Source organism: Maribacter algarum (ex Zhang et al. 2020) (assembly GCF_005885635.1).
Classification (GTDB): Bacteria; Bacteroidota; Bacteroidia; order Flavobacteriales; family Flavobacteriaceae; genus Maribacter_C; species Maribacter_C algarum.
Genome location: NZ_VATY01000004.1, coordinates 173,015 through 230,685 on the forward strand (window position 1 = coordinate 173,015; position 57,671 = coordinate 230,685).

Annotated in this window: 32 protein-coding genes (2 of these 32 running past the window's edge); 25 read left to right on the top strand and 7 right to left on the bottom strand. The window is 37.2% G+C overall.

Annotated elements, in window-relative coordinates:
• Positions 1-225, bottom strand: the 5' end (the start) of a protein-coding gene (locus tag FEE95_RS17880; protein ID WP_138659391.1) for a HupE/UreJ family protein. The gene continues 1,047 nt to the left of window position 1, outside the view; 225 of the gene's 1,272 nt are visible here — the first part of the coding sequence; the start codon lies at positions 223-225; its stop codon lies beyond the left edge, outside the window.
• A 417-nt stretch (positions 226-642) separates the two neighbouring features.
• Between FEE95_RS17880 and FEE95_RS17885 the strand changes: the two genes are divergently transcribed.
• The 5 genes from FEE95_RS17885 (at position 643) to FEE95_RS17905 (ending at position 8,740) form a co-directional block, all read left to right on the top strand.
• A complete protein-coding gene (locus tag FEE95_RS17885; RefSeq protein WP_138659392.1) occupies positions 643-870 on the top strand; it encodes an acyl carrier protein in 228 nt (75 codons plus the stop codon).
• A 16-nt stretch (positions 871-886) separates the two neighbouring features.
• Complete coding sequence (locus tag FEE95_RS17890) at positions 887-5,029, top strand: non-ribosomal peptide synthetase (RefSeq protein ID WP_138659393.1); 4,143 nt, start codon at positions 887-889, stop codon at positions 5,027-5,029.
• Positions 5,030-5,034: 5 nt separating this feature from the next.
• Positions 5,035-5,502: a hypothetical protein gene (locus tag FEE95_RS17895; protein WP_138659394.1), complete on the top strand. Its 468-nt coding sequence runs from the start codon at positions 5,035-5,037 to the stop codon at positions 5,500-5,502.
• A 129-nt stretch (positions 5,503-5,631) separates the two neighbouring features.
• Positions 5,632-7,863 (top strand): TonB-dependent receptor, encoded by a 2,232-nt coding sequence (locus FEE95_RS17900; protein ID WP_138659395.1) that lies wholly within the window; start codon positions 5,632-5,634, stop codon positions 7,861-7,863.
• A 136-nt stretch (positions 7,864-7,999) separates the two neighbouring features.
• On the top strand, positions 8,000-8,740 hold the full coding sequence (locus FEE95_RS17905) for a tyrosine-protein phosphatase (protein WP_138659396.1): 741 nt from the start codon (positions 8,000-8,002) through the stop codon (positions 8,738-8,740).
• Positions 8,741-8,793: 53 nt separating this feature from the next.
• Here the strand turns inward: FEE95_RS17905 and FEE95_RS17910 are convergent, their stop codons facing one another.
• The 6 genes from FEE95_RS17910 to FEE95_RS17935 all read right to left on the bottom strand — a co-directional run bounded on the left by FEE95_RS17910 (position 8,794) and on the right by FEE95_RS17935 (position 31,068).
• Positions 8,794-17,079 (bottom strand): PKD domain-containing protein, encoded by an 8,286-nt coding sequence (locus tag FEE95_RS17910; protein WP_171037082.1) that lies wholly within the window; start codon positions 17,077-17,079, stop codon positions 8,794-8,796.
• A gap of 336 nt (positions 17,080-17,415) precedes the next feature.
• A complete protein-coding gene (locus FEE95_RS17915; RefSeq protein ID WP_138659398.1) occupies positions 17,416-24,402 on the bottom strand; it encodes a malectin domain-containing carbohydrate-binding protein in 6,987 nt (2,328 codons plus the stop codon).
• Positions 24,403-24,823: 421 nt separating this feature from the next.
• Entirely contained in the window at positions 24,824-27,199 is a 2,376-nt protein-coding gene (locus tag FEE95_RS17920) for a GumC family protein (RefSeq protein ID WP_138659399.1), read from the bottom strand.
• Between the two features lie 24 nt (positions 27,200-27,223).
• The gene (locus FEE95_RS17925) at positions 27,224-28,003 is read right to left on the bottom strand and encodes a polysaccharide biosynthesis/export family protein (protein WP_138659400.1); all 780 of its coding nucleotides are present in this window, start codon (positions 28,001-28,003) and stop codon (positions 27,224-27,226) included.
• A 36-nt stretch (positions 28,004-28,039) separates the two neighbouring features.
• Positions 28,040-29,980, bottom strand: coding sequence for a polysaccharide biosynthesis protein (locus FEE95_RS17930; protein WP_138659401.1), 1,941 nt, complete (start codon positions 29,978-29,980; stop codon positions 28,040-28,042).
• Positions 29,977-31,068, bottom strand: coding sequence for an aminotransferase class I/II-fold pyridoxal phosphate-dependent enzyme (locus FEE95_RS17935; protein ID WP_138659573.1), 1,092 nt, complete (start codon positions 31,066-31,068; stop codon positions 29,977-29,979). Before FEE95_RS17935 ends, FEE95_RS17930 begins: the two co-directional genes overlap by 4 nt.
• 361 nt (positions 31,069-31,429) lie before the next feature.
• Here FEE95_RS17935 and FEE95_RS17940 point away from each other — a divergent pair, with 361 nt between their 5' ends.
• From FEE95_RS17940 to FEE95_RS18035, 20 genes are all read left to right on the top strand, one after another.
• Positions 31,430-32,824, top strand: coding sequence for a nucleotide sugar dehydrogenase (locus FEE95_RS17940; protein ID WP_138659402.1), 1,395 nt, complete (start codon positions 31,430-31,432; stop codon positions 32,822-32,824).
• A complete protein-coding gene (locus tag FEE95_RS17945) occupies positions 32,821-33,849 on the top strand; it encodes an NAD-dependent epimerase (protein ID WP_138659403.1) in 1,029 nt (342 codons plus the stop codon). Before FEE95_RS17940 ends, FEE95_RS17945 begins: the two co-directional genes overlap by 4 nt.
• A gap of 110 nt (positions 33,850-33,959) precedes the next feature.
• A complete protein-coding gene (locus FEE95_RS17950) occupies positions 33,960-34,961 on the top strand; it encodes an SDR family oxidoreductase (RefSeq protein WP_138659404.1) in 1,002 nt (333 codons plus the stop codon).
• A 66-nt stretch (positions 34,962-35,027) separates the two neighbouring features.
• A complete protein-coding gene (locus FEE95_RS17955) occupies positions 35,028-36,308 on the top strand; it encodes a nucleotide sugar dehydrogenase (RefSeq protein WP_138659405.1) in 1,281 nt (426 codons plus the stop codon).
• 623 nt (positions 36,309-36,931) lie between these two features.
• Positions 36,932-39,043, top strand: coding sequence for a CBM96 family carbohydrate-binding protein (locus FEE95_RS17960; RefSeq protein ID WP_138659406.1), 2,112 nt, complete (start codon positions 36,932-36,934; stop codon positions 39,041-39,043).
• A gap of 189 nt (positions 39,044-39,232) precedes the next feature.
• Positions 39,233-39,880 (top strand): class I SAM-dependent methyltransferase, encoded by a 648-nt coding sequence (locus FEE95_RS17965; protein ID WP_212748455.1) that lies wholly within the window; start codon positions 39,233-39,235, stop codon positions 39,878-39,880.
• Positions 39,881-40,210: 330 nt separating this feature from the next.
• A complete protein-coding gene (locus FEE95_RS17970; protein ID WP_138659407.1) occupies positions 40,211-43,426 on the top strand; it encodes a PKD domain-containing protein in 3,216 nt (1,071 codons plus the stop codon).
• 253 nt (positions 43,427-43,679) lie between these two features.
• Positions 43,680-44,795 carry a GDP-mannose 4,6-dehydratase gene (gmd, locus tag FEE95_RS17975; protein WP_138659408.1) on the top strand — a complete coding sequence of 372 codons (1,116 nt, stop codon included), beginning with the start codon at positions 43,680-43,682 and terminating at the stop codon, positions 44,793-44,795.
• Positions 44,796-44,798: 3 nt separating this feature from the next.
• Positions 44,799-45,881 carry a GDP-L-fucose synthase family protein gene (locus FEE95_RS17980; RefSeq protein WP_138659409.1) on the top strand — a complete coding sequence of 361 codons (1,083 nt, stop codon included), beginning with the start codon at positions 44,799-44,801 and terminating at the stop codon, positions 45,879-45,881.
• Positions 45,882-45,903: 22 nt separating this feature from the next.
• A complete protein-coding gene (locus tag FEE95_RS17985) occupies positions 45,904-46,848 on the top strand; it encodes a nucleotide-diphospho-sugar transferase (protein WP_138659410.1) in 945 nt (314 codons plus the stop codon).
• 33 nt (positions 46,849-46,881) lie between these two features.
• Complete coding sequence (locus FEE95_RS17990) at positions 46,882-48,324, top strand: lipopolysaccharide biosynthesis protein (protein WP_138659411.1); 1,443 nt, start codon at positions 46,882-46,884, stop codon at positions 48,322-48,324.
• A gap of 323 nt (positions 48,325-48,647) precedes the next feature.
• Positions 48,648-49,691, top strand: coding sequence for a glycosyltransferase (locus FEE95_RS17995; protein ID WP_171037083.1), 1,044 nt, complete (start codon positions 48,648-48,650; stop codon positions 49,689-49,691).
• 6 nt (positions 49,692-49,697) lie between these two features.
• Complete coding sequence (locus FEE95_RS18000; protein WP_138659413.1) at positions 49,698-50,963, top strand: glycosyltransferase family 4 protein; 1,266 nt, start codon at positions 49,698-49,700, stop codon at positions 50,961-50,963.
• An 8-nt stretch (positions 50,964-50,971) separates the two neighbouring features.
• Positions 50,972-51,559 (top strand): acyltransferase, encoded by a 588-nt coding sequence (locus FEE95_RS18005; protein WP_138659414.1) that lies wholly within the window; start codon positions 50,972-50,974, stop codon positions 51,557-51,559.
• Positions 51,560-51,719: 160 nt separating this feature from the next.
• Positions 51,720-52,778 carry a hypothetical protein gene (locus FEE95_RS18010; protein WP_138659415.1) on the top strand — a complete coding sequence of 353 codons (1,059 nt, stop codon included), beginning with the start codon at positions 51,720-51,722 and terminating at the stop codon, positions 52,776-52,778.
• Positions 52,779-53,079: 301 nt separating this feature from the next.
• A complete protein-coding gene (locus FEE95_RS18015) occupies positions 53,080-53,961 on the top strand; it encodes a glycosyltransferase family 2 protein (RefSeq protein ID WP_138659416.1) in 882 nt (293 codons plus the stop codon).
• 2 nt (positions 53,962-53,963) lie between these two features.
• Positions 53,964-55,085, top strand: coding sequence for a non-hydrolyzing UDP-N-acetylglucosamine 2-epimerase (gene wecB / locus FEE95_RS18020; protein ID WP_138659417.1), 1,122 nt, complete (start codon positions 53,964-53,966; stop codon positions 55,083-55,085).
• Complete coding sequence (gene wecC / locus FEE95_RS18025) at positions 55,085-56,296, top strand: UDP-N-acetyl-D-mannosamine dehydrogenase (protein WP_138659418.1); 1,212 nt, start codon at positions 55,085-55,087, stop codon at positions 56,294-56,296. Before wecB ends, wecC begins: the two co-directional genes overlap by 1 nt.
• Positions 56,297-56,310: 14 nt before the next feature.
• Positions 56,311-57,378 (top strand): glycosyltransferase family protein, encoded by a 1,068-nt coding sequence (locus tag FEE95_RS18030; RefSeq protein ID WP_138659419.1) that lies wholly within the window; start codon positions 56,311-56,313, stop codon positions 57,376-57,378.
• Positions 57,379-57,394: 16 nt separating this feature from the next.
• Positions 57,395-57,671: the 5' portion of a polysaccharide biosynthesis protein gene (locus FEE95_RS18035; RefSeq protein ID WP_138659420.1), read on the top strand. The gene runs 728 nt beyond the window's last position; only the first 277 of its 1,005 coding nucleotides appear in the window; its start codon is at positions 57,395-57,397; its stop codon lies beyond the right edge, outside the window.

The following is a 57,671-nucleotide window of genomic DNA, read 5'->3' on the forward strand; positions in this document are numbered from 1 at the left end:
CTTAATCATTTCGACATGAGGTTCTACATCCTCCCACTCAGGATATTTAGGTAAGCTAAGTCCAAAAGCATCATTGAGTTGATTCACATTAATCTCAAAACGTGCATCAATACCTGCTTCTTCATAAACACGCATGTAGATGATACTTTGATTTGGTTGATGTGAAAATGTTAAAATAGGAAACAGCAGAAAAGCCCAAAGAATGAGCAGAAGTAGTTTTTTCATAGTTATTTTTTTATTTGAATCAAATAAGAAAATAAATAGCGTACAATTCAGGGTGGCTATTTTTCCTTATAAAATTAGTAATAAAACGGACGCTGACGCAACGTTTCGGCATAAATAGAATCTATTGTCTAAAAATATACAATAAGGTATAACCCAAAGCGACGTTAAAAACGTAAGTCTTAAAATACCAAGGTAAATATGGGACAATTTTAAAGTATTGGTTGTAAAAATGTTAATTTTTCGATGACTGAACGCATATCGTAGTTCATTAACTAACAGTTTTTAGCAGTACTTAATATCGATGGCCTAACTTTGCCTTTAGAATTTTTTATGTTTTTTGTCGTTATCTTTTAGTCTATAAATGATGTTACCTACACATTTTGACTATCTGCTGCGATAAAAGTAGCTCCAACTATAATGAACGAAAAAATAATAGCTTTCATCAAGAATGAAATTACGACAGAACCATTGCTAGAAATAGATTCTGAAGATAACCTTTTGGAAAATGGAATTGTAGATTCTATGGGAATGATGAGACTCATCCTTTTTCTTGAAAAACAGTTTAAGAAGCGTGTTCCAACAGAGGATATGACTCTTGAGAATTTCAAAACTGTTGAAAAGATAGCCCTTTATTTTTCAGCCTAGAGACCAAAGTTATTCTATGGAAGAAAGAAATGAAAATGCTTTATCGCTAACCCAAAGCCAGTTACAGCTGTGGGCAGGTCAAAAGCTTAATCCAAATACACCTTTACATAATACGACACATTCTTTCAAAATCTTTGGAAGGATTGATGAGCCTATTTTTCAAAATGCTTTTCAAAGCCTTGTAAATAAAATAGATGTATTGCGAATAAATTTTGGAGAAGAAGATGGAATTCCGTTTCAGTTTATTCTAGAAGAATTAGAGCATACTACAGATGTGGTAGATTGCTCCACTTGGGCAGAAGCCGATATCAAAGAATGGCTTCGTAACAGATCCCAAAACAAGCTTGATCTTTCTAAAAAAGCATTTGATACCGCCTTACTAAAAGTGGGCGAAGAAAAGTATATCTGGTTTCTTAATATGCATCATCTAATTACAGATGCGGTTTCAGCAACCTTAATATTCAAAAATCTTTCAGCAATTTATACTGGTCTCAGTGAGAATACTACTGATGAAGTATTGGATTTTCCAAAGTTTCAGTCCTATATTGATTTCGAGAAAGGAGAACGATTAAATTCTGACCATGACGATATTAAAAAATATTGGAAAGATAAGGTTGAATCAATCAAAGGAAATCCATATTTATATGGAGCTCGCTATCTTAAGAAAACTACTGAATCAACCCGAGTAACCTTAAAATTAGGTACTGAACGTTCTGAAAAGCTTAAAAAATTAGCAGAAAATCCAGAAATTAAAGGATGGACACAAAACTTGACGTTATTCAATTTGTTCGCTACCATCTATGCCTCATTCCTTCATCGGGTGAGTGGTCAAAAATCCATTTCCTTTGGAGCACCAATGCACAACAGAGCAAATAGACCTTTCAAAGAAACTGTCGGACTATTTATAGAGATATTCCCAATTGGGGTTGATTTTAATGATGAGGATACATTTTTTGATGTTCTAAATCGGATAAAACTAGAAAGCGGCAATTACTTGCGGAATGCCCAACCAGGTATGGTTACGCCAGAAATAAGTGGAAGCTTTAACAGCATTTTGAATTTTATCAGTGCTAGCTTTTCTGATTTTAATGGTTTCGAAGTACAATCAGAATGGATGCACCCGGGTCATATCGATATATCACACCAAATGCGTTGTCATGTAGTCGATTTTGATGATACCGGAGAACTAGAACTCTTGTTTGATTTAAATCATAGCGTTTTTGATGAAAAAACCATTGACAAAGTTCCGCAACATTTCCTGAATCTAATGGATGCCTTTTTGAGTGACATTCATTCGCCTATTGGAAAATCAAGTTTATTATCTAATGAAGAAATAGAAAGTAAAATAGTTATTGGTACTGACAAGCCTTCTCAAAATCTCATTTTGAATCAGTTTGCTACTATCACTAAATCTGTTTCAAGCCATACCTCCATAACACAAAAAGAAAATAGCTTAAACTATCGAGAACTGGATGAGAAGTCAAATCAATTGGCAGCCTTCTTAAGAAAATGTAGCATTGAAAAAGGACAAAAGGTCGGAATTCACATGTATCGTTCTATAGACTATATAGTGAGTGTTCTTGCGGTTTTAAAAGTAGGAGCTAGTTTTATACCAATTTCTTCAGATCAACCTGTGGAACGGGTAAAATTCATTCTTTCAGATGCAAATTGTGCTTTGCTATTAACAAATTCCGGACTTGAAAATGAAATTGAAGGAGGCTCAACTCCCATCTTATCTTTAGAAAAGAATCAGTCCGAAATTGATGAAATGAGTTCCACTGACCTGAACATTGCGATTCAAAAAGAGGATTTAGCATATGTTTTATATACTTCGGGCTCAACTGGAAACCCTAAAGGAGTGCTGATTTCGCACGGTTCTTTGGCCAACTATTTATCGTGGGCAAAATCATTCTACAAGAGTGATAAACCTTTTGTTTTCCCATTGTTTACTTCTATAGGGTTTGATCTAACCATCACATCAACATTCCTGCCTTTGATTACGGGAGGCGCAATAGAGGTTTATAAAGAAAGTGGTCATGGTCCTGATATTTCGTTAATGGAAGTATTAGAAGAAAACAAAGTCAATAGCATAAAACTCACCCCATCGCATTTGGCTTTAATTCAAGGGAATGATAATACAGACTCTCAAATCAGAACAATGATTGTTGGCGGTGAAGACTTTAAAACCAAAATCGCTGTGGGCATTCAAAGTAGATTTGGAAAGGACCTAAGAATTTTCAACGAATATGGCCCAACAGAATCGACAGTAGGCTGTATTGTTTCTAAATTCAACAAAGACAAGCACACTGATACTTCGGTGCCCATTGGTAGGCCTATTTATGGTTCAAAAGCTTACATTTTTGATGACTACATGAACTTAGTGCCCGATGGTGTAATCGGTTCATTGTTTATGGGTGGAGAAGGATTAGCTAAAGGATATTTAAATTTGCCAGAATTGACGGCTGAAAAGTTTATACCAAATCCTTTTGATTCAAATGATAAAATATATCACACCGGTGATTTAGCCCGAATCAATTCTGAGGGTGAATATGAATACTTGGGCCGAGTAGATGAACAGGTAAAACTGAAAGGCTTCCGTATTGAATTATCAGATATAGAGGCTAACTTGCTAAAGCACAATAGTATTGAAAATACCGCTGTAGTGCTTATTGAGAATGAAAAAGCAATTCCAGAAAATGAAGTAATTAACTGTTCTGATTGTGGTTTACCATCTAACTATCCAAATACAGACTTTGATGAATACGGAGTTTGTCATGTATGTAATGCATTTAAAGGATATAAAGAACAGGCTCAGAAATATTTTAAAACCGAAGATGAGCTTCAAAAAATATTAATATCGAAAAGAGGACAAAGTCCGAATTACGACTGTATTTCTCTTTTAAGTGGTGGAAAAGATAGCACTTATATCCTTGCCCAACTTATCAATATGGGCTTAAAAGTGCTTGCATTCACATTAGATAATGGATATATATCTGACCAAGCAAAGGGTAACATAAATCGTATTGTAAGTAAGTTAAATGTGGATCATATCTATGGGACTACTGAACATATGAACAAGATATTCGTTGACAGCCTTCACCGCCATCATAATGTATGTAACGGTTGTTTTAAAACGATTTATACTCTAGCTACTCAAATAGCTTTAGATAAACAAATACCATTCGTTGTTACAGGTCTTTCTCGTGGGCAGTTTTTCGAAACTCGCTTGACCGAAGAATTATTTTGGGATGAAAATGCAGATGTAGCTAAAATTGACGATACTATTCTTGAAGCAAGAAAGTTATACCATCAAGAAGAAGATGCCGTTAAAGAGCTGATGGATGTCTCTGCTTTTACTAAGGATGAAACTTTTGATAAGGTCCAGTTTGTTGACTTCTACCGTTATACCGATGTAACGCTGGAGGAAATGCTAAAATTCTTAAAGGAGAAGGTAGATTGGGTTAGACCAACAGACACAGGGCGCTCAACAAATTGTACTATTAATCAATTGGGCATCTATGTACATAAAAAAGAAAGAGGCTATAGCAACTATTCCTTTCCCTACAGTTGGGATGTCCGTATGGGGCACAAAACCAGAACGGAAACACTGGAAGAAATCAATGAAGTCATTGACGAAGTCGAGGTGAAACGTATAATGGAAGAAATCGGATATACCGAATCAAGTGAAAGCGAGTTAGAACAAAAGCGTTTGGTAGGTTATTATACTGGAAAACAAAAAATTAGCTCTGCTGAACTAGCAAATCACTTGAAGAAAGAGCTTCCTGCCCATATGGTGCCAACTCATTTCAAACACATTGATGAATTGCCTTTAACAGCAAACGGAAAAGTAGATAAAACCGCACTCAAAGCTTTAAACAATTCCCAGTTGGAGATGGAGACGCCATTTGTCGCTCCTGAAGGTGAAATCGAAGAACTTTTGGCCTCAATTTGGAAAGAGGTTTTGAGACTGAAACAGGTAGGTGTTCATGATGACTTCATTGCTTTGGGGGGGCATTCGCTGGCGGCAATTCGAGTGACGGCAAGAATTAATGAAGAGGTTGAAATGAAATTCCCGTTGAACAAAATATTTGAACTTCCAACAATAGCAGAATACGCGAAGTATATCGAGCAAACACTTGTAGCACTATTGGAGGACTAACAAACATGCAAAAAGGATTCTTAAAAGGCTTAAAGCCATTTCTTATAAAACGTTTAGCATTGCTGATAGGTCTTTGCTATTTGTTGAATCCAATGCAAAAACAAATTAGTATTATTTTTCATGAGGTTTCGCATGCGCTTGAAATTCCAAATTATGTAATGTCGCATAGCCCAAATTCAAGCTATGACCACCAATCCTATGACCACATAGACTATCATGTTGATGATATAACCCATGAACACATATTGGTAGATTTCTTTGATTCAGTCTTTAAGGCTTTTGATGAAAATGATGGAGCTGAAGATTCTCTTTTTACCCAAAATAAAATTGATAAACATATAACTACGTATCAGTTTCATATTCAAAAACATTTTACAATATCGGTTCCAGAAAAATTTTGGTTCACCCAGGATAAATTGGAGTCAGGGCATCGAAAAAGTTTGAAAGAACCTCCACAATACTTCCTTATCTAGAGCTTCTAATTATAGCGCTCAAAGGGTTCTACCCAATTTCTTTACAAATTAAATTAAACATCGTAAGTGGTGGTCATGCACAAGCATGCCTTTCATTAATGGTGTTGTAAATCCCACAAAAAAATCAAAATGAAAAATTCATTATTATATTTTTTATTCTTCAGTCTTACAACAATAGTAAGTGCACATGAACTTAGCGGCACCGTTGTGGATCAGGACAATATTCCAATTGATGGAGTTGGTGTCTTTAACAAAACTACAGGAGGTTATACCTATACGAATGTTGCCGGTTATTTTGAGCTAGACGACATATCCGTCGGAGATCTAATTATCATCAATAGTTTAGGTTTCAAAACCCAAGAAATCACGATAACCGAAAATCAGCTTGATGCTAACATAAATATTATACTTGAAGAAGCTGCCGTTTCATTGGATCAGGTAGTTATTGTTTCAAAGGTGAATGCATTAAGTCAGTTGGTCAATATTGATGTGAAAGCAAACCCAGTCAAATCATCTCAAGAGATTCTCCGGAAGGTTCCTGGGTTGATTATTGGTCAGCACGCAGGTGGTGGAAAAGCAGAGCAGATTTTCCTGAGAGGGTTTGATATAGACCACGGAACAGATATTACAATTGACGTGGACGGACTCCCTGTAAATATGGTTTCTCATGCTCACGGACAAGGTTATGCAGATATGCACTTTATTATTCCAGAAACTATCGAAAACATTGACTTTGGAAAAGGGGCATATTATGCAAATAAGGGAAATTTTAATACGGCAGGATATGTAGATTTGAAAACAAAGTCCCGTATCGATGATAATCAGTTGTCGCTTGAGGCAGGAATGTTCAATACAATCAGAACAGTAGGAATGTTTAAAATAACCGAGGGAGATAACAGTAATGCATATGTCGCTTCGGAATTGGTTCTTACCGATGGAGCTTTTGAATCACCACAAAACTTTAATCGTTTGAACTTAATGGGAAGGTATAATTTCAACAATCACGAAGACCAAGAACTCAGCCTTTCAATTTCCCACTTCCAAAGTAAATGGGATGCATCAGGTCAAGTGCCGCAGCGTGCAATTGATCAAGGTTTAATAACCCGTTTTGGGGCAATTGACGATACTGAGGGGGGTAATACAAGCCGATCTAATTTTTGGGTAAATCATAGCAAACAGTTGGATGAACATTCAAAAGTGAAATCCAAAGCATATATTTCAAAATACGATTTTGAATTGTTTTCGAATTTTACATTTTTCTTGGAGGATCCGGTAAATGCCGATCAAATCCGTCAGAAAGAAGATCGAACAATTATAGGAGCAGAAACGGTTTACGAACATTCTGTTCATGTTGGTGATCATGATTCGCAATTGAGATATGAAACCGGATTAGGCTTTCGCTATGATGACGTCAATGATGTTCAATTATCGCGAACTAAAAACAGGCAAGAATTGCTAGAAAGGTTAGCCTATGGGAATGTCGATGAATTGAATGGTTACGGATTTTTAAATCTAACCTACAAAAAGAACAAATGGACCATCAACCCAGGACTTCGATTAGACTATTTCAAATTTGATTATGTGAATCTATTGTCGGAAACATATGATAGTAAAAGCGAAAATAAGATATTTGTTGGGCCTAAGTTGAACGTTATTTATGCCGCTTCTCCTAACCTTCAAATATTCGGAAAAACTGGAATTGGATATCATTCCAACGATACAAGAGTGGTAGTCGCAAACAGCGGTGAAGATATTCTGCCTGCTGCGTACTCTGCAGATTTAGGGGCAATCATTAAACCATCGAAAAAATTGGTTGTAAATGCGGCTCTATGGAGTCTTTTCCTGGAACAAGAATTTGTTTATGTTGGAGATGCCGCCATCGTAGAACCAAGTGGTAAAACGCGTCGTTATGGAGTCGATTTTGGACTGCGATATCAATTAACCGATTGGTTATACGCCAATGGAGATATCAATTATACCTATGCAAGAAGTACCGAAGAGCCCGAGGGACAAGACTTTATCCCTTTATCCCCTGACCTAACTTCTTCCGGTGGACTATCTTTTAGAGATTTAGGTAATTTCTCTGGGGGTCTTAATTATCGTTTTATAAAGGATAGACCTGCAAATGAAGACAATTCAATTGTTGCCGAGGGTTATTTCATAACAGATTTAAATCTCAATTACGCTTGGAATAATTGGACATTTGGTGTTATAGTTGAGAATTTATTTGACCAAGAGTGGAATGAAACTCAATTTGCCACTGAAAGTAGGTTACTGAATGAGCCGAATTCTTTTGAGGAGATTCACTTTACCCCTGGGACACCATTTTATCTTAGAGGGAAAATATCCGTTTCATTCTAAAGTGGTTATATAGCCTTTTCAATAGTATCCTAGCGGATACTATTGAAATCGGGTTATTTCAAAATGATTGAGAATACTAAACTGGTACAATTAATGTTAAGGTATTGTAGTATTTTTATAGACCAAGCAAAATTTAATGGTAAATTTTTTTAGTAAGAAAAAATATCTAATAGACCTTCTCGAAGGATTTATCGATATACATAATCATATATTACCCGGCATTGATGATGGTGCGCAAACTGTGGATGATTCAATAGCTTTACTTAAAGGTTTTTCAGAGTTTGGAGTTAGTGACTTCATTGCTACCCCTCATATCATGCACAATTATCATGATAATAGCCCATCAACTATAAAGGATTCTTTACAAATTCTTAAGGCTGAGTTACACAAAAATGGATTAGGAGCTATAAATATTCAAGCTTCTGCAGAGCATATGATTGATGATAATTTCGAAACAATTCTTGAGAAAAAGGAAGTAATGCCATTAGCTCATGAGCATTTGCTTGTTGAAATGAGTTATTTACAAAGACCAATAAACTTTGACAAGTCTATTATTGCTATAACCAGCAATCGATTTTTCCCAGTATTGGCGCATCCAGAGCGTTATAATTTTTTACATGGAAGAACTCGTAAATACAATGAATTCAAGCAACAAGGAATACTCTTCCAGCTAAATATGCTTTCATTGGGAGAATTCTATGGTAAAGAAGTACAGAAAATGGCTTTCAGACTTGTAGAAGAAGGAATGATAGACTTTATAGGATCTGATATTCATAACATGAATCAATTGAATTCCCTAAAAAAATTGACTACCAATAAGAAAATGATAAAACTGTTGAGTCCTATTATTGAAAATACAACTACTCACTTCAAATAGCAATATTGACAAAAGTGAAAGCTCAACTTACATATGCTTTCACTCTAATTCTTTTATTTTTTTACAATCAATTTTAGTCGATAAGGCATTTCAGATTTAGGTACTATAGTCATCATATAGATTCCGTTTTCAACATCTGTTAAATCCAATTCTATTCCATCTGAGGAAGTATTCAGCTTAACTCCTTCATAACTCTTTATTATTTTTCCTGTAAGATCAAAAAGATGAATTTTAGATATATCAGTTGTAGATACCGTTTGTACCGTAACAGCATTCTTAGCGGGGTTTGGATATAGTATAGGTATTACAAAAGAAGAATCGGTTTCAGCAATAACCGCTGAGCTCTCGCTGGCATCAACTATACCAGCTCGTTTTCCACTACTCGAACAATTTAATGCATTATCTCCAAGACCACTAGGCAGTTTCGTGGTCTTCGTCACATATAGTTTGTCGATACCTGCGCCGTCTTCGCGATGGCCTATGTCTATTGTATTGGCTCCCTCTGGAAGGTCGAAGGTCAGGAAAACGGTATTGTTCTCCCTATCATGTACCTGGTGCCAGCTGAAACTGCTATTGCCGGGTATAAGGTTCCAACGCAGCCAGTTACCATTGTTGACCCGTACCCAGAAACTATCGTCCTCCTGGCTCGGGACGCTCACACGTGCATAAATCCTATAAGTCCCAGACTCCGCGGTAAAATTGTACGAGATAATCGACCCTGCATCCGTTGGTGCCGAATTGTAGTTATTCCCTGTGGGGGCCAGCAGGTACTGCCCTCCCGATGCGGAGACATCATCGATAACGCTCCAGTTCGAACCTACCGTAGCACACTCGGCCTCAAGCCATAGCTCATCCGGGTTGCCCATGAACTCAGGGCCTACGCTTACCGATACCTCATCGAATCCTGTCTCATCCTCATCGTCGGTGACCGTCAGACGATATATATATGTGCCTTCCACTAAATTGCTGGCCGTAAGGTCTGGTGCGGTAGCTCCTGATAGGGTCGCTGTATTCGGACCGCTCTGCTGCGTCCATTGGTAAGCTGTTATGGAACCGCCATCTGGGTCGGTTCCCGAACCGTTAAGTGTCACACTATTTGTCGGAAGGTCAAAATCTTGATCAGGACCGGCATCGGCCATTGGAGTTTGACTCGTACTGCCTGTGCCTAAGACTTCGATCGCATTTATGATTGGATGTCTGTTGCCACCTACTGCTGCCAAGGCAGAGAAATCTATGTTCAGTACTCCACCGGTAACATTTACAGTATGGGTTTTGACCAACATCGCATCCGCACCTACCTCAGCGAAAACATCGAGGTCGTCCTCGACCAATTGCCCTTCGATGCTCACATCGAATACCCTACTTCCTACTCCGCCAGTACCTCCGCCAGTAGCCCCGAACCACAGTTCGGCGAAATGAAGGCGCACAGTGTATTCCCCATCGGTAACCGGAATAGCATAACCCATAACCTGGGACCTACTGAAACGGAAGGACTGATACGGTTCGGGAAGACCCGTCTGCGGCCTATCGAGTGTACTTCCAGTATCAGAGAACTGATCGGCGATAAAGTCCTCTCCAGAATAGTTCGTAGCAACACCACCTGTATTGATACGGAGTGTAAAACCGCCTGGAATGACTTCAGGGTTTACCGTTACCGATACCTCATCGAAACCGGTCTCGTCCTCATCATCAGTGACCGTCAATCGGAAGACATAGGTACCTTCCACTAAATTGTCCGCAGTTAGTTCCGTCGTCGTAGCACCTGATAGGGATGCCGTGTTCGGGCCACTTTGTTGTGTCCATTCATATCCAGTTATCGAACCGCCATCGGGATCCGTGCCCGTACCGTTCAACGTGATACTACTTGTCGGTAAATCAATACTCTGATTCGAACCTGCATCAGCTGTTGGAGACTGGGTACCAACCTCAGGATTTATAACCACACTAATTTCATCAAAACCAGTCTCATTCTCATCATCAGTAACTGTCAAACGGAAGACATAAGTTCCTTCTATCAGATTATTTACTGTTAAATCAGCAGTGGAAGCTCCTGATAAAGAAGAAGTATTTGGCCCATCTTCCTGTGTCCATTGATAAGTTGCGATAGAACCTCCATCTGGGTCATTCCCTGAGCCGTTTAGAACAATGCTATTTGTAGGAAGGGTAATACTCATATTTGAACCTGCATTAGCAATTGGCGGTTCCGAAGTCGTAACACAATTTGCATCAACAGCCCCAAATCCATTTGGGATGTTTGTAGTCTTCGCCACATATAGTTTGTCGATACCTGCGCCGTCTTCGCGATGGCCTATGTCTATTGTATTGGCTCCCTCTGGAAGGTCGAAGGTCAGGAAAACGGTATTGTTCTCCCTATCATGTACCTGGTGCCAGCTGAAACTGCTATTGCCGGGTATAAGGTTCCAACGCAGCCAGTTACCATTGTTGACCCGTACCCAGAAACTATCGTCCTCCTGGCTCGGGACGCTCACACGTGCATAAATCCTATAAGTCCCAGACTCCGCGGTAAAATTGTACGAGATAATCGACCCTGCATCCGTTGGTGCCGAATTGTAGTTATTCCCTGTGGGGGCCAGCAGGTACTGCCCTCCCGATGCGGAGACATCATCGATAACGCTCCAGTTCGAACCTACCGTAGCACACTCGGCCTCAAGCCATAGCTCATCCGGGTTGCCCATGAACTCAGGGCCTACGCTTACCGATACCTCATCGAATCCTGTCTCATCCTCATCGTCGGTGACCGTCAGACGATATATATATGTGCCTTCCACTAAATTGCTGGCCGTAAGGTCTGGTGCGGTAGCTCCTGATAGGGTCGCTGTATTCGGACCGCTCTGCTGCGTCCATTGGTAAGCTGTTATGGAACCGCCATCTGGGTCGGTTCCCGAACCGTTAAGTGTCACACTATTTGTCGGAAGGTCAAAATCTTGATCAGGACCGGCATCGGCCATTGGAGTTTGACTCGTACTGCCTGTGCCTAAGACTTCGATCGCATTTATGATTGGATGTCTGTTGCCACCTACTGCTGCCAAGGCAGAGAAATCTATGTTCAGTACTCCACCGGTAACATTTACAGTATGGGTTTTGACCAACATCGCATCCGCACCTACCTCAGCGAAAACATCGAGGTCGTCCTCGACCAATTGCCCTTCGATGCTCACATCGAATACCCTACTTCCTACTCCGCCAGTACCTCCGCCAGTAGCCCCGAACCACAGTTCGGCGAAATGAAGGCGCACAGTGTATTCCCCATCGGTAACCGGAATAGCATAACCCATAACCTGGGACCTACTGAAACGGAAGGACTGATACGGTTCGGGAAGACCCGTCTGCGGCCTATCGAGTGTACTTCCAGTATCAGAGAACTGATCGGCGATAAAGTCCTCTCCAGAATAGTTCGTAGCAACACCACCTGTATTGATACGGAGTGTAAAACCGCCTGGAATGACTTCAGGGTTTACCGTTACCGATACCTCATCGAAACCGGTCTCGTCCTCATCATCAGTGACCGTCAATCGGAAGACATAGGTACCTTCCACTAAATTGTCCGCAGTTAGTTCCGTCGTCGTAGCACCTGATAGGGATGCCGTGTTCGGGCCACTTTGTTGTGTCCATTCATATCCAGTTATCGAACCGCCATCGGGATCCGTGCCCGTACCGTTCAACGTGATACTACTTGTCGGTAAATCAATACTCTGATTCGAACCTGCATCAGCTGTTGGAGACTGGGTATTTAGTATAGAAGTGTTTTCGTAAATTCTGGGGAAATTATTCACCCATCCATTTGAGACAATATCTAAATCGCCATCATTATCAATATCAATTACCCGGGCACCATCATGATGTTCCTGTCCTGCAATACCTGAATTGATGGTTCGCTTAACAAAAGTGCCACTATCACAAAGGTCATTTTCAAAGGCAAGCAAGCGATATTGCCCAAGCCACTCCCCGACTATAATATCTTTATCTCCATCAAAATCAATATCGGCAGCTGAAACACTTAGACTACCACGAACATCAGTATCTAAAACTCTTCTTATCCAGGGTTGTGTAGGATCTGAAGGAGCTTCAAACCAAGCTAATTGATTGCGTTCTGAACTGGATGAACCTAATCCGAGTTGTCCCACAACGGCATCTAAATCACCATCTTTATCAAAATCAGCCAATTGCGCTCTATCCGGGGTTGTTACGTAACTAATTCCTGTTGAAAAAGTTTCCCATCCATTGGATCCATTATTACGAACCCAATTGACTCCTTGAAACAAATCTAGGTCATTATCCTGATCAATATCTCCGACTTGCAAATCCTCTCCCGTTGAAACGGCATTTGGAATATCAACAAGAGACCATATTCCCGAAGTTGGATCAACCGTTGGAGTCAACATTTGCATTGGAGATCCGGTTGCTTCTGCTCCATTCCAATTTATTGCCATTTGATACGGTCCTCCAACTGTAAATACTCCACCTGCAATGCCAGCTAAAAATGGTTCAGAATAGGTCGTGTTCCCCGAAGGGATATTAGAAAATACGGTAAAAACACCTGAGCCATTATTTTGAGCCCAAACCAAATCGGCTCCAGTATACGTGCCGGTTGTTCCTAATAAATCCATATCTCCATCACTATCAAAATCGTGAACCCATGCGACATTATTGAATGTGTTTCCAATAGTGTTTCTCACCCAATTTCCTGAAACCGAACCTGGGTTTTTGTACCACCAACCCCCAGTTACAATATCTTTTAATCCATCTCCATCCAAATCGTGTTCTGGGAAAGTATATACTGAACGATAGGGTAATGATGAAGTTTCAAGTTGTTTTACGGCCCACTGATTCGGGAATGGACTAGAATTACACGTAACAGCACTTGTAACATTAACTGTCACCTCATCAAAAATTCCAGTGCCCGTATGGTTTATATTGAAAAGTTCTAGTTTAATCGTATGACTTCCTAAGCCTAATCCTTCTATAGAAATTGGCTCATAACTATAATGCGGACCAACCATGACGTCATCTATAAAGTAATGCATATGTGTATTCCCTTCGGCAATTGTCCAATTATCAACGCTAAATGAAACATCAAAGTTCTGGTTTACATCATTTCCTTCGGAAGGTGCATTAATTGTAATCGAGGCATTTGGATTTGTATCAAAAGTATTAGAAGGCAAAATCTCAATTGCCGAAACCTTTGGATTTTCCACTACCGAGGTGAACTCAATGGTTACAAATCCGTCTGTAACCGAAATATTATCAAATTCCTTTTGCAAGGCAGTTGCCGGTGAAACTTCACTAGAGATATCAAAGTCCGTTAATACCGGATTTCCTTCTATGGTAACATTAAAAATCCTACTACCAACGCCTCCAGTACCTCCATCAAGCAAACCGAAATACAACTCAGCAAAATGCAATCGGATATCATATTCTCCAGATTCCGAAACCGGAATGTTATAAGAGAAGTTGCCAAAACGTTCTGTTTGATAGATTGCATCATCACCAGTATTGGCAATTGCAGTACTATTAGTGAATAAACTCCCACCTGTTGCATACTGATCCGCATCAAAGTTGTTTGGAGTGGCGGATTCAGCAAGTCCCCCAGCATTAATTGCTATAGGGTCAAAAACAGATAAAGCGAGTACTTGAGGGGTTATAGATAAACCTGCTGTATTTACAATATTTTGAAGAGTTAATTGATATGTTGTTCCATTTGTTAGCTGATCATAACTTAATAGAACTGACCTTCCATTTGATTGTAAAACTGCCGAAAGTACAGAAATACCATTATTGATAGAATAATTTGATAAACTCTCAGCGGACGCTTGAGAAATATATTCATTAAAGTTTATTAAAGTCTGAGTCGTACTTAAACCAATAAATGATTCTATGTTTGGAGGAGAATTATCAATGGACACTCCAGCCCCAATAAATTCTACATAGTTTAAATCAACAATATTTGGTCCAGACCCGTTGAACACAAAAAACAAATCGTTTTGCCCTCCCGGATCCACAAGGTTTGATTCTACATTTACCCAATTACTGGGCCCACCAGTTGCTGGAACTGGTGTTGTAGCCAATAGAGTTCCTGTTTCACTTCCTAGTCGTAGCTCAATACTTCCACCTGATGCCGATGCTGCGACTTTGTACTTTACAGCGGTAATATTCTGAAGATTTCTTCCGGCAAAAGATATAAATCCTCCTGCATTTACTCGAAGTGCCTCTTGGCCTCCTTCAGTAGGGTCATTATTAGAGATTATGCTTGTTCCACCTTGTGTATCATAAAACTCCGCCTCTTTCCTTTTTGGGTGAAGTTGGAGTAAATCCCTTGATATCAAACCGCCTGTGTCAGTATATTCCATTGAGATTGAAGCAAAAATATCCAATTCGCCATCGGTACCATGATTTGCATCTGCTTGTAGAGTCAAGGTTTGAGGGCAGCCATCCAAAGTGGATTCTGGATGTACATGATTTAGATGTCCAAAACCAGGTGTTAGTATTACCTGATTGCAATCAATTGATCCTTCCTCATTATCTTCTACGATGATATCAATGTTTACATCATCTCCCCAATTAAAAAAACCACCATTCGCAGGGGAGTTAATAGAAAATTCTGCCAGATTATTTCCTGCATATATGGTAACATTTTTTATACTTTCACCATTAGTAGGGTTACCATCCTTTACTCTTAGTTGGGCATTAAAAGTTCCCGCTGTAGTATAGGTATAAGTAGGATTGGGTTCCGTAGAATCAATCGTACCATTGCTGTCAAAATCCCATTCGTATGTCAAAGGTGAATCTCCATCAGGATCGATTGTACCTGCACTTGAAAAATTGACCACTAAGGGCAAATCCCCATTCGTAGGGGTAGCGCTAAGTTGTACAACTGGTGGACCATTTGAAACAATTCCTGTGAAATCGACTCGAATTAATTTTCCCGTGGGGCCTGAATCAGAGCCACAGCAGGGCACACCATAGGCTAAAATGTACATTTTGCCATCAGGACCTAGCTCCATATCTATGAAACCCTCAGTGGCTGTCGGAAATTCTGAAGGAGCAAATCTAGGAACGACTCCTATACTACTTGTATCTTCTACAATACTCCCATCAGGATTCAGGGTTACCACCCAAATTTTACTAGAATTGAAATCATAGAAAAAGAATTTTTCATCAAATTCAATAGGTAATCTTTGAGCATCTGGAAGACTATTGTCATAGTAGTATCTAAAACCTGCTAAATAACTTTTATTATCAAAATCCATCCAAGCTGGTTGCGCTGCAGGAAGATTTACAGCCCCTGTATTAAAAACAGAAGTATTAACAGGTGCAAGTGGGTTGTTATAAAAAGAAGGTAAGCCATTATATACGATTTGATATGGGTCATTGTTCTTTCCTAAAAAATAAGGCCAACCCGCATTCTCAGCATTTTTAGTCAGGTTTAATTCATCTCTTCCTGAGGGACCTAAAGAACTTGCGTTTGGTGCGTCAGGCCCTATATCACCCCAATAGAGCCAATCATTGGCCTGGTCATCAACAAAAATCTTATAAGGGTTTCTTGCACCCATTACATATATTTCCGCCAAACCACCTGTGCCTCCAGGAAATAGATTACCAATTGGTATAGTGTAGGTGCCATTTGATTGAGGAGTTATACGTAAAATTTTCCCACGTAAATCATTGGTATTCGAAGATGATTTCTCCGCTGTAGCTATATTATTATTTGCCGTATTTGTATTGGTAGAAGCAATTGCGGTATAGGTATTCGGATAAGTTGTGTTATCGCCAGTAGCGATGTATAAATTTCCCTGAGAATCGAAATCCATATCGCCGCCAGAATGATACTTGGCAACTCGATTTGTAGGCCACTGTAAAATGGTGATTTCTGAACTTAAATCAAGATTATCTCCATTCATCGTAAATCGAGAAACTCTATTGCCTTCAAAAGCACTACCAGCAGGTGAATAATATAGATAAATAAAATTGTTTGTTGAGAAATTAGGGTCAAAGGCTATTCCTAAAAGTCCATCTTCCAATTCGTGAAATACGGGGAGTGTACCTGCCGAAATTGGTACCCCTTCACTAGACTTATAAATTAAAAGCTCTCCATAACGATCAAGAATAAAAATACGGCCATCTGGTGCGAATTTAAAAGTGGTGGTATTAGATAATCCACTAGCTATTTCAACTTTTTGGAAGTCCGTGGGTAATTGTGCCTGTATGTGCTCAATAGAGGTTGAAAGGAACAATATCAATAGAAGAAAAGCTGTCCGTTTAAAAAATATAAGATGAAAGTTGGATTGTTTTGATAAACTTTTCACTAAAGTAATTCCCATAGTATATTGTCTTAACACCATTAATTGATAAAATAACTTACAAAATAAGGGGAATCGATTACTCTGCAAAAATATCCCGTTTTAAGCCGCAACAATTCGTTCAAGCGATAAAATCCTTTATTTACGGGGCATAATCGGTGTAATACAATCCAAAACTAAAACATAATCAAACAAGGGACTGCATTTGGAATTGACTATTTTATCTAAATAGTCTTTAGTAGAATGAGTAGTTAAAAATAGCAATAATTTATTGTAATGTACTTAAATCCATAAATATTTGAACTAAAAAGGCTCCTTAATAGAGGAGCCTTTTTGCGATATTGGTCATTTAGTACTTTAGTTTCTTATCCATAATTTTATAAGAGTTGGTTTGCCTTCACTCATGGCAATACGTACAAAATAGATTCCATCACCAAGTGTGGCGACTGGTAAGCGGTACACTCCATTTTGTTCAATTTCTTGAGCCAAATAGCCCCCGAGATAACGACCTCCGACATCATGCAAGGTTATATTCAAAACCCTCATATCCGTTGGTTGGTTAATGACCTGTATATGGGCAAATCCACCATCTGTTGGGTTTGGAGGGTTACTTTGTAGAATGATATCCATCTTATCTGTAGGATCGTCAACCACGGTAATTGTAAGAGTTGCGGTATCAGTCAATCCTCCATCGTCGGTAACAGTCAACATAACTTCATAAGTACCTGATACTTCATAAATTTTTTCTAAATCTGCTTCAGTTGAAGTAGTTCCATCTCCAAAATCCCATAGATAACTTGCAATTCCAATATTATCTGTTGAATTACTTCCCGTAAATGTCACTAGCAAACGTGGTGCTCCAGAAGTTGGTGTTGCTTCAGCAACCGCAACCGGTGCGTCACCCATACCACCTTCAGGTACAACTGTTACGGTTACTTCGTCAAAAGCCATTTCACCTTCATCATCAGTCACTGACAGTCTAAAAACATACTCCCCTTCGACAAGATCACTTGCAGTTAGGTCAGCCGTATCAGCACCTGTCAATGTAGCTGTTCCTGGGCCGCTTTCTTGAGTCCATTGATATGTCAGCATACCTCCATCAGGATCCGACGCCATGCCATTTAGAACAGTGCTGTTCGTTGGTAAGGTTATTGTTTGATCTGATCCTGCATTTACATCCGGTGGACGTGTTTCATATACACCAATACCCGAAATTTTTGGAAATTCAACTACCGACGTTAATGTAATAGTCAGCATACCATCAGTTACAGGAACATTCGTTAAACTTTCTATTATGGCAGTAGCACTTCCTCCCGCAGCTGCAACGATATCATAATTGCTAATTTGAGCTTCGTTTTCAACTTGAATATTAAATATTCGAGATCCTACTCCTCCAGCTTGACTTCCGACTCCATAGAACAACTCTGCAAAATGTAAATCGACATTGTAATTTCCATTTATTACCGGGATTTCATACACTAAAGTACCTGAAGTACTAAAACGCTCCGTCTGGTATAATTCGTCGTTTTCAGTATTTGCGATTGCTATTGCCTCTTCAAAAATCGAACCGCCCACGAAATATTGATCCGCTGTCCATTCTTGAGTATTGAAAGTGAACGCCGGTCCGCCAGAATTAATTAATAGGCTAGATGGTTCACTGGCTACGGTGATTGTAACCTCATCACTGCCCATATCATTTTCGTCGTCTATAGCTGTCAAACGAAAAACATAATCTCCCTCCACCAAATCACTAATATCTGGATCTTCAATAGTAGTGCTACTAAAAGTAGCTGTATTGGGACCACTTACCTGTGTCCAGATGTATGAAGCTATGGCACCACCATCCGGATCGGTAGCTGATCCATCCAATGTAAGACTATTATTAGGTAAGGTAATTGTGCGGTCATCACCAGCAAAAACCATTGGCGCATTACTTAAGCCTGGAACGACTACTTCAATACCAGAAATTTTTGGAAATTCAGTAACGCCTGTAAGTGTTATTGTTAAACTTCCATCATTTACGGTGATATCGGTAAAATTCTCTATAATAGCGGTTGCACTACCACCTGCCTCGGCAATAATATCATAATTAGTAAGTGTGCCTTGGCCACCCTCAATATCGACATTAAATATTCTAGATCCAACACCACCGCTCGATCCAGCCCCTGGAACTCCATAAAAAATTTCTGCAAAGTGTAAGTTTACATTATGATCTCCATTACTAACAGGTATTTCATAAATTAAATCTCCAGTGTGAAAACGTTCTGTTTGATATAACTGATCATTATCAGTATTAGCAATTGCAATGGCGTTTTCTACAATCGTTCCATTAGTAAAGTACTGGTCTTCAGACCAAGTGGTTGAATTGAATGTATAAGTCGGTCCTCCAGAATTTATTCGAATTGCTGGGGACTGATTTGAAACCGTTATGGTAGCCTCATCAAAACCTGTATCGGTCTCATCATCCGTTGCTGTCAATCTAAATACATAAACACCTTCAATCAAATCAGAGGCCACTAGAGTCTCAGTAGTGTCACCAGTTAAGGTAGCTGTACTTGGTCCACTTACTTGCGTCCATTGATAGGATACAATAGCACCTCCATCGGGATCGCTAGCCGAACCATTTAATGTTGTATTGCCGGGCAAAACATCTTGATTAGGACCAGCATCCACTATGGGTTCGTCATCGGCCACCGGTACAGTTTGATTCTCGTAAATTCTTGGAAAATTACGCAATTCAGAACCGACAAACCATCCGTTGGAAACTACATCTAAATCCCCGTCGTTATCCAAATCAGTTACTCGAGCACCATCATGGTGTTCCTGACCAGGGATTCCGTCATTAATCACTTGTTTTATGAAGTTTCCACTATCACAAAGGTCGTTCTCAAAAACAATAAGCCTGTATTGACCCAACCATTCTCCAACTACAATATCTTTATCCCCGTCGAAATCGATATCAGTGGCGAATACGCTCAAAGAACCCTTGACATCTGGGTCCAATACCCTTTTCGTCCATGGCTGAGTAGGGTCTGCAGGAGCTTCCCACCATGCAAATTCAAATCTTGCGGGATTTGAACCAGCTCCAAAACCTAACTGACCAACAACAGCATCTAAATCACCATCGCGATCAAAATCCGCTAGTTGAGCTCTGTCGGCGGTAGTCACATAGGAGATACCGGTGGAAATAGTCTCCCAAGTTCCTCCATTGTTGCGTATCCAATTCGTACCTTGAAACAGATCTAAATCATTATCTTGATCAATATCTCCGGCTTGAATATCTTCACCTGTCGAAACAGCTCCCACCATATCAACAAGTGACCATGTACCAGTAGTTGGATCCGTAGTCGGGGTCAACATTTGCATAGGTGAGCCCGAAGTTTCTGCGCCATTCCAGTTAATGGCCATTTGATATGGACCTCCAACAGAAAATACACCACCGGCAATACCAGCCAAGAAAGGTTCATTGTATGTAGTATTTCCTGAGGGAATATTTGTAAACACCGTAAAACCGCCTGACCCATCATTTTGAGCCCAAACTAAATCGGATCCTTGATAACCCAATGGGCTATTGCCATCATCAGTGGTTCCTAAAAGGTCAAGGTCACCATCTCCATCAAAATCATATACCCAGACAACATTATCGAAATCGGTGCCAATGGTGCTTCGAGCCCAAGTGCCTTGAATCGTACCTGGATTTTTATACCACCATCCGCCAGTAACAATATCTTTTAAACCATCACCGTCAAAATCAAAATCTGCAAAAGTATAGACAGATACTTGAGGAAGTGAGGTGGTTTCTAACTGTTTTACTCCCCATTGATCTGGGAATGGTGTTGTGTTACACGTAATAGCCCCAGTTACATTTACCGTCACCTCATCAAAAATGCCTGTGCCTGTGTGGTCTGCATTAAATAATTCCAGCTTAATGGTATGTGCACCTAAACTCAATCCGTCTATAGAAATAGGTTCATAACTGTAATACGGCCCAACCATCATATCATCAATATAATAATGCATGTGTGTATCACCTTCGAGAATAGTCCAATTCTCAACTGTAAATGCCACTTCAAAAGGTTGATTGACATCCCAGCCATTAGATGGTGAAACAATCGTAATATCTGAACTAGAAGTATCGTCAAAAGTGTTTGGATTAAGAACTTCAAGAGCACTCACTTTTGGTGATTCTACTATCCCTGTAAATACAATACTTGCAGCCCCATCACTTATTTGAACGTTATTAAACTCCTTTGTCAGTGCAGTAGCCGGATTAACCTCGCTTAAAATATCAAAATTAGTAAGTACTTGAATACCTTCAATACTCACATTAAATATACGCGAACCTACGCCACCAGTTGAACCTCCACCTGGAAGACCATAATAAATTTCCGCAAAATGTAAACGAATATCGTATTCACTTGATGCTCCAACTGGGATTTCATAACCAAAGGTACCACCAGGACCAAAACGTTCTGTCTGATACAATGCGTCATCAGTTGTTCCTTCAATGGGCTCTGTTGTATCAAAAACAGATCCCCCAGCATTGTAGTTGTCGGCGATAAAAGTTTCTCCACCAACGACCAGTTCACCCCCACCAGCGTTTACTCTTACACCATCAATAACCGAGAAAGAATATGTTCCTAAGGGAATTCCGAGGTTAGAAGTATTCTGAACATTTTGTACCGTTAATACATAACTGATATTTGAACTTAAAGCAGAGGTGGTTAAATAAACAGTTCTGTCATCAACCTGTAAATTCACTGCCGAAATTGTAATACCATTATCAATTGAATAATTGGCCAAAGTTTCGGCACTTACTTCATTCAAATATTCAGAAAATGTAACTGCTACCGTTGTCGGATTTACAACATTAACATTTTCAACTATTGGTGGTGAATTATCAGTTGAAATTCCAGCACCAATAAATTCGATATAATCTAAATCAAAAATATTTGACCCCGAGCCATTAAAAACAAAAAACAAATCATTCGTTCCTCCTGGGTCGGTTATAGGAGTTTCAATATAAACCCAAGAACCAGGTCCCCCGGTCGCGGGAACTGGAGTTGTTACCAAAACACTCCCTGTTGGACTTCCTAATCTTAACTCAATTGTACCACCAGCACTATTGGCGGCAACTCTATATTTTACCGCAGTCATATTCAGAAGGTTTCTCCCATCAAGAGACATGTAACTTCCATCATTTACTCGAAGCGCTGATTGCCCACCTTCAAGTGGATCATTATTTGGTATAATCGTAGTTCCATTTTGGGAACTGAAAAATTCCGCTTCCTTTCTTTTGGGGTGTATTGTTATTAAGTCCCTGGAAATCAAACCTCCAGGATCCGTATACTCTAAAGATATGGAGCCAAAAATATCTAATTGCCCTTCTGTACCATGATTATCGTCTGCTTCAATAGTGAGTACCTGTGGACAACCGTTTATTGAAGGTTCGGGATGTACGTGATTTAAATGCCCAAAGCCTGGCACAACTACCACATCATTGCAATCAACGGTTAATCCCTCATCTACTACTTCAATATCAATATTCAAATCATCTCCCCAATTGAAGAGCCCCCCTACAACAGGAGAGTTAATTGTATAAGTTGCCAAATTGTTACCTGCATAAATCGTAACATTTTTAATGCTCTGTCCATTTGTTGGATTGCCGTCATTCACCTTTACTTGCGCATTGAAAGTTCCAGCTGTAGTATAAGTATGGGTAGGATTAGGATCTGTAGAATCAACCGTACCGTTACTATCAAAATCCCACTCATACGTTAAAGGGGAATCTCCATCTGGATCGGTAGTACCTGCGGTCGAAAAATTAACAACCAAAGGCAAGTTTCCATTTGTTGGAGTAGCACTAAGTTGTATTACCGGAGGGCTATTCGTTGTAATACCCGTATAATCAACTCTATAAAGTTTGCCCGATGGACCGGCATCACTACTACAACATGGAACACCATAAGCTAAAATGTACATTTTGCCATCTGGACCAAGTTCCATATCAATAAAGCCCTCTGTAGAGGCCGGGAATGTAGAAGGACCAAATTGAGGAACATTGCTAAATGAGGTTTCGCTGCCTAGATTCTGTACAACATTTCCATTGACGTCAAGGTTAATAACATAGATTCGGCTTGTATTAAAATCGAAAAAGAAATAGGCGTCATCAAATTCGATTGGAAGTCTTTGTTGATCAGTTTGACCAGGGTCATAGTCATATCTAAAACCTGACATTACACATTTAAAAAAACCACCAAATGATAAAAGAGAGGGTTGCGCCGGTGGAAGATCTGTCGCTCCTGTATTAAAAATTGAAGTATTTACTGGAGCTAAAGGATCGTTATAAAAAGGAGGTGAGCCATTATAAACCACTTGGTAAGGTAAGTTGTCATTTCCCGAAAAATAGGGCCATCCAAAATTACCAGCTTGTTTTGTAAGGTTCAGTTCATCCATACCTATCGGTCCGCGAGCGCTAGCGACTTGAGCATCAGGCCCAACTTCTCCCCAATACAACCAGTCGTTCCTATCTTTATCAACAAATATTCTATACGGATTTCTTGCACCCATTACATATATTTCGGGAAGTCCACCAGTGCCCCCCGGAAATAAATTTCCGCTGGGTATAGTATATGTCCCATTGACTTGGGGGGTTATCCTAAGAACTTTCCCCATAAAGGCATTTGTATCTGATGAAGATTTTTCCGCGCTATGGTCTCTATTTGTTGGTGTATCGGTATTTTGTAAAGCAATGGCTGTATATGTATCTGGATAGGTTGTATTATCACCTGTAGAAATATATAAATTTCCATTTGAATCATAGGCCATGTCACCACCAGAATGGTATTTAGAACTACGATCGGTTGGCCACTCTAGCAAAACCACTTCCGAAGAGTTGTCAAGCGTGGCCCCGCCTGTTAACGTAAAGCGAGAAACTCTACTAATTTCGGCTACTCCATCAGGAGAATAGTATAAATAAATGAAATTGTTGGAAGTAAAATTCGGGTCAAACTCAATAGCCAACAAACCATCTTCTTGTTCATGAAATACATCGATTGTACCAGCAGACTGAACAAAACCTAGATTGGCATCATAAATCAAAACCTCTCCATATCTGTCTAAAATGAAAATTCTTCCGTCTGGTGCAAATTCAAAAGAAGTTGTATTTGACAATCCACTTGCAAGTTCAACTTTGGCAAAAGAATCTGGGAATTGACCATAGGCTACAGTCCCAGTTAATATGAAGGAAAATAGTAGTAAAAAAGGAAAAAACTGGACTCTCTTAAAAAAACCAGGGATTAAATTTATATTGAATTGAAAAATTGAAAGGTATTTTTTTTCCATAGCAATGCTTTGTTAAAGGCAAAATCAAGTTCATTTCGGTAGGGGTCGGTTTGGACCTCAAAGATAATTTAATAACAATTAATGCCGAAAATACCCTAACGCTTTTCGTTTAAAATTAGGCGTTAATCGGTGAAATACAGCCGATGTTGATATTTAAGTCATTTACCGATAAACAATCAGTATTCTATGAACAAAAGAAAATCATTCGAATGAGATACCCCCCTTGACCAAAATAACGCGCAATATCATATTTTATTGGGGTTACTATTTTTAAATACGATATCAATTAAATTATAATCCTCTTAAAATACTCGACCAAATAAAATGTTTCAATAAATTTTTAGTTGTTACCAAATCAATGAGATAAAAAAACCCCTGAAAATTTTCAGGGGTTTTAGACAATTTATTTTTAGAAATACGATTAAAATTTCCACCATTTTTTCTGAGATTTACCATAACCATAGCCATACTTACCTCCATAGCCTAAATCAGAGTTTTTAACATCATTGACCACAAAGCACAGTCCCTTAATCTTACCCTCTTCTTGTAATTTTAAGGGGTATCCAACGGCTTTGTTTTCCGTAACTCCAGCTCTGGTTACATAAATCATATGATTGGCATATTGACTTATGAGTAAGGTATCGGTTACCACCATTAGCGGAGCCGTATCCACTATCACGTAATCATATTTATCAGACACCTCATCAAAAAGTTCTTTCATACGATCGCTCATCAGCAGCTCGGCTGGGTTAGGCGGTATTCTACCTGAGTATACCACATCAATAGTATTGTGATGTACTAACATTGGATTGATAATATCTTTAGTGTTCAGCGTATTGTCATATAAATACTCTGTAAGTCCCGCATCCTTATTTCTACTAGGTTTAGACATTTTATCAACATTACTGCCAGTGAAAAACGTGTAAATTTTTGGATTTCGAATATCCGCTCCAATTAGCAAAACTTTCTTATTTGTACTTGCTAAAATCATAGACAGGTTCGTAGAAAGAAAGGTTTTACCTTCACCTGGAACACTTGAAGTAACAAAAATAACATTGTTTTTACCCTCTTTAGACATTTTGGTTTTTATCAAATAGTCCAAATTCGTTCGTATAATTCGAAGAGACTCGGCTAAAACAGACCTATCTTCTTTGATTACCAACTTATCTTCTTTACTTGACAATTTTGGAATTTCTCCTAAAACAGGAGTATCGGTAGTGAGTTTTTCCAAACTATTCATATTATGAACCTTGGTATCCAATAGGTCCTTACCATAAATAACTGAAAAAGGAATTAACAGTCCAAAAATGAGGGATGCCAAGTAAACCAGGTTTTTTCTTGGAGAAACTGGAAATCTGCTTACACTATAACCACTATCAATAGTTTTAGATTTTGGTTCTTTTGAGGCCACTGCTATTTGAGATTCCTCTCTTTTGGTAAGTAAATACAAATACAACTGTTCTGTAGTTTGTTGCTTTCGAGTTATTTCCCGCAAAGCTCTTTCATTCTTAGGAGAGGAATAAACTTTGGAGTTAAATCTTGCCTGTTGACCACTAAGTGAATTTACGGTCAAACTATAATTATCGACAGTACTTTTCAAGCTAGAAGATAAGCTTCCCTTTAAGCCATCTAATTGTTGATCTAGATTGACAATAATTGGGTTTTTTTCATTTGAGCTTTCGAGCAAACGTTTTCTCTCAGAAACCAATTTGTTATATTGTGCAATAGCGCTATTGGTAGCAGGATCTCCTAAATTAGCTGGTAAAACTTCATATCCCTTTTGAGAATCTACTAAATTGCTCATCGAAGCGGCCATATTCAATTGGTTTCTTGCCGCAGCTAATTCTTGCTGATTTGCAACACCAGCACTCAGATTTATATTAGTTTCAACCGGTATATCAACCACACCTTGACCAGTTTTAAAGTCCTGAGCATCTTGATCAACGTTGGACAGACTACCGTAAATCGCCGCAATTCGGTCATCAATGAATTTTGATGTTTTATCTGCAATGATTTGCTTATCCTTTACAGCACTTTCATTATAGACCTTGATTAAAGAATTTACAATATTAATTGCCTTTTCTTTAATGGGGTCTTCTAAACTTATGTCGACTATGTTGGACTTATCATCACTATTTACAATATTCATTTTGCTCCTGTAACCTAACGCAACCATATCAACAGGTCTTACAGAAACTTGTAATTTCTCATCTTTATATTTATCGAAGCTTTCTATATTAGGGGTAATAACAATATCACCCATAGGAGTACTAATATTTTTACCGAAAGAGTATACCTTTACCGGTTTATCTTCCTCTTCACTATAACCGAATGTGGTAGATGAAGAAAGTGTAATATAAAAATCAAAATTTGCATTATTTACCGTTGAATCCTCGGCGATAAAATTCAAATTAATAGGCGGGTTATTGTATAGTTCTGTACTGATAACATTGCCTAAAACACGAATCTTAGTATTCAACCTAAGTTCCTTTACGACATCAATGAAATTAGATCGTGAACCAATTAGTTCAATTTCATCTATTACTTTGTTCTTTCCTCCACCCAAAACGTCTAAATCTGAAAATGCGGAAAGTCCGGAACTAGAGTTTTCATCTTCCAGTATCTGAATTTTAGCCGCAGCAGCGTACTGAGGGGTGGTGTATCTAATATACACCGAGGCTAGAATCAAAGCTAAAATTCCTGAAAAAACAAACCACTTCCAATATTTGGTATAACCAGAAATGACTTCCTTTAAGTCGATGTTTTTATCCGTAGGATTTTGAGAATCAAGATTCATTTGAGATTTCCTTAGGTTCTAGAACTAATTTCTCGTAATCAATAAAACGGTAGAGGTAATTAAAATAGAAGCGATCGAGACGGCAATCGTAGCTCTATTATCCAAACTTGAGGCAGTAATCGCCGACTGATTTGGTTCTACATAAACCACGTCGTTTTGGGTTAAATAGAAAACTGGTGAGCTCATAGCCTCCTTTTTTGTCAAGTCAACTCTTGTATAAACCTTAGTGCCATCAAAATCACGGATAACCATTACATTCTCACGAATTCCTTTCACCGTTAAATCACCTGCAAAACCTAATGCTTCTAAAATGGTAATTCTCTCCCCATTAACCGGATAAGTACCAGGTCTATTAACTTCTCCTAAAACAGTTACTGTAAAATTCTTTAATCTGATATTTATAATTGGGTCCTTTAAATATTCTGAAAGTCTATCTCTCAATAAATTTCGAACCTCATCAGCAGAAAATCCTGATATTTTGATTTTTCCAATCACAGGAAAATCTATTTCACCTTCTTTATCGATTAAATAATCAACTTGTTCTGGTCGGATACCACCTTCTGCAGCTCCTCTAAAAAGATTAAAAGGCGCACTAGCTTCACTGTTGAGTGTTGATACATGGATACTAACCAAGTCATCAACTTTGAATTTAGGAGTAAAACTATTTTTATCTACAATAGTCTCAAAACTTCCTGTATTCTGAAAATAAACCACTTCCTTCTTTGAAGCGCAAGAGGATAGAAAAAGAACAGATACCATTAAAAATGAGAATATCCATCCAAAACTTCTGTTTTGTTTTAACATAGTATATAGTGTTATTTTGTGCAATATTAGTGAAAATTATGATTGGAAGATTTTCTTTTCACCTTTATTAGTCATAGTAGATTTCTCTTCATTCTGCTCGTCAAGCTTGCAAAACTCCGAATTATTTGAAACATATTCAGGTACAATTTCCTTCATTAAAGTCATGGTATTTCCATTGAAAAACATATTTGACACACAAAGCTCATCAATTTTGGATTTCACCAATGCGTAATCTAGTTCCTTGACTTTTCCTATTAATATTTTTTTGTGATAGGTCGGAAGCGTGTTTTCTCCGTTAGCAAGTAGTTCTTCATAAAGTTTTTCACCAGGACGCAGACCTGTGATTTTAATGTCAATATCTTCAGGATACTTCAAGCCTGATAGCTTGATCATATTCTTCGCCAAATCAAATATCTTTACTGATTTACCCATATCGAATATAAAAATCTCTCCACCTTCACCCATTACCGCAGCTTCTAAGACTAATTGAGAAGCCTCAGGAATTGTCATAAAAAATCTTGTAATGTCTTTATGAGTAACGGTAAGCGGACCTCCTTTTTCTATTTGCTTTCTAAATAAAGGAATAACAGAACCATTCGAGCCAAGCACATTTCCAAATCTTGTGGTGATAAACTTGGTTTTATTTTCCTGCTGAACACTACTTATGTACATTTCCGCAATTCGTTTTGTAGCTCCCATGACGTTAGTCGGATTAACCGCTTTGTCAGTTGATACAAAAACGAACTTATTTACCTTGTGATTCATTGCCAAATCAACAATAGTCTTGGTTCCCGCAACATTTATTTTTATAGCCTCGTAGTAATTATATTCCATTAAAGGAACATGTTTGTAAGCTGCTGCATGAAAAACCATGGTAGGCTTATGCTCCTGAAAATAGGTGTTCATTCGATTCTTATCTCGAATATCCCCTACTATTGGAACAAAATTATGAAACCCATTCTGCTTCAACTCCTGTTGTAAATCATACAAAGCTGATTCCGCCTGATCGATAATAATTAAAGACTTATAGTCGTAATTCGCAATCTGTCGAACAATCTCGCTACCAATTGACCCAGCTCCACCAGTTACCATAATAACTTGATTTTTCAATTGTTCCGAAACCTTCGACTTTTTAATATCAATTGGCGAGCGATCTAGAAGGTCTTCAATCTGAACTTGTTTAATTTGAGAAACTTTGAGCTCTCCATTAATCCAACTATCTACTGGTGGTACTATCTTTACTTGTACTGGAAATTCCACTAGGCTCTCCACCAGCTCACGCAATTCGTTGGCGTCTACATTGTTTATAGATACAATTATTTCGGAAATATCCTTTGAGCTTAGGAAATACTCAGATAGAACATCCTTTCCAAGAACCATAACGCCATTGATGATTTTCCCTATTTTTTTAGGATCATCATCAAGGTAAGCTACCACTCTGGCATTACTACTTGTTTGATTGGTAATTGCGTTGTAAGTAAGAATTCCTGACTCCCCTGCACCATAAATCAAAACACTCTTAGTAACCTTGAATTTTTTGATCAAGTTGAAAAAAGCCGTCTTGAAAATGTATCTCGAAGCTATTAGAGCTATGAAAGCCAACAAACTATGAATAATAATAATTCCCAATGGAATGGTGAAATTATCCACAAAAACAAACTGCCTATTAATTATAACCAAGAAAATGGTTAATATACTAGAGAGGCAAATTGCATTGAAAATTTTATAAACGTCCCTTACACCTGTATGGCGCACCACACCTTTGTAAGATTCAGTGAACATAAAAGAAGATATGGCTATTACGGCAACTATCGGAAGTTGAATAAATAGGTCTTCGCTTTTAAAATCTAAGGTTAGATTAAACCGAATTATATATGCTAAGACAAAACAAATCGATGTCAAGAAAACATCAATTGCTAGTACCAACCACTTTGAAGCATATCTGTGGGCATTGCTTACAAGGTAATTTTTTATCATTTGGTAAGTTCTTTAAGTATTAAAGCAACTATTCTTTCTAAGTCTTGATTCGTTAAATTTGATCCACTTGGCAGGCAAAGGCCTCGCTCAAATAGGTCTTCAGAAGTTCCATCTGAATAATTTGGGGAAGTTTCAAAAATGGGTTGCATGTGCATTGGTTTCCACAATGGACGTGATTCAACATCATCCTCTAAAAGAGCATAACGAATTCTTTCCTTCATTTCGTATGAAGGGGTCAAAATACATGATAGCCATCTATTGGAAAAGAAACCCTTTGGTTCATTTAGAAACTCTATTTCCTCCAAATGTTGTAAGCTAGCTTTATAAAATTCAAAATTCGATCTTCGCGCCTCAACACGCTCATCAAGCACTTCCATCTGCCCTCTACCAATTCCCGCCAAAACGTTACTCATACGGTAATTGTAACCAACGTGAGAATGTTGGTAATGCGGGGCATCGTCTCTTGCCTGAGTCGCTAAAAAGACTGCTTTCTTCTTAAATTCTTCATTTTTGGTGACCAGAGCACCACCTCCTGAAGTTGTGATAATTTTATTTCCGTTGAAAGATAAAATACCTATTTCGCCAAAGCTTCCGCATTTAACACCATTATAAGTGCTTCCTAAAGCTTCGGCACTATCTTCGATTATTGGAATATCATATTTATTGGCAACTTCCGTGACTTCTTTTATCTTATAGGGCATTCCATATAGATGGACCGCAACAATCGCTTTTGGTTTTTTCCCCTTAGCAATTCTATCAACAATTGCCTTTTCAAGCAGTTCAGGAGACATGTTCCAAGTTTCTCTCTCGCTATCAACAAAAATCGGTTCTGCACCCAAGTATTTGATTGGATTCGCAGAAGCCGAAAAAGTTAGGCTTTGACACAATACTTCGTCACCATGCGACACTCCAAGTATTTCGAGACCTAGGTGAATTGCAGCAGTACCTGCACTTAAGGCAGCTACATGTACGCCATCTTTAATATAGTTTTGGATGGCTTCTTCGAAAAGGTTTACGTTTGGACCAAGTGGTGCTATCCAATTGGTTTTAAAAGCCTCATCAACATAGCTCTGTTCGTTGCCTCCCATATGGGGTGAGGAAAGCCAAATCTTTGTTTGTGTCTCCACTTTAAATAATTTTAGTTAAGTTCATTTGAGACTCAAAAGTAATTATACTTTATTACAACAAGTTCGAATTTCGTTTAATACTTAAAATTTATCGGTTAAATGAAATATTAGACTAGTAAGTAAACTTGAAGTTATTTCTATTTTGCTTAATATACGCTTGAAACAGGAAAATCAGTCTTTTTGTCGACAATATTTATTCTATTGTAGAGTTATTTTGTAATCTTTGCATCGCTAAAAGAAAACCCAAACCTTAGAGATAAAGAAAATTTAAAAACTAAAGTATACTTTATCGCTATCTGTGAATTAAACTAAACATCTTAGAATGAAAATTACAAAAATATGCTGTATTGGAGCTGGTTATGTCGGTGGCCCTACAATGTCCGTTATCGCCAGCCAGTGTCCAGAAATTCAAGTAACAGTTGTAGATTTAAGTAAAGAAAGAATAGATCTTTGGAATCATTCGGATTTAGACAAGTTACCTGTTTACGAACCTGGTTTGAAAGAGCTGGTTGAAAAGACTAGGGGAAAGAACCTGTTTTTTTCCACAGAAATAGATAAGGCAATAGATGAGGCTGAAATGATTTTCATATCAGTAAATACACCTACAAAAACTTACGGAAAAGGCAAAGGTCAGGCGGCTGACCTTAAAAATATTGAGCTTTGTGCTCGAAATATTGCCAAGGTTGCTAAGACCAATAAAATTGTTGTTGAAAAATCTACTTTACCAGTTCGGACTGCAAGTGCTATTAAGAGTATTCTAGATAACACTGGAAATGGGGTTGATTTTGAAATACTCTCAAATCCTGAATTCTTAGCTGAGGGTACTGCTATTGATGATTTATTGAATGCAGACAGAGTACTTATCGGAGGTGCGGAAACCGAAAAAGGTCAAACAGCTAAAGATGCCCTTGCCGGCATTTACCAACATTGGCTTCCAAAAGATAGAATTCTACAAACCAATGTATGGTCTTCAGAGCTTTCAAAATTAGTGGCAAATGCCTTTTTGGCGCAGCGAGTTTCTTCAATAAATTCGATTTCAGCTCTTTGTGAAAAAACCGATGCAAATGTTGCAGAAGTTTCAAGAGCAATCGGTTATGACAGCAGGATAGGAGCCAAATTCCTTAATTCTTCAGTTGGTTTTGGAGGTTCTTGTTTTCAAAAAGATATCCTTAATTTAGTCTACATTGCGCAGAGCTATGGTCTTCAAGAAGTAGCGGATTATTGGGAACAAGTTATAATCATGAATGACTATCAAAAAAGACGCTTCGCCGAAAATATTGTTACAACACTTTATAATACCGTATCGGGCAAGAAAATTGTTTTCTACGGATGGGCTTTCAAGAAAGACACCAATGACACTAGGGAATCTGCGGCCATCTATGTAGCAGATGCATTGTTAGACGAAAAGGCCGAGATTGTAATTTACGACCCTAAAGTACCAGAAAGTCAGGTTTATGAAGATTTAGATTACTTAGGAACTAGGTCCCCTGAAGAGAATAGACGCTTACTAAAGGTTGTCAATGACCCATTAAAAGCTTCGGAAGAAGCTCATGCGATTGCCATTCTAACTGAATGGGATGAGTTTAAAAACTATGATTGGAAAATCATTTATGATAAAATGTTGAAACCCGCTTTTGTTTTTGATGGAAGGCGATTACTTGAAAAAGATACGATGCAAGAAATAGGGTTTGAATACTATAAAATTGGCCAGTCATGAAGATATTGGTAACCGGAGCTGCAGGGTTTATTGGTTACCATGTTTGCGAACTTCTTTTACGTGAAAATTATACGGTAGTCGGTCTAGATAACTTGAACGACTATTATGACGTAAATCTAAAATATGCCCGTCTTCAACAATTAGGAATACAGCAAGAGGACGTCGAAAACCAGAATGTAACGGTTGAGGGAAATTTGCATGGCCCAAAGTTTTCATTTGTTAAAATGAATCTTGAGAATCGAGAAGCGCTCCCCCTACTCTTCCAAAATGAAAATTTTGATTTGGTATGTAATCTGGCAGCACAAGCTGGTGTTAGGTACAGTATTGAAAACCCGAATGTTTATGTTGACAGCAATATAGTAGGTTTCTTAAATTTATTGGAATGTTGTCGAAACTATTCTATTAAGCACCTTGTATACGCCAGTAGTTCTAGTGTTTACGGAAGCAACAAAAAGATTCCGTTTACTGTTGAAGACAATGTAGATCATCCGATAAGTCTTTATGCAGCGACTAAAAAAAGTAACGAATTGATGGCGCATACTTATAGCCATCTTTTCAAAATACCAACGACGGGATTACGTTTTTTCACTGTTTACGGTCCTTGGGGGCGTCCAGATATGGCACCATTCCTATTCACAAACGCCATTTTCAATGACAAACCAATAAAGGTATTCAACCAAGGTAACATGGAGCGTGATTTCACCTTTGCTACTGATATAGCCGAAGGAGTTTTCAGAGTGTTAAAAAAACCTCTTGAAAATAGAAAAGAATCAGAAGAATATTATAAACTCTACAACATCGGAAACAATCGTTCGGTTAAACTTTTAGATTTTATCAAGGAAATTGAATTAAACCTTAATAAAAGGGCCATTAAAAAAATGTTGCCAATACAACCGGGGGATGTAGAAAAAACTTGGGCAAATATTGATGCTTTAACCAGAGACTACAAGTATAGTCCCAATACTTCAATAAAAGAAGGGGTTGAAAAATATGTAAAATGGTACTTAAAATATTACAGTAGTTAAATCATGGGTAGAAAATGAAACACTTAGAACCTATTTGAACAAAACTCTTTTATCCTTTTCAAGAATCAATAGCCAAACAATTCATCAAATTTTTAAAATATCGTAAATCCATGGGGATTCAAAAATTAAATTTAGATTCCAATTATCACATTCTAGTTACCGGTGGGGCTGGTTTTATAGGCTCCAATATTTGCAAAGCATTGCTTGAAAATGGTAATCAAGTTAGAGTATTGGACAATTTAGCGACAGGTCAGATAAAAAATATTGAACCAATCCTAGAACACCCCAATTTTAATTTTATCCAAGGTGATATTCGAGATTTAGATATATGTCGAGAAGCGTGTAATGAGATTGACTATGTGCTGCATCAGGCGGCCTTAGGTTCTGTTCCTAGGTCTATTAACGATCCAATAACCAGTAATGCCGTAAACGTTTCTGGCTTTTTGAATATGCTGGTTGCATGCCGCGATGCGAAAGTAAAAAGGTTCATTTACGCGGCGAGTTCTTCAACTTATGGTGATTCAGAGACCCTACCTAAAGTCGAAGATAAAATCGGAAAGCCTCTTTCTCCGTACGCTATTACAAAATACGTAAACGAATTGTATGCTGATGTCTTTGGAAAGACCTATAATATGGAAACCATTGGACTGCGCTATTTTAACGTCTTTGGACGTCATCAAGATCCCAATGGGGCCTATGCGGCAGTCATTCCAAAATTTGTTTTATCATTCATGAATCATGAATCTCCCATTATTAATGGTGATGGATCGTATTCACGTGATTTCACCTACATAGACAATGTAATAGAAGCTAACATAAGAGCAATTCTGGCCTCAAAACCTAAGTCAACAAATACGGTTTATAATGTTGCTTATGGAGAACGAACTACACTGAATGAATTAGTGGTTTTAGTAAAAAACTACCTTGCGGAGTTCGACCCTAAAATTGGAGAGATTGAGATTGAATATGGGCAAATTCGTGCAGGAGACGTCCCTCATTCTTTAGCCTCAATCGAAAAAGCGAGGAAATTATTGAACTATAATCCAGAATTTGACATGAAAACGGGTCTGAAAGAAGCCGTAAAGTGGTACTGGAAAAATTTAGAACGGTAAGTTTCAACTAAATTCCAATTAAATTTAATTCTTTTGCAAAAAATTTGATATTCTTAATTTTATTACATGAATAATATAAAAATCGCGGTAATAGGCCTTGGTTATGTTGGTTTACCATTAGCCCGCTTGTTTGCCACCAAATATTCAGTTGTGGGCTTCGATATAAATCCCAATCGTATTGCCGAATTGCAAAATGGCCAGGACAGTACAATGGAGGTAAGCGAAGAATTGTTAGCGCAGGTTAGCAAGACGGAGCCCTCCAATGAAAACGGCCTTTTTTGCACTGATAATCTAGATTCTTTAAATGATTGTAATTATTTCGTAGTCACAGTACCCACTCCAGTTGATCAGACAAACAGACCAGACCTTACACCACTTTACAAATCAAGCGAAACGGTAGGAAAGGTTCTCAAAAAAGGAGATATCGTAATTTATGAGTCCACTGTGTACCCTGGCGTTACAGAAGATGAATGTGTACCTGTTTTAGAAAAGGTCAGCGGACTTAAATTTAATGAAGATTTCTTTGTAGGATATTCTCCTGAAAGAATCAACCCAGGTGATAAAGAACATACGGTAGAGAAAATATTGAAGGTTACCGCTGGCTCTACACCTGAAATAGGAAAAAAAGTTGATGCCCTTTATTCTTCGGTTATCACCGCAGGAACCCATTTAGCACCAAGTATAAAAGTTGCAGAAGCTGCGAAAGTAATTGAGAATTCACAGAGAGATATCAATATTGCTTTTGTAAATGAGCTTGCGAAAATCTTTAACTTAATGGGAGTAGATACTCATGAAGTTCTAGAAGCAGCAGGAACTAAATGGAATTTTCTTCCGTTCAAACCAGGGCTAGTTGGTGGGCATTGCATCGGTGTTGACCCCTATTACCTAGCTCAGAAAGCACAAGAATATGGCTATCACCCTGAGATTATTCTAGCGGGTAGACGAATGAATGACGGCATGGGTAAATATGTTTCTTCGGAGGTGGTCAAATTAATGGTACAAAGAGATATCAAAATTAAAGACGCAAAAATTCTTGTTCTCGGAGTGACATTTAAAGAAAACTGTCCGGATGTGAGAAATACAAAGGCGGTGGATGTTATAAACCATCTTAAGAGTTATGGCGCAACTTTAACAGTCTTTGACCCATGGGCAGAACCAAGTGAGGTGATGCACGAGTATGCATTACAAACAACAAATAAACTTCCGAATGAAACTTTCGACGCCATTGTTCTGACGGTGGCACACAAAGAGTTTTTATCACTTGACCTTCACAAAATGCTCAATAAATCAGGCATTTTATATGATGTAAAAGGAATTCTCAAAGGTGAGGTTGACGGAAGGCTATAAAACAGCTATTCAAACTTTTTAATAGTTAAAAACTATAATCAATCTTCTTTACAATATCCTCTTTGTTTATATAGGATGTTAAAAAAAGAAGATTTTTGCCTTTTGTCTTTTTACCTCCATAAGAGCTACCTAAGAAGAGGTACTTCGCAAATAAACCATCCTTAAACTAATCCATCTTAAGTTTACTTTACGAATTCGACGTTGCCCTTTATTTTTGCTATAAACTGTCAGCTACAGAAAGATAATTTATTACTGACTTCATTATTCACCGAAAAATCAATGAATTTCGTCCTACAAAATTAGCAGTTTAACGATTTTATGACGAAAAACGAGCAGTTCATCTATAAAAATGAGCAGTTCACAACATTTTTATACTTCACCAGTTATAATAAAGTGATTTGGAAGAAAATTGCTGACAAAACACAGAAATACAAATTAATTGTTAAAGAAAAGTGTATTTCGTCGAAAAAATACGCCTTTAAACGTCTAAACTATGATGAAAACCCGTAAAACTTGCTGAGTGTTCAAATAATACTGCATTTCATCGGTGAAATTTGCCCTTAATCGATAAACTGCAATATTAAGTCCCAAAACCCTAAACAACTCTTAAAAATTACCTACTTATGAAAATTATCCCCCAAAAAGTCATTCATATGACCCTGTTCCTTTTTGTGTTTTCAATAATCTTTTCTTGCTCCAAGGATACTGATTTGTTATTAGATTCTGTTTTAAATGAGTCAGAAATTTCTTTGGAAGAAAAAGAACTTCCCAATGAAGAAATTTCTGAAAATAATCTAGTCACTCGAACATTTGCTTTTACTCCTACAAACGATGCTTACGTTCAAAATGACGAAGGTCATGATCAACATATTATTCGTTTACAAGAGGACTTTCGAACTAGTTATTTAATGTTTGACCTCAGTCAAATTAATGGTCCTATCAAGGAAGCGGTACTGCAGTTTTCTATTGATAGTGACGAGGGTGATGGCAATATTTCAATTCATAAGGGATTAAATGCCGATTGGACGGAGGAAAATCTAAATCAAAATAATGCGCCGGCACTTGAAACTCAGTTGGCCAACATGAACAAGGCATATAAGGTTGGTGCGCCCGAAAAGGTTGTATTGGACGCCCTTAGTCTTAAAGCAGAGGCTACAACCTTAATAATGACTCATAGTACTGGAAATGATTTGGCTTTTGCTTCAAAAGAGCACCCTGATAAAAAAGGACCAAAATTAATAATAACATATGAAGCACCAGAAGGATCACCCTTAATTGAACAATTGGAAGAGGAAGTACCAACACCAAACCCAACTCCAACTCCTAATCCAACACCAAACCCAACTCCGGATCCGACACCAAACCCAACTCCAGATCCGACACCAAACCCAACACCAGAAAATGATAGCCCCAATGATAATACTGCGTCAACTGAAGGAGCTTATTTTGTTACTGTAAATGGACGATCCTCAAATGACGGGCGTTCGGAAGCCACGGCTTGGAATATTGAACATGCATTTGATACTGCAGTAGCTGGCGATATTATATACATTAAAGCCGGTGACTATGGTAATAAAGAACTAGTTGCAGATAATTCTGGAAATGCCAATAATCCAATAAAATTTATTGGATATACCAATTCTCCTGGCGATTTAATGAGCAATCAAGGTTCTACTTTCAAGTATGGAGATCAGTTGAATTCCTCAAAAATGCCATTAATTAGAGGTAGTTCTGGCGGAACTGGGATTTCTATCCCGGAGAATCATGTACAAATAGAGAACTTCCAAATAACTAGATTTCGAATTGGAGTTTCATCTACAGGTTTAAATGTAGTTCTAAGAAATGTTGTAATAATAGATCAAGGAACTCAATCTGATTACAATTCCTACGACGGTTTTGGTTTTCACATAAAAGGAAATAATTCACTTCTAGAAAATTGTTTTGTCTTAAATATGACCGCAGAAGCTATAAAACTATTTGACTCTGATAACTCTAGAGTAAATTATTGCTCTGTATATGCTGACAATGCAGGCAACCCCACTGATTATTATTTCCTGCTTACCGGCGGAACTAATAATACAATTATTGAAAATAGTTTAGCAGATCGCGAAAGAAGTTTAAGACATGGTGGACATGGTTTTATAATGAAAGACTTAGCTGAAAATAATATTTTTAGAAACTGTACTGCAAGAAAAACAAATTTTGAATTAAATTTCTCAGGTGTAAAGAACAATACGATTGAGAACAGTTTTATTTATGGTGTTGATACAACTGATAATAACTGGCATGCTGGATTAGTGATTTTTAATGGAGCAAATAACAACTTAATTAAAAACGTTTACATACAAGATACCTGGAGGGCTATCAACTGGGGCGATTATGACGATGGATATTCTGGCCCTGGTGGTGATCGTGATCTGGTGAGTATGGGCTATGATAATGTTTTTGATGGAATAGTTGTAAAAAACACTAATATTGTTCTTAACGTAGGAGGAGGAACTACCTATTCTGCAAAGGCCAGTAGAAATAAATTGATTAATTGTAGTTTCACTAATTTTGACATTGTTGCCACGACTTATTTCCGCACTGAAGATATAGTTTTCGAGAATTGTCTTTTCGATACTGGTGACCGATTCATAAGCGAAGCGAAGCAACAATATGCCAATTACAGTAAATTCAATGTTACATGGAAAAATTGTACTTGGAGAAATGTTGGTTTCACTCCTCCAAACTAAGACAAACCACAGCACTTTCGATAACTTTAAAATACTCTTCTTGGAATAAAATGTTTCAAAAGAGTATTTTTTTTTACTTTTACCGTAGGTTGGATGCCAAGCTATTAGTAAATTCATTTCCTCCTCTCCCCCATTTTAAGAGATTTTCATTCGACGATTGTTTTAAATTAATTCAACTTTAGATAAACTATGAATGCAGTAAAAAATCTCTTAAGAAGCATATATCCCTACAGTAAAACTAACATAAAACGAAAAGAAGAATATAAGAAGTTTAAAAACTTTTTAAAAAATCAAAGAGAGGATAGCCCACTGAAGATTGTTATTGGAAGTGGTCAAAGATTTACTGAAAATTGGATTCCAACGGAAGCCCATTTTCTGAATCTCCTAAAAGTTGAAAACTGGTATAAGTACTTTGATGAAAATAGTATTGATGGCCTTTTGGCAGAACACGTTTGGGAACATTTGACCCCAGAACAAGGTGAAATAGCGGCAAAAACATGTCATCTTTTTCTAAAAAAGGGGGGCAGATTACGTGTAGCCGTACCAGATGGTTTTCATTCAAACCCAGATTATATTGAGTATGTAAAACCAGGCGGACATGGTGCTGGTGCCGATGACCACAAAATACTATATGATTACAAAAGCTTTAGCGCTCTTTTTTCTAAATGCGGTTTTGAAATACAACTCTTAGAATATTTCGATGAAAATAATAAATTTCAAGTTCGCGAGTGGGATTTAAATGATGGCTACATACACCGTTCAATTAGATATGATGAAAGAAATCATGACGGTAATCCCAATTACACTTCATTAATACTTGATGCCTTAAAAAAATAGAGGAACTCGACCTCAAATTTTTTCAGCTTAGAACGCAACCTTTCTTCTGAATCATAAAATTTTCATATTTTTTTGTGCATTTCATCGAAAAAACCTTCTATTAATCGATAAATTCAAAGTGATTTTTTACGTTTGCGAGATGTTCTGTAAAATAAACCATGTATTTCAACGTTATTAGTGCTCAGTTTATCGAAAATTTATCCTTGAACACAATAAAATTGAACTGACAAATAACAAAAGCCAATCAAGACCTACCTAATTAGGAATAAATAAAACCGGATTTACCCCCACCTTTTTTATGAAAAACATTTAAATACAGTCCCAAATAAGATGAGATTTTACCCCACCAAAATCCATGTGGCATTTCTATGCCTTATTTTAGTATCAGTTTCCATAAACTTAGGATGTAGTAAGGATAGTGATTTAATTCTTGACTCAGTAATTGAGGAATCAACATCAGTTTTAGAACAAAGGGAAAATAGCACGCCTGAAGAACAAAATACAGAGGAAGAATCTGTCGCGGAAGAGAATATTCAAACAGAAGATTCCAGTGCTGACAGCTTGGAGAGTAGAACCTCAAGTTTTTCTCCTACCAATGACGCTCATTTTCAAAGTGGAAAAGGATACAATCAGAATATAATACGCCTAGAAGAAGGACATCGAACTAGTTATTTGATGTTTGACATGAGTCCAATCGAGGCCATTGGTGGAACCATTTCAAAAGCAACTTTGCAATTCACTATAAATAGTGATGATGGTAATGGAAACATAAGTGTTTACAAGGGTAAATCAAATAATTGGACCGAGGAAAGCTTATCTGATAGTAATATACCGGAAACCGATGTACTGATAGGTTCGATTACAAAAGATTACAAAATCGGAACAACTGAAATAATAGATTTGGAAACCTCCAATATTATTCCAGAAGTATCTACTCTGGTCTTGGATCATAAAAATGGAAACGATTTAGCCTTTGCATCCAAAGAACATGCTTCCAAAATTGGACCAAAATTAGTTGTCACTTATGATGTGCCAGTTGGAACGGAAGAGATTGTAATTACAGAAGAAGAAACAACGGAGGAGGAAACAACCGAAGAAGAGACAACGGAGGAGGAAACAACTGAAGAGGAAACAACTGAAGAGGAGACAACAGAAGATTCAACTACTGATAACAAAGAGCCAATGGCTGTCGCAGATGCCACACCTCCAAGTGGCGGTGTACCTCTTGAAGTGTCTTTCACAGGAAGCAACTCTACGGATGATACTGGAATCACTTCTTACCTATGGGATTTCAAAGACGGGTCAAATGCAACTACCGCTAACCCCAAGCACACTTTTACAACAGCAGGAGTTTATAAAGTTATGCTGACCGTTAAAGATGAGAAAGGTCTAAGTAGTACAGACGAGGTAACCATAACAGTAACCGAAAAAGAAAATGAGGCGCCGAAAGCCGTGGTTAGTGCAACTCCCGTATCTGGTGAAGCACCTCTAGTGGTTTCTTTCAAAGGAAGCAATTCAACTGATGATAACTCTATAGCCACTTATGGTTGGGACTTTAAAGATGGATCAAAGACTAATAGAGCTGATTTTACGTACACGTACACAAAACCTGGTGTTTATGAGGCCGAGTTGACGGTAAAAGATGAAAATGGATTAGAGGATAAAGAAACAATTACAATTACCGTTACCGAACCCAAAAACGAGGCTCCCGTCGCTATATTGTCTGCAAACCCAACCTCAGGTGTTGCTCCATTAGATGTTCAATTTTTAGGAGATAAATCCACAGATGATGTCGGTATTACTAGTTATAGTTGGGATTTTAAAGACGGAACGTCGGCGTCAACTTCAAATCCTTCTCATAAATTCACACAAGCAGGAACTTATGAAGTAGAGTTCACCGTAAAAGACAAAGAAGGGCTTTCAGACAAAAAGACTATTGTTATTGCCGTAACAGCTCCTCAAAATCAGCCACCAGTGGCAGTATTATCTGCGAACCCTACGAGTGGGGACGCTCCGCTCAATGTACAATTCGTAGGGAATAACTCAACTGATGACAAAGCAGTAACCAGTTATTTTTGGGATTTTAAAGATGGTACTTCTGCAAACACTTCAAACCCTTCTCACACCTTCTCTAGTGCGGGTAATTATGTTGTTGAGTTGACTGTGAAAGATGCGGAAGGCGTTAGTAGTTCAAAAACCGTAACCATTAACGTGACTAGTCCAAGCACCGGGAATGCTCCCCCAGGATTCTATGTGGCTACAAATGGTAGTGCTTCGAACAATGGAACATCTCCATCAAGTCCATGGAGTTTGGAACATGCTATTAATGTTGCCAAAGGAAGTGATATCATTTACGTCAAGGCTGGTAACTATGGTAATAAACAGTTACTATCTAAAAGACATGGTAATAGCGGAAGCCCTATAAAATTTATTGGATATAGAAGTACACCTGGAGATATAGTAAGTAGTCAAGGATCAACCTTTAATATTGGGGAATCAGTGAATGCCAGTAAAATGCCGTTATTAAATTCTTCAAACGGCCAAGGAGCAGCTATTACACTCTATCATCAAAATATTCATTTTGAAAATTTTCAAATTACAGGCTATCGAACCGGTGTTTCAACAATCGACTTAGCGAAAAATGTTACATTCAAAAACGTAATTGTCACTAAGGTTGGTAGACAAAATGTAAATGGGTATGATGGCTTTGGATTTAGTATCAAGGGGAACAATACCTTGTTAGAAAACTGTTTTGTTCTAAATGCAACTGCAGAAGCCATTAACCTCTTTGATTCCGATAATTCAAGAATCAATTACTGTAAAGTTTATGCCAACAACAGTACCAATCCTACGGACTACTATTTTCTATTAACCGGTGGAACTAATAATACGGTAATTGAAAATAGTCTTGCAGATAGAGCCCAATATTTGAGTCATGGTGGACATGGCTTCACGATGAAAGATTTAGCACAACACAATACCATAAGAAATTGTACAGCGCGAAAAACTAATATTGAATTCAATTTTTCAGGAGTAAAGTACAATACCGTAGACAATTGTTCTATATATGGCGTTGACACCACCTCTTCAAATTGGCATGCGGGCGTTGTCGTTTTTAACGGTGCCAACAATAACTTAGTAAAGAACACTTATATTCAGGATACTTGGAGAGCAATTTCTTGGGGGGACTATGACGACGGTTACCAGGGACCAGGCGGTGACCGAGATGAAGTTAGTCTAGGTTATGATAACACTTTTGATAACATAACCGTTAAAAACACCAATAGAATAGTAAATGTGGGCGGTGGTAATAATTTTAGCGCAAAAGCAAGCCGTAATAAGTTCACTAACTGTGACTTCACTGACTTCCAAGCGGTGGCAGTAACATTTTATAAATCAGAAAATATCCTTTTCCAGAATTGTAAATTTAAGAACGGTCAAAAATTGGTTGTAGAACATCAAGCGCAATATGCCCCCTACAGTCACTTCGATGTGACTTGGCAAAATTGCACCTGGACTAATGTAAACTTCAATCCACCTAATTAAAAGTTCACACTCCTTTTCGGATATAATAGTCGAATTTTTATTTGAGAATTGCTTTCCAAAAAATTTGATTTAAGATTTGTATTCATTTGAAACAATTCGCTTCTTAAGCTACAATAAAACCAAGAGTTTAAGGTTTATATTCTAGCTTTTGTCGAATTAAATGGGTTTTCACACCATTTCTTTAAAAGTGTTGCAAGAAATAAGCATATTTGCAACGGCAATCTCAAAGATTTTAAAAAAAGTTTATTTTCAAATGAAAAAAGTAGCATTAATTACCGGTGTAACCGGTCAAGATGGAGCCTATTTAAGTGAATTTCTCTTAAAAAAAGGATATGAAGTTCATGGGTTGAAAAGAAGATCATCCTTATTCAATACTGATCGTATTGACCATTTATATCAAGACCCTCATATCGAGAACAGAAACTTTATTCTGCATTATGGGGATATGACCGATAGTACAAACTTAATTCGTTTGATTAAAGAAATTCAGCCAGATGAGATTTATAATCTAGCTGCAATGAGTCATGTGCATGTCTCTTTTGAAATTCCAGAATACACAGCAAACGCTGATGGAATTGGCACATTGAGAATCCTTGATGCCGTACGCCTACTTGGCATGGAAAATAAGACACGTATATATCAAGCTTCCACTTCAGAACTGTATGGAAAAGTTCAAGAAGTACCTCAATCCGAAACAACACCTTTTTATCCCAGAAGTCCTTATGCGGTTGCAAAAATGTATGCGTATTGGATAACGGTTAATTATAGGGAGGCATATGGAATGTATGCTTGTAACGGAATATTGTTCAACCACGAATCTCCTATTAGAGGTGAAACTTTCGTAACCCGTAAAATTACTCGAGCGACCGCAAGAATAGCTTTAGGTTTGCAGGATAAAATATTTTTAGGTAATCTAGATGCTCAAAGAGACTGGGGTCATGCCAAGGATTATGTCCGCATGATGTGGATGATATTACAAGCGGAAGAACCGGAAGATTGGGTAATTGCAACTGGTAAAACAACCCCTGTTCGCGAATTTGTAAGAATGAGCTTTGCTGAAGCGGGAATTGAACTAGAGTTCAAGGGTAAAGGAGTTGATGAAAAAGCTTTCGTAAAATCTTGTTCAAACCCAAAGTACCAACTGGAAATAGGAAAAGAAGTCCTTTCTGTAGATCCGAAATATTTCAGACCAACCGAGGTAGAACTATTGATTGGAGATCCTACTAAAGCCAAACAAAAACTCGGTTGGAAATTAGAATATGAGCTGGAGGATTTGGTTAAGGACATGGTTCAAAGTGATTTGAAACTCATGCATAAAGAGCAATATTTGAAGGATGGCGGTTATAGAATCTTAAATTATTTTGAATAGTCTATGGGAAAAGACGAAATAATATATGTCGCTGGTCATAGAGGCCTTGTCGGAAGTGCAATTATCAAAAATCTTACGAACAAGGGATATCAAAATCTTATTACTAGAACCCACTCAGAACTAGATCTTACTGACGCTGTCGCTGTCGCCGAATTCTTTGCTAGTGAAAAACCAGCCTATGTTATTTTGGCTGCCGCTAAAGTAGGTGGTATCATTGCGAATAATACCTATAGAGGGGAGTTTATATATGAGAACTTGATGATTCAGAACAATGTTATACATCAATCACATATACACAAGGTAAAAAAGCTTTTATTTTTGGGTAGCACTTGTATTTATCCTAAAAACTGCCCACAACCCATGAAGGAAGAATACTTGCTAATGGATGTTTTGGAATATACCAATGAACCTTACGCAATTGCCAAAATAGCAGGCATTAAATTATGTGAAAGTTATAACCTACAATACGGTACTAATTTCATATCAGTAATGCCAACTAATCTTTATGGGCCGAATGACAATTTTGATTTGGAAAAATCGCATGTTCTCCCAGCTTTAATAAGAAAAATTCATCTTGGTAAAGCTCTTGAAGAGAATGATTGGAACACTATCAAAAAAGATTTGAACAATTTACCCATCGAAGGGCACTCTGGCGATAATAGCCAAGACAGCATTCTAAAAATTCTCAACAAATATGGTATAACAAAATCAAATAACGAGGTATTCGTTGAAATTTGGGGAAGTGGTAAGCCCATGCGTGAATTCTTATGGTCTGAAGATATGGCAGATGCATGTGTTTTTATAATGGAAAATAGAGATTTTAAAGACACGTATCAATCCAAAACTGAAATAAGAAATACCCACATAAACATAGGAACCGGATTAGATATTTCAATAGCAGAGTTAGCAAATTTGATTAAAAAAACAATTGGTTATAAGGGTGCTTTCAAATTCAATTCGCAAAAACCAGATGGAACACTAAAAAAGCTTACCGATGTCTCAAAATTAAATAATTTAGGTTGGAAACATCAAGTGAGCTTGAAAGAAGGTATAAAAAAACAATATGACTGGTATCTAGAACCATAACAGTTTTAACTTCTAAACAACCATGGACCAAAAAAACCTTAAAACTCCCGTTCTTTTTATTGTTTTCAATCGACTTGACACAACAAAAAGAGTTTTTGAAGAAATCAGAAGGGCAAAACCCTCTAAGTTGTACGTTGCTTGTGATGGAGCGCGAAAGAACAATCCAGACGATGTTTCAAAAATAGATAGCGTTCGTGAATTTGTTTTGAACAATGTAGATTGGGACTGTGAAGTGAAAAAATTATTTAGCAACGAAAATATTGGTTGCAAATATGGTCCGCAGAAGGCAATCACATGGTTTTTTGAGCATGAGGAGGAAGGCATAATTTTAGAAGATGACTGCGTGCCTTCCCGCACTTTTTTTAAATATTGTGAGGAACTTTTGGAATATCACAGAAAAGATTTAAGAGTTTTTGCAATTTCTGGCACTAACTACTTAAGGACCGTAGATATACCAAACAGTTATTATTTCAGTCAGTTTTTATCGGTTTGCGGTTGGGCCGGATGGAGAGATCGCTGGCAAAAGCATCTGTACACCCTTAATAATTTTAACGATATTTTGAGCAGTAACCTGATTCATAATAATCTCAGAAACAAGGTTGCAAGTAAAATGCTGGTTGAATTCGCAAAAAAATCATTTGAAGATGGTTTAGATGCCTGGGATTTTCAATGGCATTTTACCTGTATCATAAATAATGGCTTATTGATTGTTCCGAAGGAAAATTTAATTCAAAACATAGGTTTTGGTCCAGACGCGACTCACACCAATAGTTCTGAAGGCAGAATTCTTCCTAACTACGAAGTGAATTTCCCTTTAGATCATCCAAAATTATTTACTCCAGAGCTAGAGTTTGATGATCGAAATTTTTGGAAATTCTTTGGATGGACACCTATGTACAAAAAAATTAGTAGCCCAAAATACATTTATGCAGTTATAAAGTCCCGTTTATCAAACCTAGTTAATTGATAATGAGAAGAATAAGCCTAATCCCATAAAGTTATGAGCCTTGGGAACAAAATTTTTGGCGGGATGGTATGGAGTGCAGTGGAACGCATCTCAATTCAAGGTGTACAATTTGTTCTTGGAATTATTCTAGCTCGCATACTTACACCTGAAGAATACGGAATAATAGGCATTCTCATAGTTTTCATAGTAGTCTCTCAAGTATTCATAGATAGCGGTTTTACTAAGGCACTTATTCAAAAACAAGATAGAACCAAAGAGGATATATCGACCGTATTTTGGTTCAATATTTTAATTAGCACTTTAGCTTATACAATTTTATTCTTTTTTGCTCCGCTAATAGCGGATTTATATGACATTCCACTACTTTCCGATTTGCTAAGGGTTCTCGCCATCTCCTTGATAATCAATGCGTTATTTACTGTTCCCTCGACACTTTATACCATTGAACTCGATTTTAAGACACTAACCAAGATTAATTTTGCCGCCACAATAATTTCTGGAGGTATTGCAATTGCTATGGCCTATTCGGGTTACGGAGTATGGTCCTTAGTTGCCCAAACTCTAGTTAGATCAATTGCAACAGCCTTATTAATTTGGATTCAGTCAAAATGGAAACCTAGTTTTATTTTTTCGAAAAAATCTTTTAAAGAACTTTTTTCATTTGGTTATCGGTTATTGGTTTCTTCATTATTAAGCAAAATTGTGAATAACTTCGCTGCTCTTTTCATAGCCAAGTATAACACCGCAGACCTGGGTTATTATACACGAGGAACGCAGTTTTCTGATGTTCTCTTTTCAACTTTCAATTCAGTTCTAGAACGTATTCTACTTCCTGGCTTGGCTAAAGTTCAGGACCAAAAAGAAGTTTTAATAAAACACACGAAAAGTATATTAATGGCTTCTTCTTTGCTCATTTTTCCTCTTTTCTTTTTCTTAGCAGCAATTGCAGAACCTTTGATTAGAGTTTTGCTGACAGAAAAATGGATGATGGCCGTTCCTATAATGCAAATTTTCTGTATTGCTCGTTTAATAACAATTCCGTGTGGAATTAATGTTAACTTACTCTATGTTATTGGTAGGACGGACTTAGAATTAAAACAACAATACCTAAAAATTATCGTTCGGGTAATCCTGTTACTTTTAGCTTTAAAACATGGTATCATTTATATCGCTCTTGCGGAACTTGCGGCTACCACAATCCATTTTTTTATTAACTCGTATTATCCTGGAAAAATAATGCAATACGGTGCGTTTTCGCAAATTAAGGATATGAGCCCTATAATTCTTTCAAGTCTTATTATGGTCGTACCAGTTTATGCAATTGTACATTTTATATCAAATGATATCTTAGTACTGTGCATTACACCATTCGTAGCTTTAGTTATTTATCTTGGATTGATTAGACTATTTAAGGTGCAAGTATTCGATGAACTTATAGATCGGGTGAAAGGCTTTTTTAAAACCCCTAAACCATAGTAGGATTATAAAGAAACCACCTTTATATAAATTCTAAGATCCAGAACCTTTAAAATTATACGAACCCAAAGTACTTTGCTCATAAAATAAGGAGGTTTTCCTTGATTTTAACAGAATAGTTGTGTCATACCTTAACATATTGCACATTCTTGAATATCTTTGTTTCAATAAGTCCAACAATTGAACGTTCATACTAAACCTAATGTTATACAACTTAGACGGACAACTGATTTGTTGATGCTTTATGAACTCAATAAATGAATAAGAAGACCTGCTGTATATTTAATCTTGCACCACACTATAGAGCGCCAATATATACCTTGATGGATAAAGAGCTAGCATGTGATTTTTATTTTGGTGATGATTTAGGAAACCAAATAGAGTTGATGGATTATTCTGCTCTAAACGGGTTTAAAAATGTATTAAAAAACAAACAATTAAAATGGTCTGGTTTCAAATGGCAATCTGGCGTATTGTCTCTCTTATTTAAGCCTTATAAATATTACATAATTACAGGGTCTCCAGCTTTCTTGTCAAATTGGTTATTAGTAATTTTTTCAAAGTTTTCTAAAAAAAAAGTATACGCATGGTCACACGGTCTTAAGAAACCAGTAAGTACTAGAGGAGATATTTTTAGAAAAACCTTTTATCGTCTATTCGATAAAATTTTTTTGTATGGAGACCATTCTAGAGAAATTATGATTAAGGAAGGTTTTAAAGAGGATAAACTTATACCAATTTATAACTCTCTAGACCATGAACATCAACTCCAATTGAGGAATTCTCTAACCGAGACCAATATTTATATTGATTTTTTCAAAAATGATGACCCGGTAATAATTTATGTTGGAAGATTACAAAAATCAAAAAAACTGAACCTCTTAGTTTTAGCTTTGAAAAAATTAAATAAGAAAGGTATTAATTGTAATTTGGTTCTGGTGGGCTCAGATATGGGTAACACAGAAATAGTTGATTTGGCAACTAATAACAATCTAGAAGAAAACATATGGTTCTACGGGCCTTGCTACGATGAACGAATAATTGGAGAGCTTTTTTATAATGCTTCGGTCTGTGTCTCTCCTGGGCCTGTAGGATTGACCGCACTTCATTCCCTGACCTTCGGATGTCCCGTAATTTCCAATAATGATTTTGAAAATCAAATGCCAGAATTTGAAGTTATCATTCCAAAAAAAACAGGTGCCTTTTTTGAAAACGATGATATTGATAGTTTAACAGAAAGAATATCAGAATGGATTTATTCTTCAAAGGAAAAAAGACAATTAATAAGAAAGGATTCTTATAAAATTATTGACGAAAAATGGAACCCCAAGAATCAAATTGATATTATTAAAACCTACTTAAACTAATAGAGAATGAAAGTTCTGTGGATAACAAATAATATATTTCCCGATTTATCAAAAGCTCTCGGAAATGAAATCCCGGTGGTAGGAGGATGGATGTACGGTCTTGCAAATGATTTGGTTAGCCGTGGAATTGACTTGACGGTTGCAACTGCTGATAGACATGTAAACCAATATACCGGGAAAATCAATGGTGTTTCTTATCTTCTTCTAAAAAGTAAAAAATCTTTAACAGAGTATGACGCTTCTTTAGTGCTACAATGGAAAAACTTGATTGAAGAAAAAAAGCCAGATGTCGTCCATATTCATGGAACTGAAAAAGCTCTGGGTCTCTCTTTGCTAACTGCCGAACCAAAACTAAATTATGTAGTTTCAATACAAGGGTTAATAAGTGTATGCTCTCGTTATTATACGGGAGGAATTCCCAACTCAGAATTAAAAAAACACACTACTTTTCGAGATATTATAAAACAAGATACCATACTTCAGGCAAAAAGAAAATTTCAAAAAAGAGGGGACTTAGTAGAGAAAAAATATTTTGAATTAGCGCAAAATTTTATAGGAAGAACACAGTGGGATTTTGATCACACCAAAACTTTAAACCCAAATGCCACATATCACTTTTGTAATGAATCGCTAAGGGATTCTTTTTATTCATCAAAAAAGTGGGATATTAAAAAAATTCAAAACCACACCATATTCTTAAGTCAAGCTCTATATCCAATTAAAGGATTACATCAAGTTATTGCTGCAGCGGCTTTACTTAAAAATGAGTTCCCAAATTTAAAGCTACGTGTTGCCGGTCATAATATTATTACCTCAAGTACTTTAAAAGACAAAATCGCAACTGGTGGATATGGAAGTTATATTCGCCACTTAATTCGTAAGTTTGACTTGAAGAACAATATAGAGTTCACAGGGCTTTTGAGTGAAAATCAAATGGTTACAGAATATCTAAATTGTAGTGTTTTTATTTGTCCTTCAAGTATAGAAAACAGTCCCAATTCATTGGGAGAAGCTCAATTATTGGGTACGCCATGTATAGCTTCTTATTCTGGTGGAATACCCAGTATGATAGAACATGAAAGAACAGGTTTGTTATATCGGTTTGAAGAGGTTGAGATGATGGCACAATTGATTAAAAGGGTTTTTAAAGATAAAGTACTATCTCAAAAACTTTCAAAGAATGGTATTGAGGCGGCCAGTAAAAGACACAATAGAGAAGTTAATACATCAAAAACTTTAGAGATTTACCAGTTGGTAAGTAGTTCTAAATAACCTGTCTTATGACATTATTTTTAAAAAAAATTGTTCTAAATATAATCGGTCTTCCAACCAGACTTTACAATTTCTTCGTTCTAAAGTATAAAGGAGTTGTATATGCTACGTACCCGAGAATTTCAGGAAGAATTTTCATCTCAGGACCAGGCAAAATTATATTGGGAGAGGGTGTACAAATAAATTCTAATTTATTTTCAAATCCTATTGGAGGGGATACCAGAACATTGTTCTCAGTTTTCAAAGGGGCTACCCTTTCAATTGGCGACTATTCCGGTTTTTCAAATATTGCTATTTCTTGTAAAGAAAAAGTTACCATTGGAAAACATGTTAAAATTGGGGGTGGTGTGAAAATATATGATTCCGATTTTCATTCATTAAATTTTGAGGATAGGAAAAACCCTAAGACCGATATACCAATAATAAAACCAATTGAATTAAAAGATGGTTGTTTCATAGGCGCTCATAGTATCATTCTAAAAGGGGTGACTATTGGGAAAGAGTCAATTATTGGGGCTGGATCCTTGGTGACAAAATCAGTACCAGACGGAGAAATCTGGGGTGGTAATCCAATAAAATTTATCAAAAAAATTTGAACCCTAAATGAGAGTTTTAAAAAGCTACCTTAATTCCATAGGTTTTATAATTCCATTTATTTTAGTTGGCTACTTAGTTAACCCTTTTAATATGGGATTTGTTTTTGGATATGCATTGGTACCCTTAATACTTTTGAAAAGAAATTTTTTACTAAAATCAATGGACTTGAATTTTGTCCTACTTCTTTTACTCTCCTTTATTTATGCTCTCTTTTATATGTTTGACCCTGTGGGTGGAATACAATATGCTATATTCTACGCAGTTTTTCCGCCTGTTTTCTATCTGCTGGGAAAATTTTTAATCACTGAAAATATACCTCAATATACTATATATCTCCTCCTTTTTTTAATTGGTTTTGTTTTTTCATTTTCGGCTTTGGTTTCGGTAATACTCAACTTTTTAGAAGGTGGGTTTTCTCAGTTAGACAGAAGTTTGCCCATGTTTTGGCCAGGTAGTGGTTTGGTATCAGCAACAAAAATGGGAGGGTTTTTCACTCTGAATATGTGCATACCTGCCCTATTGATTGGCAACCAGTCAAAATCCAAATTGATTTACAAATTAATCGGTATCGCAATTTTTATTTTCTCTATTGTTTGTGTTATCAGGTTAGGGAGTAGAACCCAACTGGGTATTATGCTAATTACTTGTTTTGTTTCTTTAATCTATGTAGCTCCAAAACAGTCTTTCAAAAAAAATGTTTTACTCTTCTTATTAATTTCAGGCATAGGATTTTATATCTACAGCAACGTATCCTTTGATTTAAATGAAGATTGGTTAAGCACCTTTGCGGGTCGTATGGACAAAGGAGCAGGAGATATTGCAAGTGGAGGAGGAAGGACGGAAAGATGGATTAAATCGTTTGAGTATATGTTTGAAAAACCACTGGGTTGGAGTGTTAATGAATTTGGTTTCGCTCATAACCTCTGGCTCGATGTCTTAAGAGTAACCGGCATAATTCCCTTTATCATACTCATTATATTTTCAGTTCGCTCGTTTAGAACAATTAAAAAAACTATTTCTTTCAAATCTAATCAGCTTTATTTTTCGGTTCAAATACTTATATATTCTATTGCTTTCTTTATGCTTTTTATGGTAGAACCCATATTTGACGGAATGTTTGAGATGTTCACTATTTTCTGCGTATTCATAGGAATCCTTTGCAAGTATAGAGAAGTTCAACATACCCCAATATTTGGTACTTCCATTCAGCAGAATTAACTATTTCAAAATTACCGTTCATAATAGCTAGGATTGTAATTCTAATTTGACAAAACCTGCTATTGGCAAAAATGAAGCAAGTAATTCTATCTAGCGAATCTCTGAAATACAGTTCCAAACTTTCATAGTTTACTTTACATATTGCACAAGCATCTTTCCATCTGACCACTAAATCAATGTAGTCATCTATTATCTTTCCAAACCTGCTCTTAATCTCCGTATCTTTGCACCCAAATCGAAAGCTAGTTTTTAGACAATAAAACAGAATTATTTTGGTTTACTAGTTGACTGATTACCCCAAATGCAAAGTATAGCTATTTTATTGACCTGTTTTAACAGAAAGGAGAAAACTCTTAATGCCTTAGAGCATCTATTCGTGGCTTACAATAGGGTTAAAGATACCGTTCAAATAGAAATCTACCTTACTGACGATGGCTCCACTGATGGTACAGGTGAAGCGGTTAAATCTAAATACCCAAAGATTCATATTTTACAAGGTAACGGCCAGTTGTATTGGGCCGGTGGCATGCGAAACTCATGGAAGGCCTCGCTCAATCACAATCATGATTTCTTCTTGCTTTTAAATGACGATACCGATACTTATGAGTCCTTTTTTGAAGAATTGTTAGAGACACACCAGTTTTGCGTCAAGACGTATAAACAAAGTGGTATTTATATTGGTTCAACAATTGATGGTGTCACTAAAAAAATATCTTACGGAGGCAATGTTTTTACAAATCGATTCTTGGCAAAATATGTAAAAGTAATTCCTAATAAGAAAACACCACAGGAATGTGAGTTGGGGAATGCGAATATTCAACTAGTTCATAAAAGTGTAGTAGAAAAAATAGGGGTCTTATCTGAAGGCTTTCATCATGGTCTGGCCGATTTTGACTATACTTTGAAAGCCAAAAGAGAAAACATACCGGTCTTGATAACCCCGAATATTTTGGGGGTTTGTACTAATGACCACGACAATCCTTTTGAAACCTTTCATCAATTGTCTTTGAAAGAGCGAATAAAAAAACTCTATAACCCTGTGGGTTTAGACTTTAAAAGTAATCTTCAATACATGAGAAGAAACTTCATCTATAGACTTCCAATTGTATTCTTGGTTGGCTGGTTAAAAGTTATTTTCCCAAAGTTCTATTTTAATAAATTATATAAAACCCGAGTGAGGTAAAGATGAAAAAGAAAAACCTAATTATATTCGGAACACGACCTGAGGCCATTAAAATGGCACCTTTAGTTAAGGAATTTTTGAAAAATCCAGCTTTCGAAACGATGGTATGTGTAACAGCTCAACATCGTGAAATGTTGGACCAAGTACTAGATTTTTTCGAAATCACCCCAGATTACGATTTGAATTTAATGAAACCAGGTCAGAATCTGTATGGTTTAACTGCAGATATTATTACAGGCCTTCAGCCGGTACTAGAAGAGTTTCAACCTGACTATGCATATGTCCATGGAGATACGACGACAACCATGGGTGCAAGCATTGCTTCTTTTTATTCTGGAGCCAAAGTTTGCCATGTAGAGGCTGGCTTGCGAACCTTTGATAAAAAGGCTCCTTTTCCAGAAGAAATTAACAGAACGATAACGGGTCATATCGCAGATTATCATTTTGCTCCTACTCAAACCTCATATGATAATTTGACAAGGGAAAGTATTTCAGAAAATGATATACTTATTACGGGAAACACCGTAATCGATGCCCTTTTTGAAAGTGTTTCTAGAGTTGATACTGTTGAAGACAAAGAAATCGAACTCCTTAAAAAGGAAATAGATTTCTCCAAAAGAATCGTTTTAGTAACCGGACATAGAAGGGAAAATCACGGTCAAGGTTTCATCAATATATGCGAAGCTTTAAAAGAAATCGGGGAATCTGTTGAGAACATCCAGATTATTTATCCAGTGCACCTAAACCCTAAGGTCCAAAAACCGGTTTATGAAATCTTAGGAAAGCAAGACAACATTAAACTAATTGCCCCTCTCGCCTACCCTGCTTTTGTTTGGTTAATGAACAAAGCCGAATTGGTAATTACCGATAGCGGAGGAGTTCAAGAAGAAGCTCCTAGTCTAGGCAAACCAGTACTGGTAATGCGAGATACAACGGAAAGGCCGGAAGCTGTAGAAGCAGGTACCGTTATTTTAGTTGGGACAGATAAAAAGAAAATTGTAAATGAAGCGGTTAATCTCTTAGGCGATTCAGAATTATATAAAAAAATGAGCAAGCTCCACAATCCATATGGTGACGGAAAGGCTTGCGAACGTATTGTAGAATTTATTGAAAATTTAAAATAATGACCAACCCAGAAGTAGTAATGATTGGCCTAGGATACATAGGCCTTCCAACAGCAGCATTGATAGCAGAAGGAGGAACTCATGTGCATGGAGTAGATATTAATCAAGATGTTGTAGACACTATTAACAGAGGAGAAATTCATATTGTAGAACCTGAATTGGACAAATCTGTAGCGAATGCGGTAAGCAAAGGGTTTCTGAAGGCCTCCACTAAACCAGTAGAAGCAAATACTTATCTCATAGTTGTTCCAACCCCTTTTAAGGATAAGAACGAACCTGATATTTCATTCGTACAAGCTGCGACAACTGCAATTCTGCCTTTGTTGAAAGATGGAGATATGTATATTATCGAATCAACATCACCAGTAGGTACCACTGAGAAGATGATGGATTATATTCATGAGGAAAGGCCTGAATTAAAAGGAAAATTGCACATGGCCTATTGCCCGGAAAGAGTTTTACCAGGTAATGTTATGTATGAATTAGTTCATAACGACCGTGTAATTGGCGGTGTCGATGAAGCATCTACAGATAAAGCAGTCGCATTTTATGCCAAGCATGTGAAGGGAGAATTACACAAAACTAACGCTCGAACCGCAGAGATGTGCAAACTAGTTGAAAATTCTTCCCGTGACGTACAAATAGCGTTCGCAAATGAGCTTTCATTAATTTGTGATAAGGCAGATATTAACGTTTGGGAACTAATTAGTTTAGCCAATAAGCACCCCAGAGTAAACATCCTACAACCAGGTTCTGGAGTAGGTGGACACTGCATTGCAGTTGACCCGTACTTTATAGTTTCTGATTATCCTATGGAATCCAAAATTATCGGAACTGCCAGAGAAGTAAATAATTACAAATCTTTTTGGTGTGCCGAAAAAGTTCAAAACACAAAATTACAATTTGAACTACAACATGGTAGAAAGCCAAAAATCGCTTTGATGGGTCTAGCTTTCAAACCAGATATTGATGATTTAAGAGAATCTCCCGCAAAATATATTGTGCAGCGAGTTTTGCAGAACGCTAATAATGAAGAGTACTATATAGTCGAACCTAACATTGAAGAGCACAACGTTTTTAAAATAACTGATTACAAAACGGCCTTCGAAAAGTCTGATATAATCGTCTATCTGGTTGCTCATAAAGAATTCAAAACTTTAGGATTGAATGCTGACAAAGTGATTCTTGACTTTTGTGGTGTCAATAAGTAGATAGCAGGTCAAATATGCCCCAAGATTCAACACTTTTAGTTTTAGCACAATCCCTTGAACAACCTCGAGTTGTTAAACGGATTATTGAAAAAGCAAAAGACTATGATAAAATTGAGGTCTTCGGCTTTAAACGGGAAATCCATGAGGTGAACAATTTCGGTATTCTTGAAAATTACGAGAATGTAAAATTGAACATTGTGGGCACTATGGCCAATTATAAGTACATGAAAAGGTTGGCCAACTATTTTAGGTTGATAATTGCTATTTATTCAAAATATGGATTTAAATCAAAAAACCTATATGTCTTTGGTTTAGATATAAGAATGGTTTCGACTTTGGTAGCTAACTCCAAAATAGACTACGAAATAAGTGACATCATGTGGCTTTACAAGTCACCACTTCAGAAGTCTTTTTTACGGAGAATTGACACCAATTTGGCAAAATGGTCAAACTCCGTCATTTTTACCTCAAAGGGTTTTTATGATTCGCATTATAAAATGTTTGTAAAACCTGAAAATGCCATAATTAAGGAAAACAAGTTTAAAACCTATGATAAGGTATCACCTATTTTAGATATTAAAAAAGACAAAATTAGAATTGCCTACATAGGGGCATTTCGGTATTCAACCATTATAGAACGCTTATTACAAGTCGTCAGGGAAAATAAAAACCTTGTTTTGAACTTTTACGGTGATGGGTTCAAAACTATTGTCGAGGAGATGAAAAAAAATGCATCGGAAAATGAAAATATATTCTTTCATGGTGCGTTTAAGAATCCAGATGATCTGGAGAACATTTATGCTGAAAACAATGTCAATTTTGTTGTTTATAAAAACACGCTAGAGAACGAAAAGGTCGCCATGCCCAATAAATTCTATGAATCTGGATTTTTCAATATTCCAATAGTAGCTGCAGTAAACACCTATGTAGGGCAACGGGTTTTAGACCAAAATATGGGTTGGACCATAGATATCGATTATAATTCTATTTCTAAGTTTTTGAATAACTTACAAATGGATAATATTATTAAACATCATGAAAATATAAAAAGGTTGGACAAGTCATTGTTCGAATCTAAGTGATTATAAAGAAGTTATTATGTTCAAAGACAAAACCTTACTTATTACAGGAGGTACAGGATCCTTCGGAAACGCAGTTTTAAATCGTTTCTTAGAAACCGACATCAAAGAAATTCGCATCTTTTCACGTGATGAAAAGAAACAAGACGATATGCGAAACACGCTAAAGAATGAAAAAGTAAAATTTTACATCGGTGATGTTCGTGATTACAATAGCATTTCAAGAGCGATGAGTGGTGTAGACTATGTCTTTCATGCTGCTGCTTTAAAACAAGTACCATCATGTGAATTTTTTC

Excerpts from the sequence above, each read along its gene's own strand:
- FEE95_RS17895 (WP_138659394.1), top strand. The coding sequence starts at position 5,035 with ATGCAAAAAGGATTCTTAAAAGGCTTAAAGCCATTTCTTATAAAACGT.
- FEE95_RS17910 (WP_171037082.1), bottom strand. The coding sequence starts at position 17,079 with ATGGGAATTACTTTAGTGAAAAGTTTATCAAAACAATCCAACTTTCAT.
- FEE95_RS17890 (WP_138659393.1), top strand. The coding sequence starts at position 887 with ATGGAAGAAAGAAATGAAAATGCTTTATCGCTAACCCAAAGCCAGTTA.
- gmd (WP_138659408.1), top strand. The coding sequence starts at position 43,680 with ATGAAAAAAGTAGCATTAATTACCGGTGTAACCGGTCAAGATGGAGCC.
- FEE95_RS17985 (WP_138659410.1), top strand. The coding sequence starts at position 45,904 with ATGGACCAAAAAAACCTTAAAACTCCCGTTCTTTTTATTGTTTTCAAT.
- FEE95_RS17900 (WP_138659395.1), top strand. The coding sequence starts at position 5,632 with ATGAAAAATTCATTATTATATTTTTTATTCTTCAGTCTTACAACAATA.
- FEE95_RS17970 (WP_138659407.1), top strand. The coding sequence starts at position 40,211 with ATGAGATTTTACCCCACCAAAATCCATGTGGCATTTCTATGCCTTATT.
- FEE95_RS17965 (WP_212748455.1), top strand. The coding sequence starts at position 39,233 with ATGAATGCAGTAAAAAATCTCTTAAGAAGCATATATCCCTACAGTAAA.
- FEE95_RS18000 (WP_138659413.1), top strand. The coding sequence starts at position 49,698 with ATGAAAGTTCTGTGGATAACAAATAATATATTTCCCGATTTATCAAAA.
- FEE95_RS17920 (WP_138659399.1), bottom strand. The coding sequence starts at position 27,199 with ATGAATCTTGATTCTCAAAATCCTACGGATAAAAACATCGACTTAAAG.
- FEE95_RS18005 (WP_138659414.1), top strand. The coding sequence starts at position 50,972 with ATGACATTATTTTTAAAAAAAATTGTTCTAAATATAATCGGTCTTCCA.
- FEE95_RS17950 (WP_138659404.1), top strand. The coding sequence starts at position 33,960 with ATGGGGATTCAAAAATTAAATTTAGATTCCAATTATCACATTCTAGTT.
- FEE95_RS18030 (WP_138659419.1), top strand. The coding sequence starts at position 56,311 with ATGCCCCAAGATTCAACACTTTTAGTTTTAGCACAATCCCTTGAACAA.
- FEE95_RS17955 (WP_138659405.1), top strand. The coding sequence starts at position 35,028 with ATGAATAATATAAAAATCGCGGTAATAGGCCTTGGTTATGTTGGTTTA.
- FEE95_RS17935 (WP_138659573.1), bottom strand. The coding sequence starts at position 31,068 with ATGGGAGGCAACGAACAGAGCTATGTTGATGAGGCTTTTAAAACCAAT.
- FEE95_RS17915 (WP_138659398.1), bottom strand. The coding sequence starts at position 24,402 with ATGGAAAAAAAATACCTTTCAATTTTTCAATTCAATATAAATTTAATC.
- FEE95_RS17905 (WP_138659396.1), top strand. The coding sequence starts at position 8,000 with ATGGTAAATTTTTTTAGTAAGAAAAAATATCTAATAGACCTTCTCGAA.
- FEE95_RS17945 (WP_138659403.1), top strand. The coding sequence starts at position 32,821 with ATGAAGATATTGGTAACCGGAGCTGCAGGGTTTATTGGTTACCATGTT.
- FEE95_RS17925 (WP_138659400.1), bottom strand. The coding sequence starts at position 28,003 with ATGTTAAAACAAAACAGAAGTTTTGGATGGATATTCTCATTTTTAATG.
- FEE95_RS18010 (WP_138659415.1), top strand. The coding sequence starts at position 51,720 with ATGGACTTGAATTTTGTCCTACTTCTTTTACTCTCCTTTATTTATGCT.
- FEE95_RS17885 (WP_138659392.1), top strand. The coding sequence starts at position 643 with ATGAACGAAAAAATAATAGCTTTCATCAAGAATGAAATTACGACAGAA.
- wecC (WP_138659418.1), top strand. The coding sequence starts at position 55,085 with ATGACCAACCCAGAAGTAGTAATGATTGGCCTAGGATACATAGGCCTT.
- wecB (WP_138659417.1), top strand. The coding sequence starts at position 53,964 with ATGAAAAAGAAAAACCTAATTATATTCGGAACACGACCTGAGGCCATT.
- FEE95_RS17995 (WP_171037083.1), top strand. The coding sequence starts at position 48,648 with ATGGATAAAGAGCTAGCATGTGATTTTTATTTTGGTGATGATTTAGGA.
- FEE95_RS17960 (WP_138659406.1), top strand. The coding sequence starts at position 36,932 with ATGAAAATTATCCCCCAAAAAGTCATTCATATGACCCTGTTCCTTTTT.
- FEE95_RS17980 (WP_138659409.1), top strand. The coding sequence starts at position 44,799 with ATGGGAAAAGACGAAATAATATATGTCGCTGGTCATAGAGGCCTTGTC.
- FEE95_RS18015 (WP_138659416.1), top strand. The coding sequence starts at position 53,080 with ATGCAAAGTATAGCTATTTTATTGACCTGTTTTAACAGAAAGGAGAAA.
- FEE95_RS17990 (WP_138659411.1), top strand. The coding sequence starts at position 46,882 with ATGAGCCTTGGGAACAAAATTTTTGGCGGGATGGTATGGAGTGCAGTG.
- FEE95_RS17930 (WP_138659401.1), bottom strand. The coding sequence starts at position 29,980 with ATGATAAAAAATTACCTTGTAAGCAATGCCCACAGATATGCTTCAAAG.
- FEE95_RS17940 (WP_138659402.1), top strand. The coding sequence starts at position 31,430 with ATGAAAATTACAAAAATATGCTGTATTGGAGCTGGTTATGTCGGTGGC.